The organism is Pseudomonas sp. MWU13-2100 (assembly GCF_023242365.1).
Taxonomy (GTDB): Bacteria; Pseudomonadota; Gammaproteobacteria; order Pseudomonadales; family Pseudomonadaceae; genus Aquipseudomonas.
In genome coordinates, this window is the sequence record NZ_JALLIX010000002.1 from 229916 (window position 1) to 287213 (window position 57298).

Annotated in this window: 52 protein-coding genes and 3 pseudogenes (1 of these 55 only partly in view); 31 read left to right on the plus strand and 24 right to left on the minus strand. The window is 60.4% G+C overall.

The window, feature by feature from the left end:
* Positions 1-53: 53 nt before the first annotated feature.
* Positions 54-959, plus strand: coding sequence for an AraC family transcriptional regulator (locus tag M5B99_RS02640; protein ID WP_248802512.1), 906 nt, complete (start codon positions 54-56; stop codon positions 957-959).
* A gap of 548 nt (positions 960-1507) precedes the next feature.
* On the opposite strand, the gene M5B99_RS02645 is transcribed toward M5B99_RS02640, so the two are convergent.
* From M5B99_RS02645 to M5B99_RS02655, 3 genes and pseudogenes are all read right to left on the minus strand, one after another.
* Positions 1508-3076 (minus strand): sensor domain-containing diguanylate cyclase, encoded by a 1569-nt coding sequence (locus M5B99_RS02645; RefSeq protein WP_248802513.1) that lies wholly within the window; start codon positions 3074-3076, stop codon positions 1508-1510.
* A 60-nt stretch (positions 3077-3136) separates the two neighbouring features.
* Positions 3137-3779 (minus strand): annotated as a pseudogene (locus M5B99_RS02650) (type I methionyl aminopeptidase).
* Positions 3776-4042 (minus strand): ParD-like family protein, encoded by a 267-nt coding sequence (locus tag M5B99_RS02655; RefSeq protein WP_248802514.1) that lies wholly within the window; start codon positions 4040-4042, stop codon positions 3776-3778. The pseudogene M5B99_RS02650 and the gene M5B99_RS02655 overlap by 4 nt, the downstream one beginning before the upstream one ends.
* A gap of 68 nt (positions 4043-4110) precedes the next feature.
* Here M5B99_RS02655 and M5B99_RS29940 point away from each other — a divergent pair, with 68 nt between their 5' ends.
* A complete protein-coding gene (locus M5B99_RS29940) occupies positions 4111-4233 on the plus strand; it encodes a hypothetical protein (RefSeq protein WP_263860368.1) in 123 nt (40 codons plus the stop codon).
* A gap of 43 nt (positions 4234-4276) precedes the next feature.
* Here the strand turns inward: M5B99_RS29940 and M5B99_RS02660 are convergent, their stop codons facing one another.
* Positions 4277-5233 (minus strand): threonine dehydratase, encoded by a 957-nt coding sequence (locus tag M5B99_RS02660; RefSeq protein ID WP_248802515.1) that lies wholly within the window; start codon positions 5231-5233, stop codon positions 4277-4279.
* Positions 5234-5329: 96 nt separating this feature from the next.
* On the opposite strand from M5B99_RS02660, the gene M5B99_RS02665 reads away from it, so the two are divergent.
* Complete coding sequence (locus M5B99_RS02665) at positions 5330-6136, plus strand: helix-turn-helix transcriptional regulator (protein ID WP_248802584.1); 807 nt, start codon at positions 5330-5332, stop codon at positions 6134-6136.
* Between the two features lie 17 nt (positions 6137-6153).
* Here the strand turns inward: M5B99_RS02665 and M5B99_RS02670 are convergent, their stop codons facing one another.
* The gene (locus M5B99_RS02670; protein ID WP_248802516.1) at positions 6154-6900 is read right to left on the minus strand and encodes an EcsC family protein; all 747 of its coding nucleotides are present in this window, start codon (positions 6898-6900) and stop codon (positions 6154-6156) included.
* A gap of 107 nt (positions 6901-7007) precedes the next feature.
* Positions 7008-7559 carry a thioesterase family protein gene (locus M5B99_RS02675; protein WP_248802517.1) on the minus strand — a complete coding sequence of 184 codons (552 nt, stop codon included), beginning with the start codon at positions 7557-7559 and terminating at the stop codon, positions 7008-7010.
* Positions 7560-7666: 107 nt separating this feature from the next.
* Between M5B99_RS02675 and M5B99_RS02680 the strand changes: the two genes are divergently transcribed.
* On the plus strand, positions 7667-8632 hold the full coding sequence (locus M5B99_RS02680) for a GlxA family transcriptional regulator (protein ID WP_248802518.1): 966 nt from the start codon (positions 7667-7669) through the stop codon (positions 8630-8632).
* Between the two features lie 157 nt (positions 8633-8789).
* Positions 8790-9290: a GNAT family N-acetyltransferase gene (locus tag M5B99_RS02685; RefSeq protein ID WP_248802519.1), complete on the plus strand. Its 501-nt coding sequence runs from the start codon at positions 8790-8792 to the stop codon at positions 9288-9290.
* Positions 9291-9342: 52 nt separating this feature from the next.
* Here M5B99_RS02685 and M5B99_RS02690 read toward each other — a convergent pair whose 3' ends face one another.
* Together M5B99_RS02690 and M5B99_RS02695 are read right to left on the minus strand one after the other, a co-directional pair.
* Complete coding sequence (locus M5B99_RS02690; RefSeq protein ID WP_248802520.1) at positions 9343-11547, minus strand: OsmC domain/YcaO domain-containing protein; 2205 nt, start codon at positions 11545-11547, stop codon at positions 9343-9345.
* Between the two features lie 179 nt (positions 11548-11726).
* Complete coding sequence (locus M5B99_RS02695) at positions 11727-13304, minus strand: L,D-transpeptidase family protein (protein WP_248802521.1); 1578 nt, start codon at positions 13302-13304, stop codon at positions 11727-11729.
* A 143-nt stretch (positions 13305-13447) separates the two neighbouring features.
* Between M5B99_RS02695 and M5B99_RS02700 the strand changes: the two genes are divergently transcribed.
* Positions 13448-14158: a murein L,D-transpeptidase catalytic domain family protein gene (locus M5B99_RS02700; protein ID WP_248802522.1), complete on the plus strand. Its 711-nt coding sequence runs from the start codon at positions 13448-13450 to the stop codon at positions 14156-14158.
* Between the two features lie 21 nt (positions 14159-14179).
* Here the strand turns inward: M5B99_RS02700 and M5B99_RS02705 are convergent, their stop codons facing one another.
* The gene (locus M5B99_RS02705) at positions 14180-14911 is read right to left on the minus strand and encodes a type 1 glutamine amidotransferase (protein WP_248802523.1); all 732 of its coding nucleotides are present in this window, start codon (positions 14909-14911) and stop codon (positions 14180-14182) included.
* Positions 14912-15170: 259 nt separating this feature from the next.
* Here M5B99_RS02705 and M5B99_RS02710 point away from each other — a divergent pair, with 259 nt between their 5' ends.
* From M5B99_RS02710 to M5B99_RS02720, 3 genes are all read left to right on the plus strand, one after another.
* A complete protein-coding gene (locus tag M5B99_RS02710; protein WP_248802524.1) occupies positions 15171-16547 on the plus strand; it encodes a pyridoxal-phosphate dependent enzyme in 1377 nt (458 codons plus the stop codon).
* Positions 16544-17722 (plus strand): cystathionine gamma-synthase, encoded by a 1179-nt coding sequence (locus tag M5B99_RS02715; protein WP_248802525.1) that lies wholly within the window; start codon positions 16544-16546, stop codon positions 17720-17722. The genes M5B99_RS02710 and M5B99_RS02715 overlap by 4 nt, the downstream gene beginning before the upstream one ends.
* 149 nt (positions 17723-17871) lie before the next feature.
* On the plus strand, positions 17872-19575 hold the full coding sequence (locus M5B99_RS02720) for an amidase (RefSeq protein ID WP_248802526.1): 1704 nt from the start codon (positions 17872-17874) through the stop codon (positions 19573-19575).
* A gap of 15 nt (positions 19576-19590) precedes the next feature.
* Here M5B99_RS02720 and M5B99_RS02725 read toward each other — a convergent pair whose 3' ends face one another.
* Positions 19591-19743 carry a hypothetical protein gene (locus M5B99_RS02725; protein ID WP_248802527.1) on the minus strand — a complete coding sequence of 51 codons (153 nt, stop codon included), beginning with the start codon at positions 19741-19743 and terminating at the stop codon, positions 19591-19593.
* Positions 19744-19932: 189 nt separating this feature from the next.
* Here M5B99_RS02725 and M5B99_RS02730 point away from each other — a divergent pair, with 189 nt between their 5' ends.
* Together M5B99_RS02730 and M5B99_RS02735 are read left to right on the plus strand one after the other, a co-directional pair.
* Positions 19933-21555 carry a hypothetical protein gene (locus M5B99_RS02730; RefSeq protein ID WP_248802528.1) on the plus strand — a complete coding sequence of 541 codons (1623 nt, stop codon included), beginning with the start codon at positions 19933-19935 and terminating at the stop codon, positions 21553-21555.
* A 96-nt stretch (positions 21556-21651) separates the two neighbouring features.
* Complete coding sequence (locus M5B99_RS02735; protein WP_248802529.1) at positions 21652-24588, plus strand: TIM-barrel domain-containing protein; 2937 nt, start codon at positions 21652-21654, stop codon at positions 24586-24588.
* 121 nt (positions 24589-24709) lie between these two features.
* Here the strand turns inward: M5B99_RS02735 and M5B99_RS02740 are convergent, their stop codons facing one another.
* Positions 24710-25606 (minus strand): LysR substrate-binding domain-containing protein, encoded by an 897-nt coding sequence (locus M5B99_RS02740; RefSeq protein WP_248802530.1) that lies wholly within the window; start codon positions 25604-25606, stop codon positions 24710-24712.
* Between the two features lie 106 nt (positions 25607-25712).
* Between M5B99_RS02740 and M5B99_RS02745 the strand changes: the two genes are divergently transcribed.
* Positions 25713-26501, plus strand: coding sequence for a 2OG-Fe(II) oxygenase (locus M5B99_RS02745; protein WP_248802531.1), 789 nt, complete (start codon positions 25713-25715; stop codon positions 26499-26501).
* An 81-nt stretch (positions 26502-26582) separates the two neighbouring features.
* Positions 26583-27437: a transporter substrate-binding domain-containing protein gene (locus tag M5B99_RS02750; protein WP_248802532.1), complete on the plus strand. Its 855-nt coding sequence runs from the start codon at positions 26583-26585 to the stop codon at positions 27435-27437.
* Here M5B99_RS02750 and M5B99_RS02755 read toward each other — a convergent pair.
* Positions 27434-28327: a LysR family transcriptional regulator gene (locus M5B99_RS02755; RefSeq protein ID WP_248802533.1), complete on the minus strand. Its 894-nt coding sequence runs from the start codon at positions 28325-28327 to the stop codon at positions 27434-27436. The genes M5B99_RS02750 and M5B99_RS02755 overlap by 4 nt on opposite strands.
* Positions 28328-28427: 100 nt before the next feature.
* Here M5B99_RS02755 and M5B99_RS02760 point away from each other — a divergent pair, with 100 nt between their 5' ends.
* Positions 28428-29099 carry an NADPH-dependent F420 reductase gene (locus M5B99_RS02760; RefSeq protein WP_248802534.1) on the plus strand — a complete coding sequence of 224 codons (672 nt, stop codon included), beginning with the start codon at positions 28428-28430 and terminating at the stop codon, positions 29097-29099.
* 39 nt (positions 29100-29138) lie between these two features.
* On the opposite strand, the gene M5B99_RS02765 is transcribed toward M5B99_RS02760, so the two are convergent.
* Positions 29139-30179: an SDR family oxidoreductase gene (locus tag M5B99_RS02765; RefSeq protein ID WP_248802535.1), complete on the minus strand. Its 1041-nt coding sequence runs from the start codon at positions 30177-30179 to the stop codon at positions 29139-29141.
* Positions 30180-30269: 90 nt separating this feature from the next.
* On the opposite strand from M5B99_RS02765, the gene M5B99_RS02770 reads away from it, so the two are divergent.
* Positions 30270-30929 carry a TetR/AcrR family transcriptional regulator gene (locus tag M5B99_RS02770; protein WP_248802536.1) on the plus strand — a complete coding sequence of 220 codons (660 nt, stop codon included), beginning with the start codon at positions 30270-30272 and terminating at the stop codon, positions 30927-30929.
* Here M5B99_RS02770 and M5B99_RS02775 read toward each other — a convergent pair.
* Complete coding sequence (locus M5B99_RS02775) at positions 30916-31788, minus strand: LysR substrate-binding domain-containing protein (RefSeq protein ID WP_248802537.1); 873 nt, start codon at positions 31786-31788, stop codon at positions 30916-30918. The two genes, M5B99_RS02770 and M5B99_RS02775, sit on opposite strands and share 14 nt — an antisense overlap.
* Positions 31789-31922: 134 nt before the next feature.
* On the opposite strand from M5B99_RS02775, the gene M5B99_RS02780 reads away from it, so the two are divergent.
* The 4 genes from M5B99_RS02780 to M5B99_RS02795 all read left to right on the plus strand — a co-directional run bounded on the left by M5B99_RS02780 (position 31923) and on the right by M5B99_RS02795 (position 36208).
* On the plus strand, positions 31923-32975 hold the full coding sequence (locus tag M5B99_RS02780) for an agmatine/peptidylarginine deiminase (protein WP_248802538.1): 1053 nt from the start codon (positions 31923-31925) through the stop codon (positions 32973-32975).
* 4 nt (positions 32976-32979) lie between these two features.
* A complete protein-coding gene (gene aguB, locus M5B99_RS02785) occupies positions 32980-33888 on the plus strand; it encodes an N-carbamoylputrescine amidase (RefSeq protein ID WP_248802539.1) in 909 nt (302 codons plus the stop codon).
* Between the two features lies 1 nt (position 33889).
* Entirely contained in the window at positions 33890-34993 is a 1104-nt protein-coding gene (locus M5B99_RS02790) for an extracellular solute-binding protein (protein ID WP_248802540.1), read from the plus strand.
* A 96-nt stretch (positions 34994-35089) separates the two neighbouring features.
* Entirely contained in the window at positions 35090-36208 is a 1119-nt protein-coding gene (locus M5B99_RS02795; RefSeq protein ID WP_248802541.1) for an agmatine/peptidylarginine deiminase, read from the plus strand.
* A gap of 137 nt (positions 36209-36345) precedes the next feature.
* Here M5B99_RS02795 and M5B99_RS02800 read toward each other — a convergent pair whose 3' ends face one another.
* The 3 genes from M5B99_RS02800 to M5B99_RS02810 all read right to left on the minus strand — a co-directional run bounded on the left by M5B99_RS02800 (position 36346) and on the right by M5B99_RS02810 (position 39310).
* Entirely contained in the window at positions 36346-37251 is a 906-nt protein-coding gene (locus tag M5B99_RS02800; protein WP_248802542.1) for a LysR family transcriptional regulator, read from the minus strand.
* Between the two features lie 7 nt (positions 37252-37258).
* Complete coding sequence (locus M5B99_RS02805; RefSeq protein ID WP_248802543.1) at positions 37259-38461, minus strand: low temperature requirement protein A; 1203 nt, start codon at positions 38459-38461, stop codon at positions 37259-37261.
* Between the two features lie 75 nt (positions 38462-38536).
* Complete coding sequence (locus M5B99_RS02810) at positions 38537-39310, minus strand: SDR family oxidoreductase (protein ID WP_248802544.1); 774 nt, start codon at positions 39308-39310, stop codon at positions 38537-38539.
* A 334-nt stretch (positions 39311-39644) separates the two neighbouring features.
* On the opposite strand from M5B99_RS02810, the gene M5B99_RS02815 reads away from it, so the two are divergent.
* From M5B99_RS02815 to M5B99_RS02830, 4 genes and pseudogenes are all read left to right on the plus strand, one after another.
* Positions 39645-40895: an OmpP1/FadL family transporter gene (locus tag M5B99_RS02815; protein WP_248802545.1), complete on the plus strand. Its 1251-nt coding sequence runs from the start codon at positions 39645-39647 to the stop codon at positions 40893-40895.
* A gap of 138 nt (positions 40896-41033) precedes the next feature.
* Positions 41034-41771 carry a substrate-binding periplasmic protein gene (locus tag M5B99_RS02820; protein WP_248802546.1) on the plus strand — a complete coding sequence of 246 codons (738 nt, stop codon included), beginning with the start codon at positions 41034-41036 and terminating at the stop codon, positions 41769-41771.
* Positions 41772-41834: 63 nt separating this feature from the next.
* A pseudogene (locus tag M5B99_RS02825) lies at positions 41835-41921 on the plus strand (VOC family protein); the annotation flags it as partial.
* 140 nt (positions 41922-42061) lie between these two features.
* Positions 42062-42415 carry a VOC family protein gene (locus tag M5B99_RS02830; protein ID WP_248802547.1) on the plus strand — a complete coding sequence of 118 codons (354 nt, stop codon included), beginning with the start codon at positions 42062-42064 and terminating at the stop codon, positions 42413-42415.
* 3 nt (positions 42416-42418) lie between these two features.
* On the opposite strand, the gene M5B99_RS02835 is transcribed toward M5B99_RS02830, so the two are convergent.
* On the minus strand, positions 42419-42934 hold the full coding sequence (locus tag M5B99_RS02835; RefSeq protein ID WP_248802548.1) for a cytochrome b/b6 domain-containing protein: 516 nt from the start codon (positions 42932-42934) through the stop codon (positions 42419-42421).
* Positions 42935-43205: 271 nt separating this feature from the next.
* Between M5B99_RS02835 and M5B99_RS02840 the strand changes: the two are divergent.
* Positions 43206-43331, plus strand: a pseudogene (locus M5B99_RS02840) (DUF3077 domain-containing protein); the annotation flags it as partial.
* Positions 43332-43598: 267 nt separating this feature from the next.
* On the opposite strand, the gene M5B99_RS02845 reads toward M5B99_RS02840, so the two are convergent.
* Complete coding sequence (locus M5B99_RS02845; RefSeq protein ID WP_248802549.1) at positions 43599-43940, minus strand: hypothetical protein; 342 nt, start codon at positions 43938-43940, stop codon at positions 43599-43601.
* 173 nt (positions 43941-44113) lie between these two features.
* Here M5B99_RS02845 and M5B99_RS02850 point away from each other — a divergent pair, with 173 nt between their 5' ends.
* Positions 44114-44350 carry a hypothetical protein gene (locus tag M5B99_RS02850; protein ID WP_248802550.1) on the plus strand — a complete coding sequence of 79 codons (237 nt, stop codon included), beginning with the start codon at positions 44114-44116 and terminating at the stop codon, positions 44348-44350.
* A gap of 66 nt (positions 44351-44416) precedes the next feature.
* Here the strand turns inward: M5B99_RS02850 and M5B99_RS02855 are convergent, their stop codons facing one another.
* On the minus strand, positions 44417-45349 hold the full coding sequence (locus M5B99_RS02855; protein ID WP_248802551.1) for a chemotaxis protein CheV: 933 nt from the start codon (positions 45347-45349) through the stop codon (positions 44417-44419).
* Between the two features lie 393 nt (positions 45350-45742).
* Here M5B99_RS02855 and M5B99_RS02860 point away from each other — a divergent pair, with 393 nt between their 5' ends.
* The 4 genes from M5B99_RS02860 to M5B99_RS02875 all read left to right on the plus strand — a co-directional run bounded on the left by M5B99_RS02860 (position 45743) and on the right by M5B99_RS02875 (position 50929).
* On the plus strand, positions 45743-47416 hold the full coding sequence (locus M5B99_RS02860) for a methyl-accepting chemotaxis protein (protein ID WP_248802552.1): 1674 nt from the start codon (positions 45743-45745) through the stop codon (positions 47414-47416).
* A 133-nt stretch (positions 47417-47549) separates the two neighbouring features.
* On the plus strand, positions 47550-48872 hold the full coding sequence (locus M5B99_RS02865) for a chloride channel protein (RefSeq protein ID WP_248802553.1): 1323 nt from the start codon (positions 47550-47552) through the stop codon (positions 48870-48872).
* 167 nt (positions 48873-49039) lie between these two features.
* Positions 49040-50410: a Na+/H+ antiporter NhaA gene (gene nhaA / locus M5B99_RS02870; RefSeq protein WP_248802554.1), complete on the plus strand. Its 1371-nt coding sequence runs from the start codon at positions 49040-49042 to the stop codon at positions 50408-50410.
* Positions 50411-50461: 51 nt separating this feature from the next.
* Entirely contained in the window at positions 50462-50929 is a 468-nt protein-coding gene (locus M5B99_RS02875) for a glycoside hydrolase family 6 protein (protein WP_248802555.1), read from the plus strand.
* 167 nt (positions 50930-51096) lie between these two features.
* On the opposite strand, the gene M5B99_RS02880 is transcribed toward M5B99_RS02875, so the two are convergent.
* A complete protein-coding gene (locus M5B99_RS02880; protein ID WP_248802556.1) occupies positions 51097-52020 on the minus strand; it encodes an alpha/beta fold hydrolase in 924 nt (307 codons plus the stop codon).
* A gap of 172 nt (positions 52021-52192) precedes the next feature.
* Between M5B99_RS02880 and M5B99_RS02885 the strand changes: the two genes are divergently transcribed.
* Positions 52193-52627 (plus strand): GNAT family N-acetyltransferase, encoded by a 435-nt coding sequence (locus tag M5B99_RS02885; RefSeq protein WP_248802557.1) that lies wholly within the window; start codon positions 52193-52195, stop codon positions 52625-52627.
* Between the two features lie 28 nt (positions 52628-52655).
* Here the strand turns inward: M5B99_RS02885 and M5B99_RS02890 are convergent, their stop codons facing one another.
* Positions 52656-53315 carry a methyltransferase family protein gene (locus M5B99_RS02890; protein WP_248802558.1) on the minus strand — a complete coding sequence of 220 codons (660 nt, stop codon included), beginning with the start codon at positions 53313-53315 and terminating at the stop codon, positions 52656-52658.
* A 453-nt stretch (positions 53316-53768) separates the two neighbouring features.
* On the opposite strand from M5B99_RS02890, the gene M5B99_RS02895 reads away from it, so the two are divergent.
* Positions 53769-55388: a GGDEF domain-containing protein gene (locus tag M5B99_RS02895; protein ID WP_248802559.1), complete on the plus strand. Its 1620-nt coding sequence runs from the start codon at positions 53769-53771 to the stop codon at positions 55386-55388.
* 6 nt (positions 55389-55394) lie between these two features.
* Here the strand turns inward: M5B99_RS02895 and M5B99_RS02900 are convergent, their stop codons facing one another.
* Both M5B99_RS02900 and M5B99_RS02905 read right to left on the minus strand, forming a co-directional pair.
* Entirely contained in the window at positions 55395-56819 is a 1425-nt protein-coding gene (locus M5B99_RS02900) for an efflux transporter outer membrane subunit (RefSeq protein WP_248802560.1), read from the minus strand.
* A protein-coding gene (locus tag M5B99_RS02905) for a DHA2 family efflux MFS transporter permease subunit (protein WP_248802561.1) crosses the window boundary here: on the minus strand, positions 56816-57298 show its end. Its footprint extends 1104 nt past the window's final position; the window shows 483 of its 1587 coding nt (coding positions 1105-1587); its start codon lies off the right edge, out of view; it ends in the stop codon at positions 56816-56818. Before M5B99_RS02905 ends, M5B99_RS02900 begins: the two co-directional genes overlap by 4 nt.

The following is a 57298-nucleotide window of genomic DNA, read 5'->3' on the forward strand; positions in this document are numbered from 1 at the left end:
GAGGGCATTATCGACAGGCGCCCACAACAAAAAACGACAAAAAGTAGCCAGGCATGACCCGAGCAGCCCGCGTCACCGACCCCTCCTACGAGTTGATGGACGACCACAACGGCCTGTCGATCATCTATCGCCAGCATGGTTTCCCCTGCCCCCTGGTGCGTTGGCATTTCCACAAGGAATACGAACTGCACCTGATCGTCGCCAGTTCCGGCAAGGTGTTCATTGGCGACTATATCGGCAACTTCTATCCGCAGACCCTGTTCCTGACCGGCCCCAACCTGCCCCACAACTGGATCAGCCAGGTGGCCGAGGGCGAAGTGGTGCCCAAGCGCGACATGCTGGTGAATTTCACCGACGAGTTGTTCGAAAGCGGCCATCTGGTGTTCGCCGAGCTGAAGACCCTGACGCCGCTGCTGGAACGGGCCCAGTACGGCATCGAGTTCCGTTGCCAGCACACCGTGCGCCAGGCCACGACCCTGATGCAGCGTATCGCCGACTCCCAGGGTGTTACCCGGCTCGGTCACTTCCTGATCCTGCTGGAGCTGCTCGGCAACTGTGACGACTACCAGTTGCTGTCGGGTGTTACCACACCACAACTGGCCGACGAGCACAATATCGACCGCACCAACCGGGCGGTCGACTATATTTTTGCCCACTATGCCCGGGAACTGCCACTGGAAGAAGTGGCCGAGTACCTGGGCATGAAGCCCACCTACTTTTCCCGGGTCTTCAAGCAGGCCACCGGCCGTTGTTTCGTCGAATTCGTCAATCGCCTGCGTATCAGCAAGTCCTGCGAGTTGCTCGCGGACGGCGACAAGCCGGTGACCGATGTCTGCTTCGAGTCAGGCTTCAACAACATATCCAACTTCAACCGTCGCTTCCAGCAACTCAAGGGCATGACCCCTTCGCATTACCGGCGTTTGGCGGTACAGCGCCTGACGGAGCAGAACCACGGCTGATGGCCCGGGTTCAAACGCAGACCTGTAGGCGCTGGCTTGCCGGCGATGGCGGCCGCAAGGACGATGCAAGGCTCAAGGGCCTCATCGCTGGCAAGCCGGCTCCTACAGGGGATCGCTAGGCGCAGGGTTGTGCCGGGCCTGGATCTTGTCGAGGCTGGCGTCGGCCTGGGCCAGGGAGGCTAGGAGCGCCAGGGCGAGGGGTGAATACTTGAACATTGCGGGGGGATCCTTGAGAAGTCGGGCGACCGGGAGTCCGCCTTCGCGGGCAAGCTCCGCTCCCACATTGTCCGAGTGAACTTGAAGGGGCGGCGGACACCAGAACCTGTGGGAGCGGAGCTTGCCCGCGAAGGGGCCCTCAAAATCGCCGAATACATTGCAGGTACGATCAACCCTTGAACGGGTTATGCCGCTCTACCAGCGCCGGTGACTTCGGCGAGGTGCACACCAACTATGGAGCGAACGGACGGGCGAATATCCGCAGCCTCGGTTCGGGCTCGCCAGCAGGCATGGTTGGCGGGCACTTGAGTGTCGCCGCTGGCTGTCTCGGTTCAAATTGTCGCATCCGATAGATGATTGGAAATAACCGTCCGATTTCTACCGCTGGTCTTGGCGACATACAGTGCTTTGTCAGCGATATCGATCAAATTCTCGGCAGTGACCGTTCTTGAACCTGACAATGCACTGATGCCCACACTGACGGTGACGACTTTGGCCGGTGATTCATCATGTTGAATTGAACAGCCCTCCAGTTCAGTTCGAATTCTCTCGGCAATAATAAAGGCGCCTACATAGTCGGTATTCAAGAGCACGATGGCAAACTCCTCGCCGCCATACCGGGCGGCCAGGTCGCCTTCGCGTGTGATGTGCTTCTTGATGATCGCGCCCACCAACTTCAAGCATTCATCGCCCTGTACGTGACCGTAACAATCATTGTAGTTTTTAAAAAGATCCACATCGATCATGATCAGTGCAATGTCATCCGGTCTTCGTCTTGCCTTGTTGACTTCAGCGCTGATGAACAAGTCGAACTTACGGCGATTCGGCAGTCCGGTCAATCCATCCTCCAGCGCCAGTTGTCCGAGCGCCTTGTTGGCTTGGATATAGCTCTCCTCGGAGCGCTGCAACTCCTTTTGCATCTGGATTTGCTGACTCATGAGCCTGATAAGCCGATAGCCGAGAAAACTCAGAATGAATAATAAAATCGACGATATGAAAAAGCTTGCAAAGGACTCGCTACGCCAATCCGCCAATATTTCATTTCTATCAAATGCCGCGATGACAACAAGGGGATAACCATTGACACGTTGAAAGCTGATAACCCGCTCGGCCCTGTCAATAAACGACTTTATGGTGGCGGTGCCCGCATCGACCCCGGGCGTCAACAAGGCGAAGACTTCGCCTTTGGAAATATCAGTGCCAACATCAGCGTCGCGAAAAGGCTTGCGAACGACAATATGCCCTGTGGAGGAGACCAGGTTGATCAGGCCATTTTCCCCCATGTCGATGCCATCATAGAGACTGAGAAAGTATTTAAGATAAATTGTGGCGACAGTCACTCCGGCAAAACTGCCATCGGGATGGTTAAGCCGCCGCGAGAGGGTCATCACCCACTCATTGGTTGAGCGACTGCGTATCGAGGGACCAATAAAGGGCTCCGTACTGGCGTGGTCGCGATGGTGGATAAAGTAGTCGCGGTCCGAGTTATTGGCGCCCAATGGACTCGCACCATTCGAGTTGAATAAACAACGTCCGTGTTCATCATAAATGAAAAAGCCATGGACTTGCGGCAAGCTCTTCTGTTGGTTTTTCAGTATCCCCCCCAACCTTTCCAGGGTCTGGGCGCCGGTGCCTTCAACTTCCACTTGCCCCTGAATACCCAATATCACCGTGTCGGCTTGCGTGAGTGTCGCCGCGATGCTGGTTGACAAGGTCTTGGAAAGGTTTGACATCTGAGTCTCTTTGTCATGCAAGTGATACTCCAAAGAGTTGAAAATTCCCCAAATGCTGATCGTAATCAATGAAATACAGACCGCCGCCACAAAAAGCACCACCTGGCCGAGCTTGAGCCTGGCATCCGCCCACTCGGCCTTGAGAAACGAGGTCGCTTTTGTGATCATGAAACCCTTTCCGTGTGGTTGAAATGATGACGTGTAGTTTATGCGATTTTCACGGACACCTCATATTTCTGACAGTGATGACCTGCTCGGCGCCCGAAGGATGGCTGGATAGCCGTCGACACTGTCAGGCCAAGGGGTCAACACCTGGAAGCCATCATCAGTGACCGCCACCATATGCTCCCACTGGGCCGAGAGGCCCTGATCCTTGGTGACCACCGTCCAGCCATCGCTCAACGCTCTGAATCGCGTGACCAATGTCGCCCAGCGTCGCACCGGGGCGGACCACGCGAATACCGGCGCACATGGCTTCATACGTGGTCTGGACCAGGCGCCGGGCTTGCGGGCTGGGCTCACCGACGAAGTACATGCGACTGGTATCGCCGTACCAACCATCCTTGACCACGGCGATGTCGATATTCACGATATCGCCATCCTTCAGCGCCTTGGTCGAAGGGATGCCGTGGCAGACCACCTCGTTGACGGAGGTACACACGGTTTTCGGAAAGCCGTGATAGCCGACATTACCGGGAATGGCCTTCTGCACATTGACGATGTAATCGTGGCAAAGCTGATCCAGCTCGTCGGTGGTGACTCCCGCCTTGACGTGGGGCGTGATCATCGCCAGCACCTCGGCGGCCAGTTTGCCCGCCGTGCCAGACAGCACTATTTGCGCTGGGGTATTGATCTTGACGTTGGTTTTCATTGCCGGGCTCCTGGCGCCGCGTGAGCCCGGGAACCCTGCGAAAGCTCAGCGAGCGCGCACAGCTGTTTCAGATCGAGGCCGCCCGCCAGTTCGGCGCGAATCAGCAGGCGGCTGATGTCGCGGTGATCCAGATCGGGATACAGCTCCGCCAGCATGCCTATGCGCATCCAGTGCTCGGCCTGGGCATTGATCGAACGACTCAACGCATCGCTGGCTACGCGCAGATGCTCATGCATACCTTCTGAAATTTTTACGATGCCCATCGACCTATCCAATATGAAATATATATGAATCGTATACTAGCCGATAACAACACAAGATCGCAATTTCATTGCGCGAGCTGGAATGCTCGGCGTTTTCCGTCGATGGCCGGCCGGATCCGGGCATGATCGTCTACACCCCACTCAATGACAGCACCGCCGAGAAAACCAAGGTGCTGGTCGACCGTGCCTGAGCAAACACCAGGCAGCCGTCGACCCGAGCGGCCTACCGGCCGATCACGCAATCACCTTCGCATACACCAGTCGGTCGACATTCCCGCCGGTGAGAATGAGCCCCACCCGCTTCCCCGCCATCGCCTCCCGTTCCTGCATCAACGCCGCCAGTGCCGCCGCCCCCGCCCCTTCGGCCAGGTTGTGGGTGTCGCTGTAGTACACGCGCATGGCCTCGCTGACCTGCTCGTCCGTTACCGATACGATCCGCGCCGCACCGGCCGCATACACCGCAAAAGCCTCGGGGATCGGCTTGCGCACGGCCATGCCATCGGCAAGGGTATTGGCCGAGGCGGTTTGCAGAATCCTTCCGGCTTCGAACGATAACTTCGCGGCGTCCGCCTCGGTCGAAACCACGCCCACCACCCGGGTCTTCAGGCCCAGCGCATCGCGAGCGGCGATCACCCCACAGACCCCCGACCCGCAACCGATGGGCACGTAGACGGTGTCCAGGTCCGGCACCGCCGTGAACAACTCCAGGGCGTAAGTGGCGACACCCTTGATCAACTCGCTATGGTACGGCGGCACCAGATAGAGGCCTTGCGTCTCAGCCAGTCGCGCGGCCTCCTCACGGGCCTCGTCGAAATCCCGACCAAACTCGATGACCTCGCCACCAAAGCCGCGCATGGCGGTGTTCTTCTCCACGGAATTGCCCCACGGCACCACGATCAGTGCCCTCAGGCCCAGCGCCCGGGCCGCCAGGGCGATGCTCTGGCCGTGGTTGCCACGGGTGGCGGTGACGACGCCCTGAGTGTCCGGCAGAGTGCGTTTGAGCCAGTGCATGAAGGTAATACCGCCGCGCACCTTGAAAGCCCCAGTGGGGGTGTGGTTTTCATGCTTGACCCAAACCGTGCAACCCAAGCGTTCGGCCAACAAAGGCCAGGCGTATTGGGCGGTAGCAGGCATCACCTGGTACACCTGGCGGGCAGCGTTTTCGATGTCGTCGCGGGTCAGTCCGTGCATGGCCGGTCTCTCTGGGGTTTTGCCCAGTCTAGGCAGGGGCGCGGACCGCGGGCTTTCAGAAAATTGACCTGACCTTCAGGCTTGCCCTTCAGTAAGATGGTGTTCATGAGTCGCCGAAACAGCTTGCCTTCACCGTCCCTACGCGAACCGGTCCGTCGTGCCGAGGCCGGGCCATGGGTGATCGAATTGCTACCGGCCGCCAGCTACGAAACCCGCTACATCGCGCCCCAGGCCTCTATTGGTTTTGCCTTCGACAGCCAGCGAGGCCTGCACGCAATTGGCAGCGACCGGGTGCGCCCTTTCACGGCCACGCCCAACGGCCTGGCGTTCATACCGCTCGGGTGCGATGTGTTTTCCGAGTCGCCCGAGGGCGGTGAATACCTGCGGCTGATTCGCACCGATGGCACGCCGCTGGCGGGGGATCATGCTTTCAACAACCGTATTGATCGACAGGCGCTTGCCCTCGCCCAGCAAATGCGCAGCGCGTTGTTGCGAGCCTCGCCGGAGGACGATTGGGAGGCCTGGGCGCTGGCCCTGGTTCAACGAGCGATGGGAGATACTGTGTCGGCGGCCCCGCTGCGGGGCTCGATGACCGCCCGGCGGCTGCGCCTGCTCGATGAGTTCATTGACGCCGGGCTCCACGGGCCGCTGGGCGTGCAGGCGATGGCGGCGATGCTGGGCTTATCCGAAGGCTACTTCATACGTGCGTTCAAGGACGCCACCGGCAAGAGCCCGCACAGCTACCTGATCGATCGACGCCTCGTCCGCGCCCGGGGCCTGTTGCGCGACCCGGCGAAGCGCCTGGCGGATATCGCCCAGGCCTGCGGCTTTGCCTCCCAGGCGCACATGGCCACGGCTTTCAGGCAGCGCCTGGGGGTCAGTCCGCGAGACATGCGCGGATGATGCAACGGGTCGGTCTGTTATCCGCGTGCTGGAAGGGACTGGTATAGCCGTTGCACCGCCTCCTGTCCGTAGCGCCGCTCCAGCTTTCGGACAATGAAATGCCCGCGCGCCATGTCCTGGAAGTGATTGATGAAGGCCAGGTTGATCAGTGCGCCACCCACCGCACCGATCGCCGGTATGGCCTGTGCGGCGGCTTTCTCGCCCACGTTGATACTGAATCGTTCGGCAATGGTGGCGATCAACTTGAGAATCGAGCCATCCGACAGGGACTTCGCCAACGCTGCCCGCACGGTGTAATAACCGGTTTCCGAATCATCATCTTTAGCTGATCGACCGCCGAGTGCAAAGACGGCCAGGCACGCTTGCTTGGCTTCGTCGGTATCAATGCGCTCTTCATGACTCCTGGCGATATCGGCAATGGAGCGCAACATGATTGAGGTTGAAAGCGGCAACTCGACACTGAGTCCGGCAAAACCGAAAAAGCCCCCGATGCCCCCGCTCACGGCGATACCGGTCTTGTGCCAGAGATTGGAAGGCCCTTCGCCCGGCATATCCTTCATGGTGAAAACCGCCGCATCGAGGGCCTTCACCAACGCTGATTGAGTGATGCCTGCAATTCTTTTGGTGATGCTGTTGGGCAACTGTGCCAGAGCGACCTCGATGGGCATGCCGATAATGTTCGTCAGCTTGGCCACGAAGCCGGGGTTCTCCAGCAGATTCTTCGCGCATTGCAGCTCATTTCGATCGTCTTCCGAGAAGCTCATCAATCCGTACTCGATACTGGGTTGGCAGGACCGCTGCAGGACAAAGGGCTCCAGCGCATCCTTGTGGCAACGATATCAAGGTGCGGCCACTGCATGGAAATGGCAAGTCATGATGCCACTTGCTGCTCTTTCTCTCGTATCTCGGCACTCATGTCATCACAGCAGTTTGACCAGTCCGTCAGCCATTTAGGCATATCCGCCGGCTGCTCGGTCAGCCCCATCTCGCGGACGAACTCGCTCGGCGCCACCGTGCCCCGGGCAGAGCGAAACAGGCCGCGCATCACCACGGTACCCACCACCCGGCCCCTGCTTACGAAGCGGTGCTCCATAAAGCTCCACTTGTGGTCCCAACCAAGGATCCTGCTGTGAATTTCGAAGGATTCGAACAGCCGCAGCTCGCGACGAAATTTGCCCCAGGTATCCCCCACGATCGGCACGGCCCGGTGACGCAAGGCCACGCGATAGGCACCACTGCGCAGCACGAAGTCCATGCGCCCGACGTCGGCCAGGTTGAAATACCGACCATTGGTGACATGCCGGTTGAGATCGAGATCCGACGGCCAGACACGCAGGCGTATGACGGTGGAGGCCAAGCCGTCAACGGGCTTGCGCCAGGGGCGACGAAACAGCATGAGCAGAAGTCTGAACCACAAATTCATGAATACACCGATGGGTGGGAAAGAGCGGCTTACTTTACGGGGAGCCGGTTGGGTTACAGTAGGTGCATAAATGACTTATTTCATGCGAAAAACGCAAAGAGACCTTCATGCACATCACGCTGCTCCTGGTTGATCAATGCTCCGCCGCAAGCGCCACCCTGGCTCTTGAAGTGCTGAGTGCCGCCAACCTGTTCGCCGACACCGCCAGCCCACCGTTCGAGGTGGTCTGTGCTTCGCTGAACGGAACTGATGTCACGGCCTGGGGTGGACAGAAGCTGCGGGTGGACCGGTCCATCAGCGCAATAGCCCATACCGATCTGGTGCTGATCCCGGGTTTTCTTTTCACCCTGAAAGACGCCCTGCCGACCTTCGCCGTTCATGGCCCATGGCTACGGCAACAGCATGCGCAAGGGGCAGTGCTGGCGTCCATGTGCACGGCAGCCTTCATGCTGGCCGAGTCGGGTCTGCTGGACGGCATCCGGGTAACCACCCATTGGGCCTTTGCCGACCTCTTTCGTCGCCGTTATGCCCAGGCATGCCTGGATGAAGCGCAGATGCTTTACGAGGACAATCGCTTGATCACCAGCGGCGGTGCGAGCGCCGCCATGGACCTTCTGCTGTTTCTGGTCCGGCGCTTCGCGTCGCTCGATCTGGCCCGCAAGTGCAGCAAGTATTTGCTGGTCGACAAGGTACGAACCCAGCAGTCGACCTATGCCACATGGACGCCGCCAAAATTTCACGGGGATGAAGAGATACTGCGGGTTCAGCACTGGCTGGAGGCACATTTCCAGCAGCCGGTGCTGATTGATGACGTCGCTCAACAATTCGCGTTTGGTGTCAGGAATTTCAAGAGACGCTTCAAGGACGCTACGGGCTACCAGCCCCTGCTCTATCTACAGACACTACGGCTGGAGCGGGCAAAGCAGTTGCTTGAGTCGACCCGCATGAGCGTGGGCAGCATTACCAACGCCGTGGGTTACGAAGACAGCAACTCCTTCCGCAGGCTCTTTCAACAGCGCGTCGGCCTGCTGCCCGCCGCTTACCGGAAGCAATTTCAGTCCGCTACGAGTTGATGGACCGCCGCATGGCAAGCGTTATTGCTACGAAACAGCCGTAGAGCAGTCACCACGGAGGACGTCCAAAAGGTATTGATTATCCAAGTTAGACTGATTAATACTCCGGCGGCAGAGACCGAAAACCAGGGACAGTTTGGCGAGGAGATGCACGCCAGTGAAAACATTCAACGTTCGCCAGCTGGAAAGTACTGATATTGAAGCGTTGCTGACATTTGAAACCGATAACCGTGAATGGTTCGAATCTCAAATTGATGCGCGTGCCCCTTCCTTCTATTCACGACAGGGGGTTGCCGATCATATCCAGTGTTATTTGTCCGACTTTGCCATTGGCGCCTGGCACCCCTTTGTTATCGAAGACTCCAGTGGGGGTATCGTCGGTCGAGCCAACTTGAAAAACATCAATTCACCGAAGGGTTGCGCGGAAGTGGGCTATCGGATTGATCAACGCTTTTGCGGACAGGGCCTCGCCACACTGGCCTTGCAGCACCTCATCCAGGAGGCACAGGCGTACTGGAACCTTACGCAACTACTGGCCATTGTATACAAGGACAATATCGGTTCACAAAAAGTACTGAGCCGGTGCGGATTCCGGGTCGAGCATGAGTTCTGGATGGACAAAACGAAGGATGAATGTCGACTCATCCTTTCGCTCTAGAGTCTGGCCGCGATAATAAAAAAACACCCGAGGTACTTTTTTGTCAATGCCATTAACTGGATAACGCCACCACCCTGGCTCGCGCGGCGTGCAGTTTTTTGTAGCTGTCGATCAGGCGCAGATGTCTATCGAGCCCCTCCAGCTTCATGCTCGTCGGCGTCAAGCCAAAGAAGCGCACGCTGCCGTCGACTGAACCCAGCACTGCGTCCATCCGCGGATTACCAAACATCCGACGGAAATTGACCTCGTAGTCCTCCAGTTCCAGTTCGTCATCCAGCTGTATTTCCAGCACCACGTTCAAGGCCTGGTAAAACAACCCGCGCTCGACCGTGTTGTCGTTGAACTGCAGGAAGGTTTCCACCAGCTCTTTCGCCTCGTCAAAGTGCTGCAAGGCGAGATGGATCAGCAGTTTCAACTCCAGAATCGTCAACTGCCCCCAGGCCGTATTGTCGTCAAATTCGATACCGATCAGAGTGGTGATATCGGTGTAATCATCCAGCTCGCTTTCTTCCAAACGCTCAAGCAGGGCCTTAAGGCCGGCATCGTCGAGGCGGTGCAGGTTCAAAATATCGGCACGGAAGAACAACGCCTTGTTGGTGTTATCCCAGATCAAATCGTCGACCGGATAAATTTCCGAGTAATCCGGCACCAGAATGCGGCAGGCCGTTGCGCCGATATGCTCATACACCGCCATGTAGACTTCTTTGCCCAGGCCTTCGAGAATTCCGAACAACGTCGCGGCTTCCTCGGCGTTGGAGTTTTCACCCTGGCCGGAGAAATCCCATTCAACAAACTCGAAATCCGACTTGGCACTGAAAAAGCGCCACGACACCACACCGCTGGAGTCGATAAAGTGTTCGACAAAGTTATTCGGTTCCATCACCGCGTGACTTTCAAAGGTGGGCTGGGGCAGATCGTTCAAGCCTTCAAAACTGCGACCCTGCAGCAACTCCGTCAGACTGCGCTCCAGCGCCACCTCAAAGCTTGGGTGCGCCCCGAACGAAGCAAACACCCCGCCGGTACGCGGGTTCATCAGAGTGACGCACATCACCGGGAATTCCCCGCCCAGCGACGCATCCTTCACCAGCACCGGAAAGCCCTGCTCTTCCAGGCCCTGGATACCGGCGAGGATGCCGGGGTATTTCGCCAGGACTTCCTGCGGCACATCAGGTAGTGCGATTTCACCTTCCAGGATTTCGCGTTTTACCGCACGTTCGAAGATTTCTGACAGGCATTGCACCTGCGCTTCAGCCAACGTATTGCCGGCGCTCATGCCATTGCTGAGAAACAGGTTTTCGATCAGGTTGGACGGGAAATACACCACTTCGCCGTCCGACTGGCGCACGTACGGCAACGAGCAGATACCGCGTTCTTCATTGCCGGAGTTGGTATCGATCAGATGCGAGCCACGCAACTCGCCATCGGGGTTGTAAATCTGCAGGCAATAGTCGTCGAGAATTTCAGCCGGCAGCGCATCTTTGCGGCCAGGCTTGAACCAGCGCTCGTTCGGGTAATGCACAAACGCCGCATTGGCGATCTCTTCGCCCCAGAACTGATCGTTGTAGAAGAAATTACAATTCAATCGCTCGATAAACTCGCCCAACGCCGACGCCAACGCGCCTTCCTTGGTCGAGCCCTTGCCATTGGTAAAACATATCGGTGAGTGCGCATCGCGGATGTGCAGCGACCACACATGGGGCACAATATTGCGCCATGAAGCGATTTCAATCTTCATGCCCAAGCCGGCGAGGATGCCCGACATATTGGCGATGGTTTGTTCCAGCGGCAGATCCTTGCCCAGAATATAGGTGGCCGCGTCCGCAACCGGACTCAGCATCAGCAATGCCTGGGCATCGGCATCCAGGTTTTCCACTTCCTCGATCACAAACTCAGGCCCGGTTTGCACCACCTTTTTTACCGTACAACGGTCGATGGAACGCAAAATGCCCTGGCGGTCCTTGGCGCAGATATCCGCCGGCAACTCGACCTGTATCTTGAAAATCTGGTGATAGCGGTTTTCCGGATCAACAATATTGTTTTGCGAAAGGCGGATATTATCGGTGGGAATATTGCGCGTGTCGCAGTACAACTTCACAAAGTAAGCCGCACACAACGCCGAGGAAGCCAGAAAGTAATCGAACGGGCCGGGGGCCGACCCATCGCCCTTATAGCGGATGGGTTGATCGGCCACCACCGTGAAGTCATCGAATTTGGCTTCAAGCCGAAGGTTGTCGAGAAAATTGACCTTGATTTCCATGCGGGATTACCAAAATAACGAGACAAATAATTGGCCGCCATTATCCGGTTTTTCAGTCGGAAGTCTTGTGCTTTTCAGCCACGGCCGCTGATCGGCCCCATCCACTCTCCAGTTGTTCGGTCGCCGTTACGACGTCCATTTAACCGCGTTGCCGAAAGACTGCTTTGCTCGCGCAACGCTCAACGACTCGATACGCTTCCCAACGCTTTCAACAGCAGCGGATCATGTCCATAGATATCCGGGGCATAGAGCAAGGCGCCGTCACTATCGACTTGTACCGTCCAGTAACCGAGCAGGATCGGCACCGGCACGGTCAGTCGGTATTCGTGGGTGATGCCGCTGGCCAGCAACTCATCGGTCCGTGCGCGCTCGGCCGGGGTCAGCAACAGGTCGCGCAGGTGCATCGGCTGCTCGACCCGCACACAGCCCGAACTGAAAGCCCGCGGGCCTTTGGCAAACAGAGGTTGGCTGGGGGTGTCGTGCAGGTACACGGAAAAGGGGTTGGGGAAACGCAGGACAATCTTGCCAAGCGGGTTCCTCGGACCAGCCTCCTGGCGCAGCATGATATTGCCAGGCCGTTCCCAGTCGATGGCATCCGCTGCCAGTGGATTGCCTGCACTGTCCAGTATCTGCAGGTTCTGCTGGCTCAGGTACGTCGGATCCTGGCGGATAGCCGGCAGCTTGTCCTCGCGCATGATGGTTGGCGGCACGGTCCAGGTCGGGTTGAGGGTCAGCCGGGTAACCCGCGATTTCAGGAGCGGCGTCTGTCGATCGGCACGGCCCACCTGAAGGCGCGTCTGCCACACCGGCGCGCCGTTGTGATAGACGCTCAACTGAGCCGCCGCGACATTGACCAGCACCCCCTCGGGCTCCAGGTCCGGTGCCAGCCAGCGAAAGCGTTCGAGGTTGATCCGCAACTGCTCGCGCCGTAGCGCCGGGCTGATATTCAGCTCAGTCAAGGTGCCCGGCCCGATCACCCCATCGCCCTGTAGCGAATGGCTCAGTTGGAAGTGCTTGACCGCACGGCTCAGTTCCTCGCCGTAGACCTTTTCAGGACCGCCGGGCAGGTTCTCCAGATAGCCCTCGGCGAGCATTCGCTGCGCCAGCGCGGGTATCCGCGCGTCCTCCATGCCGGGACGCAGCAAGGGACCGCCGGCGATCGCCGGCCAATGGGCCAATGGCTGCTGGCGCCGCGCCGCGTAGGCACGCCGCAGGCTTCGGTACAACTCGACATCCGGCCGCGCCTGATCAAAAGCCTGGGCCATGTCCTGCAGCCCGATCGCAGCCAGCCTCAGCACCTGGGCATCGACGTCCCGCATCGGCGGCTGTGCATGCCAGAGCGGCTCGAAGCGCGCCTGCTGCAAACGACCGTAACGCAGGTCTTGCAACGCTTGCAGATACTGCCAGCTGATCTCGACATCGGTACACAGTGCGTTGCCGGCCCCGCTGTCCTGGGGCAACGGATAACGCGCCGGGTCCAGGCCATCATCGGCCAACAACGGCAACTGTTCCTGCAGGGCCGACAGACGCCCACCGGAGGACCAGACGGGCGCATCATTGTGCAGTTGGTAAAACGCCTGCAAGCGCTGCTGTACCGAAGCGTCCAATTGTGCAACCAGGCCCGGGCAATCGGTCGACAACTGCGCCAGGAACGCCGGCAAAGGCGCGGGCGGATCCGTGAGCAAGTCCTCGGCTGTCGCGACCAGTGGCGTCACGAACAGGCAAATGCTCAAGTAATATGCGTGTTTTTTGAACAACGGCTTGACTCCAATCCACGGTCGTCGCATTGATAGTTCACAGCTGCAGCAGAAGCGAAAAACCTTCAGGCAGCCTGTGACCACGCTGCCCGAAGACCGGTGGGAGGCGCGAGCCTGGACTGACGGCTGAGGCACTTTTCAACATGCTGACTTCTTGCTCCCGACTCTGCCTGATCACTCTGACCCTGGCCGTAACCTGCAGTTCTGCCCTGGCCGCCAAGGACCTTGAACCGACGCTGTACCGCAGACTCGCGCAGGCGGCTCCGGAACTCAACCCCCTGGTCCTGAAAAACGCCCTGAACGCCATGCAATGCGCCATCAACAGTGGCCTCGAACAATCCGAGCGCCTGGCGGTGATCGACTACTCGCAACCCTCGACGAAGCGGCGCCTGTGGATCTTCGACCTGCGCAAAAAGACCCTGGTGCTACGCGACCTGGTCGCCCACGGGCAGAAGTCCGGGGAAAATTTCGCCACCCAGTTTTCCAATCAGGTCGGCAGTTATCAATCCAGCCTGGGCCTGTTCCGCACCCAGGAAACCTATGAAGGCACCCATGGCTATTCGCTGCGCATGGACGGCCTGGAACCGGGCTTCAATGACCTGGCCCGCGACCGTGACATCGTGATCCACGCGGCCGACTACGTGAGCCCCCTGTGGAGCAAGCGCGAAGGCCGTCTCGGCCGCAGCCAGGGCTGCCCCGCCGTACGCCCGCAAGTTGCGCGGCAGGTGGTCGACAAACTCAAGGACGGCCAGTACATGTTTGTCTGGTACCCCGACCGGCACTGGTTGAAGTCCTCGGCCTACCTCAACTGCAAGCCCCAGCAGATGGCCAGTGCCACAGCTCCTGGCGGTTGACTCCCAGGGGACGCAGCGCCTCTAGCGCGGATGGCCTTGGCACAACCGGTACTGCGCCACCAGCTTGTCCAGAAAGCCAAAGAGTTTCTGGTTCATTTGCCCATAGTCATTGCCACGAAGGGCTGCCGGTTGCTGGACGAAACGGCGCTCGGTCGACGTCGCGAGTTCGCTCTCGGACGCGGCGATAAGCCGCTCGACGACATCGTGGGTGAACTCCATATGGCATTGAAAGCCATACACCAGCGGGGCGTATTCAATGATCTGCCTTGGGCAGCCTTCGCTGTAGGCCAGGACCTTGGCGTTTTCGGTGAGACCCGGCATGTCGTTGTGCCAATGCCCGACTTCCAGAATATCGCCGAAATGAGCGACCTTGTCGTTACCCTGCCCCGCCTCGGTGAGGCTGATCGGGTACTTGCCGATCTCTTTCTCGGGGCTGTGAGCGAACCTGGCGCCCAGGGCCTCACCGAGCAGTTGGGCGCCGAGGCAGACGCCCACCACGGCCTTTTGCGCCATGACCGCTTTGGCGATCAGCGCACATTCGGCGGCGGCATCGAAGTGCGGACACTCTTCCCGGGTGGTGGCCGGTGACTGAGGACCGCCCAGCACCACCAGCAGATCGATGTTATCGACGTCCGGGAAAGCGGAGCTCTCATAGACACGCGAGTAGCTGGCCTCGTAGCCACGTGCTTCAACCCAGGCTTCGTAGGCACCCGGCGACTCGAATGCTTCATGAACGACGAAATGAACCTTCATTGCAACTCCTCTGGTGATAATCCCTGTCTGGCACCCGCCCTTGAGAATGAGGTCTGGCAGCGGTCACTGACAATAGAACAACGCTGCGTCCCGCTCCAGAGCATTGGCCAATATCGCACGGCCACATCGGGCCAAATGCGCTCCTGCGGTTGCAGCCGGTGCAATCCCGGCCTATGTTCCAAACGATACATTTATCTGCAACCCGCGCCCCCAGCCTGCTGTCCATCCAATACGAACTCCCCCCGTAACGAGGTGACACATGCCGAACAACTCCCGTCCCGCCGTGCTCGAACTGATCGGCAATACGCCGTTGGTGCGCGTCAGCCGCTTCGATACCGGACCGTGCACGTTGTTCCTCAAGCTTGAATGCCAGAACCCTGGCGGATCGATCAAGGATCGCATCGGCCTGGCGATGATCGATACGGCCGAGCGCGATGGCCGCCTGCGCTCCGGCTCGACCATCGTTGAAGCCACCGCCGGCAACACCGGTCTCGGCCTGGCCCTGGTGGGCCGGGCCAAGGGTTACCGGGTGGTATTGGTGGTGCCCGACAAGATGTCCACCGAAAAAGTCCTGCATCTCAAGGCCATGGGCGCCGAGGTGCATATCACCCGCTCGGATGTCGGCAAGGGCCATCCCGAGTACTACCAGGATGTCGCCGCGCGGCTGGCAAAAGAGATTCCCGACGCGTTCTTCGCCGACCAGTTCAACAATCCGGCCAACCCGCTGGCCCATGAAACCAGTACAGCGCCGGAAATATGGGCGCAAACCCAGCACGATGTGGACGCCATCGTCGTCGGTGTCGGCTCCGCCGGCACCCTGACCGGCCTGACCCGTTTCTTTCAACGCGTACAACCAAACCTGGCCATGGTCCTGGCCGATCCGCTCGGCTCGGTGATGGCCGAATACAGCCGCAGCGGCACCATCGGCACCGCGGGTTCCTGGGCCGTGGAAGGCATCGGCGAAGACTTCGTTCCGTCGATTGCCGACCTGTCCAGCGTGCGCAAAGCCTACTCGATCAGCGACGAAGAAAGCTTCGACCATGCCCGCCAACTGCTGCGCGCCGAAGGCATCCTCGGCGGTTCCTCGACCGGTACCTTGCTGGCCGCGGCACTGCGCTACTGCCGCGAGCAAACCGAACCCAAGCGCGTCGTCACCTTCGTCTGCGACACCGGCACCCGTTACCTGTCCAAGGTCTACAACGACCAGTGGATGAACGACCAGGGCCTGCTGAAATACAAGCACTACGGCGACCTGCGCGATCTGATCGCGCGGCGCTTCGAGGATGGTCGGGTGATCAGCGTCGGCCCGGACGACACCCTGCTCACTGCCTTCCAGCGCATGCGCCTGGCGGACGTGTCGCAACTGCCGGTGCTGGTGGACGGCCAACGACTGGTAGGCGTGATCGACGAATCGGATATCCTGCTGGGTATGCATGACGACGCGACGCACTTTCGGCTGAGCGTGGCCAGTGTCATGACCGACCAACTGCAAACCCTGGCCCCCACCGCCAGCCTGGCGGAACTGCAGGCCGAACTGGCCCGCGGACTGGTGGCAATCATCGCCGACGCCTCGGGCTTTCATGGCCTGATTACCCGCGTCGACCTGCTCAATCACCTACGGAGATCCCTGGCATGAGTCAACACGACAAGTCCGCCGCCCCCCGCGCCTTCGCCACCCGTGTCATTCATGCCGGGCAGTCGCCGGACCCGACCACTGGCGCGCTGATGCCGCCGATCTACGCCAACTCCACCTATCTGCAAGAGAGCCCTGGCGTGCACAAAGGCTTCGACTACGGCCGCTCGCACAACCCGACGCGCTTTGCCCTGGAGCGCTGCATAGCCGATCTTGAAGGCGGCACCCGGGCCTTCGCCTTCGCCTCCGGGCTGGCGGCGATTTCCACCGTGCTCGAACTGCTCGATGCCGGCGCCCATGTGGTCTCCGGCAACGACCTGTACGGCGGCACCTTCCGCCTGTTCGACAAGGTGCGCCAACGCAGCGCCGGGCATCGCTTCAGCTACGTCGACCTGACCGACCTCGGCGCCTTCGAAGCAGCCCTGCAGGACAATACGCGGATGGTCTGGGTCGAGACACCGAGCAACCCCCTGCTGAGCCTCACGGACCTCGCCGCCGTCGCCCGCATTTGTCGCGACCGCGGCATCCTCTGCGTCGCCGACAACACCTTTGCCAGTCCCTGGATCCAGCGGCCGTTGGAGCTGGGCTTCGACATCGTGGTGCACTCGACGACCAAATACCTCAACGGCCACTCCGACGTGATCGGCGGCATCGCGGTGGTCGGGCAAAACGCCGAACTCGCCGAGCGTCTGGGCTTTTTGCAAAACTCGGTGGGGGCCATTGCCGGGCCATTTGACGCCTTCCTCACCCTGCGTGGCGTGAAGACCCTGTCGCTGCGCATGGAGCGTCATTGCAGCAACGCCCTGGACCTGGCGACCTGGCTCGAACGTCAGCCACAGGTGGCGCGGGTCTACTATCCGGGCCTGCCGTCACACCCGCAGCACGAATTGGCACGCCGGCAGATGCGCGGTTTCGGCGGGATGATTTCGGTGGACCTGAAAAGCGACCTGGCCGGTACCAAGCGGTTCCTGGAAAGCGTGCAGATCTTCGCCCTGGCCGAGAGCCTGGGCGGCGTCGAAAGCCTGATCGAACACCCGGCGATCATGACCCACGCCAGCATTCCCGCGGACATCCGCGCGCAACTCGGTATCGGTGATGGGCTGGTGCGCTTGTCGGTGGGTGTCGAAGACGTCGAGGACCTGCGGGCGGATCTGGCACAGGCCTTGGCGCGGATCTGAGCCATGGGGGTACGGGCCGCCGCCAACGAAACTTGGTGGCCTGCCTCCTTTCTTTTAAGATGCATTTTCCATCGGGTTGATTGAGCTACCCAAGCGCCCCTATGACACCAACACTCCCCCCGCCCCCCTCCGCAGTCGGCGATAACCACATGATCGAAGTAACCGAAGTTTCCATTGCCCAGCTGCGCGCTGCGCTCGAATCCGGCCAGACCACGGCGGTTGAACTGGTCCGGGCCTACCTCGCCAGGATCGACGCCTACGACGGCACCGATACGCCTACCGCCCTCAACGCGGTGGTGGTCCGCAACCCCGAGGCCCTCAACGAAGCCCGGGCGTCCGATGCCCGCCGGGCCAAGGGCGAGACACTGGGACCCCTCGACGGCATTCCCTATACGGCCAAGGACAGTTATCTGGTCAAGGGGCTTACCGCCGCCTCCGGCAGTCCGGCCTTCGCCAAGCTGGTCGCCCAGCGCGATGCGTTCACCATCGAGCGGCTGCGCGCAGGTGGCGCGATCTGCCTGGGCAAGACCAATATGCCGCCCATGGCCAACGGCGGCATGCAGCGCGGGGTCTACGGTCGGGCGGAGAGCCCGTACAACGCCGACTACCTCACCGCGCCTTTCGCCTCGGGTTCATCGAATGGCGCCGGGACGGCGACTGCCGCCAGTTTCGCCGCATTCGGCCTTGCTGAAGAAACCTGGTCGAGCGGACGCGGCCCGGCGTCGAACAATGGCCTGTGTGCCTATACCCCTTCGCGGGGCGTGATCTCGGTACGCGGCAACTGGCCGTTGACCCCGACCATGGACGTCGTCGTGCCATATGCCAGGACCATGGCCGACCTCCTCGAAGTACTCGACGTGGTGGTGGCGGAGGATCCCGATACCCGCGGTGATCTGTGGCGGATGCAGCCCTGGGTGCCGATTCCGAGCGTGGCCGCGGTGCGTCCCGAATCCTATGGCGCACTGGCCGCCGGTAGCGATGCACTCGCTGGCAAACGCTTCGGCGTGCCACGCATGTTCATCAACGCGGACCCTCAAGCCGGCACCAGCGATGCGCCGGGAATCGGTGGCCCGACAGGTCAGCGCATCAACACCCGAGCGTCGGTGATTGCCCTCTGGGAAGCCGCGCGCAAGGCGCTCGAAGCGGCGGGTGCCGAGGTGGTCGAGGTCGATTTCCCGCTGGTCTCGAACTGCGAAGGCGATCGTCCGGGTACGCCGACCGTGTTCACCCGCGGCCTGGTGTCCAAGGAATTCCTGCACCATGAGTTGTGGGAGCTGTCGGCCTGGGCCTTCGATGATTTCCTGCGGGCCAATGGCGATCCCGCGTTGAACCGCCTGGTGGACGTGGACGGGCCGAAGATTTTCCCCCACGACCCCGGCACCCTGCCCAACCGCGAAGGCGACCTGGCCGCCGGCATGGACGAGTATGTGCGCATGGCCGAGCGCGGGATTACCCCGTGGAACGAGATCAGCACCTTGCCTGACGGACTGCGTGGGCTTGAACAGACCCGTCGCATCGACCTTGAGGAGTGGATGGACCGCCTGGGGCTCGATGCGGTGCTCTTCCCGACGGTGGCCGACGTCGGTCCGGCGGATGCCGATATCAATCCAAAGTCGGCGGATATCGCCTGGAGCAACGGTATCTGGGTGGCCAACGGCAACCTCGCCATCCGCCATCTGGGCGTGCCCACGGTCACCGTGCCAATGGGCATCATGGCGGATATCGGCATGCCGGTCGGCCTGACCTTCGCCGGTCGTGCTTATGACGACTCGGCGCTGCTTCACCTGGCTTCGGCATTCGAGTCGACTGCAAGCAAGCGTTTGATCCCGCCGCGTACCCCGGCGCTGGCATAAGACGAGCTTGATACGCTAACGGATATGCGTTGAAAAAAACTTCAGCGCACTTTCGTTGAGCTGCTGGTGAAAGGCAATCCGGTCGAACCCCTTGGCATCGACGCAGAGCTGCGGCGCATCCTGCCTCAACGCCGCAGGCCCCCATCCGCGATAAATGCGACTTCGCATTTGACGCTCCCACAACCGCCTGCTAAACCCTGCTAGGCGCATCACAACGTCAAGACATGAACTCGAGTATCCGGGCATAAGCCGCTTGTGCGGCCCGAAGTCCGAATGCTTGAGCGCGGCAGCAGGACTGCTGACGTGAGTCGCCTTGTGCTCCAGTTTTCTGCGCGCACCCAGTCAAGGATATGACCTATGGAAAGCGTTGATCGCCTTAGCAGTGCTATGGGGCGCAGTCTGATCCATCAGCCTTGCTCGTCGTTCATCCGACACGGCCTCGCCGGATTGGCTCTCTCAGGACTGTTGCTGGCTACCCAGCTGGCAGCCGCCCAGACCGGACCTGTGTTCTCCCCGGATTTACCTTCCCCCCTGAGCCCGGTGATTCCGTCGGACGTCGACCCCGCGCTGATCGGCACCCTGACGAAAAATGGCGAGTTCGCCCAGGTGCAACGGGTCTTCGATATCTTTTCCTGGCAACAATTCCTGGCAATCAATTGGCCGACAGGCGAACAAGGCAAGCCTGCGCCACACATTGCCGACCTGGCATTTGGCCCACCGGCCTGGACACGCTGGCACGAGTCATTCGAGCTGTTCCGGGAAGACGGCCGGCCACCGCCCTCGATGCTGACCGAAACACAGGCGGCACGGCCCCTGCGTCAAGCCGTGACGGCGCGCCATGGCGTGCCCCTGGGGCCAATGGCGGCTACGAGCACCGACCGCAGCAAACGTATTCTGTCGATCATCAGCGCCACCAAGGCGCTGACGGTCCTGGATGAGACCCGACAGGCCTTTACCCATCCACTTTGGGACCAGCATGGCCAGCAGGCCCATTACGAAATACTGATGAACGATACCGAAACCCAATACATCGTGCAGAACCAGCTCTACAACTTCGATGGGCAGATCGCCTTCAGCAACACGCATAACGCCTTGAATATGCCCGCCGGATCATTCAATCGTCCCGAGCAACCCGGCGCGATCGAGATCAAGCTCGCCTGGCGCATCCTGGATGAAGCGGCCGGTGATATCCCGCAACGCTATTTCACCACCACCGCGATGATACTCAACGACGACGGCAAGGGCTGGCACGATGCACAGGTCGGCCTGGTGGGCATGCACATCGCGCACAAGACCGGCACCTCGCCGCAATGGAGCTGGTCAACCTTCGAGCACGTCGACAACCTGCAGGTGAACTCACTCGAGACCGTTCAGGTCAATGGCAAGCCGCAGCACCTGCGAGCATCCTTCAACAATCCCGACTGCGCGACTTGCCTGGTCAACAGCTATCCGCCGACCAAGGATCCGGCCACAGGCCAGTTGCGCACGCAAGTGACCCGTGTGATACCCATTCCCCCCGCCACCGAGCAGATCAATCGACAAGCCCAGGCCTTGCTGCGTGACATGGGTTCGGTCTGGCAATACTACGAGCTGATCAACACCCAATGGCCGACAGACCCCGCCGCGCCGCCGACCACCCCGGGCCCGGGCACCTTGCCGGGGAGCATCGACAACAAGTCCGGCGGCAAGCCGACCCCGGTCTATCTGGCCAACTCGATCATGGAAACCTATTTCCAGCAGGGCAATCAGCCCGTGGGGCAGGAAGAGGAAGGCGGGCCGGCAGTGACCGACCATGTTTTCGCCACCGAGAGCTGCATGGGCTGCCACTATTCGGCGGGTATCGCCAGCGCCTACACCCTGGGTGCCAACGGCGTCAAAACGGCGACTTTCAATGGTCCGACCAGCGCTGACTTCAGTTGGACGTTTCAACAACTGGCGCATTTCCGCACCGACGGCACGGAGGCAAAGCCGAGCCCCTGAGAGGCTTGAGCACCCTACCGGGGCGCCTGTGAAGGGCCCCCGGGGAAGCGTGCGCAGTATCCCAGCGCTCAACCCATTCCACGGAGGAACTTCATCATGAGTCGGCCCCTTACTCAAAAAGCCTACCTGAGCGCCAACGGTGCCAGGGACTTTCTGCAAACCGATCCAGCTGGCACCTACCAGTTCGTGACGACCAACAACTTCACCCCCAACCTCGGACAGTGGACGCCATTCGGTAACGTCGGCGCCATCACGCGGGCCAGCAACAGCTTTCTGCTGAGCGCGCAGAACAACGATGTCAGCCTGCAACTGTCCTTCCTGTCTCCCCGTTGTTTCCGCATTCGCTTCAACCCCGCGGCGAATGCCAGCTACGACACTGACAATTCATATGCCGTGATCAATCGCGATCTCGGCCCGGTGACGCTCAACATCCTGCAGAACACCCAGGACCTTCTACTGATCGATACCGGCGCCCTGCAGCTGCGCATCAATTTGCAACCCTATGCCCTGCAAGTCTTTCGCGACAATGGCAGCGGACCGCAGTTGGTGCACAGCGATACGACCGATGACAATCAGTACTACAACCTGGTCTACCTGCCGGGCCATGAAGTCATTGCCAACTTCAAGCAAACGCCGGTGAATGCCTACTACTTCGGTTTTGGCGAAAAGGCCGGGGCCCAACTGGCCAAAAACGGCTTCAGCCTGACCCAGTTCAACTTCGATAACTTCGAATACCTCTCCGATACGCTGGCGCAGGGCGAGCAGTCCGGGCCGCTCAACCCCAGCGAGCCGCTTTACTGCTCCGTGCCCTTGTTGATCGAGAACAACCCCTGCCCACAGGGCGTCAATGCCGGCCCGGCGTACAGCTACGGGCTGTTCTTCGACAACCCGTCGCAGTCCTATTTCAACATTGGCGCCAATGATTACTCCGACATGGACGGCATGTACTATTTCGGCGCCCTGTACGGTGAGCTCGACTATTACTTCATGCTCGGCGACCAGACGTCAGAGGTCGTTGACCAATACACCCAACTGACGGGGCGGCCGGCGCTGGCTCCGAGATACGCGCTGGGCTACCACCAAGGCTGCTATGGCTATTACGACCAGGAAAAACTCAGCGCGGCGGCCGACGCCTACCGCAACGCCAGTATCCCGATCGACGGGCTGCACATCGATATCGACTTGCAGAACAACTATCGGACGTTTACCAGCAGTACTATCAAGTTCCCTGGACTGGGCGTGCTGTTTTCCAACCTCAAGGCCAACGGCTTCAAGTGCAGCACCAACATCACGGCCATGATCAGCAACAACCCCCTCGATGAAACCGGCGAGGAAGCGCCCTACCCCACGCGGGACGAAGGCGTGGCGCAGGGCTATTTCCTGCGCAATGTCCGCGCCGGCCTGCCAACGGACGGTTCGTTGTTCGTCGGGGAAGAAAACTACGGCGTGAACTACGGCAGCAACCCCTACTCCTACCCCCCCTTGCAGGCCAACGGCAACCACGAGACACAGCTCGGCTCCGGTGGCTACTACCCCGATCTTGGCCGGCCCGAGGTCCGTACCTGGTGGGGGCAGCAGTACCAGTACCTGTTGTCCGCGGGACTGGAGATGGTCTGGCAGGACATGACCGATCCGGCCATCTACGCCTACTACGACACACCGCAGATGCAGCAGAGTGCCAACGATACAGCCGACAGCAACCCGGCGTACGGAGAAGCGCCTCCGCCCAACGAGAACCGCGTACTATCGCCCTGGAAGACCGCGCCCCTGGACCTGATGGTGACCAGCTTCGGCGAGAGCGTGGCGCACGCCCAAGTGCACAATGCCTTCGCCCTTTTGCTCAGTGAGGCCACTTATAACGGGCTCAACCAATTGCGTCCGCAGCAGCGCAACTTCATCATTGCCCGTGGCGGTTATGCCGGGGTGCAGCGCTACGCGGCATTGTGGACCGGCGACTCGGCCTCCAGCTGGGACTTCCTCCAGATCAACCTGCCGCAGGTACTGAACCTGGGACTGTCGGGCATTCCGCTTTCGGGGTGCGACATTGGCGGGTTCGGCCCGGGCGACGGTAGCGTCGGCGAAGGCTTGATCACCAATTACGAACTGTTCACCCGCTGGATGCAGCTCGGCTCCTTTTTGCCCTGGTACCGCAATCACTATGACGGCTACGTCAAGCAGTTCCAGGAACCCTTCAACTACGCCGAGCCGGTGCCGAGCAATTGCCGGAAGTACGTCGAACTGCGCTATCGGATGTTGCAGATCTACTACGACGCCTTATACCAGTCGACGCAGACCGGCATGCCGATCGCCCGAGCCCTGTTCCTCAATGAGACGCAGGACCCGCGGATCTATGACTACCTGAACGATCAGTTCTTCGTTGGCCGCGATATCCTCGTGGCCCCGATCATCACCCCGCACGAGACCGCCAGCCCGCCCAGCCCACCCGTGCGCGATATCTACCTGCCCGCGGGGTCGCAGTGGTACGCGTTCATGGACGACGATTTCCCCCTCGAGGCACCGATCGACGGTGGAACCCTGGTCATGGGCTATCATGCGGATCTTGACCAGGTGCCGATCTACATACGCGCCGGTGCGATCCTGCCGATGCGCCAGTTGGAACAGTGGGTGGGGCAACTTGAGGTCAATCCACTGACCTTCAATATCTACCCTGGCCAGGACTCGACCTACACGCTCTACCTGGACGATGGCTCCAGTACTCAATACGCCACCGCTCAAGCCTACCGTTTGAGCGAAATCAGCCATACCGGCATCGCGAATGGCCAGAACATCCGCATCCAGCGCACGCACGATCACTACCTGCCCGCCGAACCCTTTTATTTCGTTTCCCTGCTCGGCGCCGAAGCGCCACAGTCGGTAAGCCTCGACGGAAAATCACTCGACAACGTGGAGAGCCCCCAGGCGCTGGAGCAGTCGAGCGTCAATGCGTACTACTACAACAGCACGATAAAACAGGTCTACACCAAGATCTTCGATACCCGTGCGGACACTACCCTGCAGTTGCTGTTTCCCTGAGAGAGGTCACGGGGCACCGCCTTCGGTTGGAGGTGCCCCCTCGATCGGTCATTACGCGCCGGGCAAGAATCACTCGACGGTGGCAGATGGATGGCCAGGGTGTTCAGCCGTCTCGTGCCGTTCAGTTGTCCCCCAACAACGCCAGCAATCGCTCGATATCCCCCCGACCCCGCTTGGCCCCCGGCACAAAGGCAAAATATCCATGCCCAAGCCGCAACGAAACGGCGGAAAGCGCGATCAAGCGCCCCGCCTCCAGCTCCCGCTGGGCAATCGCCTTCTGCCCCAACGCGATACCCATACCCAACTTGGCCAGCGTCACCGACAAACTCGATAACCCCGACCGCCGCCCATGGGCCGGGTCCGGCGGGCGCTCCAGGCGCTCGGCGGCAAACCAGTCGCTCCACGTAGGGTGCGAGGCATAATTGGCCCCCCACTGCGTATGAATGAACAGACTTTGGTGAACAGCCGCGAGGTCAAAGTCCTTGTTGCCATGTCGGTACCACAGCTCCGGCGCGCACACCGGCAGCACTTCGTCATGGAACAAGGGAATCGCCTCGCACGCCGGGTAGTGATAGTCCCCGTAGCTGACGCGCAGGTCCACGTCATGCCGGGCAAGATCAACGGGGTCATCCTCCACACGGACATCGACCGACAGTTGCGGGTAGACCTCGACAAGCTCCATGAGCTTGGGTGCCAGCCAACATTCCGCCAGGGAAAACGGCACGCTGACAATCAGCCGGGTACGAATCTCGCCTTCCAGGGTGCGCAGGGTCATCGCGGCAATTTCGTTCAACGCCCGCGAGGTTTGCGGGTACATCGCCAAGCCTGCATCGGTCAGGGCCAGGCGATTGCCGTTGCGCACGAACAGCTTCTTGCCGAAGAAGTCTTCCAGATGACGGATCTGCTGGCTGACGGCCGCCGATGACACCCCCAGTTCAGCACCCGCCAGGACGAAACTGCCCAGGCGCGCGGCGACCTCGAATGTCCGTACGGCATTGAGCGGTGGTAAGCGTTGCATAAGCGCTCTTCCCCTAAGTTTTACCAGGGAGAGCCTAACAATTTGTGCCGTTGTTGCGAAGTTTTTCGTGGGGTAAGTTGGAGCCATCTACAACGAGAGGGTCATCATGAACAACGTCATGGATCTTGAGCGCTTTCCACTCGACCGCGAAGGCAGCGCTGCGTGGAATGAACTGGTCGATAAGTGCCGTACTGAATTGAAGCACAACGGCATGTTCAACCTGGAGGGGTTCATCATGGCCGACGCGGTGCGCCAGGCGGCTGAGCGCATTCGACCGAGCATGAATCGTGAGTCCCATACCCACAGCCGCACCCACAACATCTACTTCAAACCCAAGATCGAGGGTTTGCCGGCGGATCACCCGGCACTGCGCCAGGTCGAGACGGTCAGCCATACCCTGTGCGCCGACCAGCTCAAGGACAGCCTGGTGAACGAGGTGTACGAGTACCCGCCGCTGCTGGCCTTCCTGGCCGCGGTGATGGAGAAGCCGCAATTGCACCTGATGGCCGACCCGCTGGCCCGCGTCAACGTGATGAGCTATCGCCACGGCGAGACCTTGAACTGGCACTTCGATCGCTCTGAATTCACCACCACACTGATGCTCCAGGCCCCTGAGGAAGGCGGAGAATTCCAATATCGCAGCGACTTGCGCAGCACGGATGATCCCAACTATGCCGGCGTCGCCGAGTTGCTCGAGGGGCGTGACCCGCTGGTGCAGACACTCAGGTTGCGCGCGGGCACGCTGAATGTATTCCGCGGCAAGAATACGGCCCATCGCGTCACCCCCGTGCGCGGTCCGCGCGAGCGCATGGTCGCGGTGTTCTCCTACTACGAAAAGCCCGGCGTGCTGTTCAGTGCCGAGGAACAACTGGGTTTCTATGGCCGAACAGCCTGATCCCCGGGCACCACTCAAATAAAAAGATCAGCCGACACCGCTTGCCCCTGCCGAACCTTTTCGAACTCTTTGGGGAAACACATGCACGCCATCACTCGCTCCACCCGCACCCTTTTTACCTGCTGCGCCCTGAGCGGCATGCTTTTCACCGGACTGGCCGCGGCCAAGGATTGGACTACCGTCAGGGTCGCCACCGAGGGGGCTTATGAACCCTGGAACAGCACCCTGCCGAACGGCGAAATTTCCGGTTTCGAACCTGAGTTGCTGAAGGACCTGTGCGCGAGAATCCAGCTTGAGTGCAAGCTTCAGGCCCAGGACTGGGACGGCATGATCGCCGGGATGAATGCCGGTAAGTTCGACATGCTGATGGACGCCATCGTCATCACGCCGGAGCGCCAGGCCATCGTCGACTTCTCGCAACCCTATGCGGCCACCCAAGGTGTGTTTGTCAGTGCAACGCCGGCGCTGATCTCGGCCACGCCGAGCACACAGACGCTCAGACTCAGCGGTGACCAAGTCCAGGATCAGGCCGCCATCGACAAACTCAAGGCGCTGGTCAAAGGCAAGACCATCGGCATCCAGTCGGGCACGGCCTACACCGACTTCGTGGAGAAAAACTTCAAAAGCGTGGCGACCATCCGGACCTACAAGAAGTCCGGTGAGCACATGATGGACCTGAACGCCGGTCGCATCGATTTCGCCTTTGACGACGTGACGTTCTTTTCGTCCGCGCTGCAAAATCCGGAAAACCAGGCGGTGCGGATGGTGGGGCCGAAGATTGGCGGGCCGATCTGGGGCCCCGGTGAAGCGCTGGCCTTCAGAAAGGCCGACGGGGACTTGAAGGCCCGGTTCAACCAGGCCTTGAGCGCGGCCTTGGCGGATGGGACGGTCAAGAAGCTCTCGGAAAAATGGTTCAAGGCCGATATCGCGCCCTAGCCTGCAAAGTGGCTGAGTGCCGCATCGATAAAGTTCCGAAGCTTGGCGGTGCGCTGACGATTTGCCGTGTAAAGCAAATGCATGGGTCGGTTCGGCGCATCGAAATCCGCCAACAATCGCACCAACTCGCCGCTTCGCAGCGCCGGTTCAAGAAAATCTTCGGCGCCAAGGACAATGCCAAACCCGTCAAGCGCTGCTGACAGCAGCGCCTTGCTCTCGTTGACCTGCAAACGGCTGGCGACTGGCGCCTTGTAAACGATGCCGTCTTTGCTGAATTGCCATTCGCGATCGGCCGGGCGCGACCAATACGCATACCCGAGACATTCATGATTCTCGAGATCAGCGGGTGTGCATGGCGTTCCGCGCTGCGCCAGATAGTCCGGTGCGGCACAGGCCAGCAGTCGATACGGCGCCAATGGCCGGGCGGTCAAACTCGAGTTGGCCAAGGGGCCGATCCGAAACGCCACTTCGTAGCCCTCCTCCACCAGATCGACGTAGCGGTCGGTCAAATGCAGATCGATTTCCACCCCAGGGTGGTGACGCAAAAAAATCGTCACAAATGGCATGAGGCTATAGGAACCGAAGGTCACCGGAGCCGTGACTTTCAGTTTGCCCCGAGGGGTGTCGCTCATGATCTGCGCCAGGGAGTCGGCAGCCTGGGCTTCGCTGACAATATGCTTGCAGCGCTCATAGTAGGCATTCCCCAGCTCGGTCAGGCTCTGCCGCCGGGTCGTGCGGTTCAGCAATCGCGCGCCCAACCTGTGTTCAAGCGCGGCGACATGCTTGGCCACCATCTGCGGCGAGATGCCCAAACGCTCCGCGGCACTGGCATAGGAGCCGGATTCCGCAGCCATCACAAAAGCGCTCATGCCCGTCAGGCGATCCAACATTCGACACTCCTGGTAACAAGACTAAGTCCTGAATGGCGATTTATCGTCCATTGATCGCCAATCATCATAGCGTCTTCCAACCAAGCAAAGGAGTAAGGACATGCGCATCGGCATTATTGGGGCAGGGTTTATCGGACGTGCAGTGGCGCAATTGCTGATAGCCGCGGGACACGAGGTGATGCTCAGTAACTCACGCGGCCCACAGACAATGAGCAGTGTGCTCAGTGATATTCCCGCCAGTCAGGTCGGCACCGTGGAGCAAGCCGCAGAATTTGGCGACGTGGTGCTCGTGGCCATCCCCCTGGCACATTACCGCAGCCTGCCGGCCCAGTGGCTGGAGGGCAAAATCGTCCTCGATGCCAACAACTACTACCCGCAACGAGACGGCCGGATTGCCGCGCTGGATCGCTTCGAGACCACCACCAGTCGCCTGCTCGCCGAACATCTGTCGCGGGCCAAGGTGGTCAAGGTTTTCAACGCCATCCTCGCCCAGGACCTGGGGCAAGACTCGCGCCCGAAAGGCGCGCCCGACCGCCGTGCGCTACCGATTGCCGCGGACGATCCGGTCGCCAAGGCCCTGGTGATCAATTTGTTGGACGACATGGGATTCGATACGGTGGATGCCGGTAGCCTCGATGAAAGCTGGCGATTCGAGCGGGCCAAACCCGCCTACTGCATCCCCTTGGATAAAGCGGGACTGACGGCTGCCTTGGCGGCAGCCCAACGGCAGATCGAGTTGCCCGAGGGATCGTGGCGCCGTCTCCAGCCCTGACGGCATGCCAGCCGGATCAGGGCAATAGCGCCCGGTGTTTCAAGGCCGCGCGCCCGCAGACTCCGATAGCCACTCATGCGCTCGGTACCAGGCCAGTGTATCGCGCAGCGTAAGTTCCAGCGGCCGGAAAACCAGGCCCAGTTCCCGCTGGCTCTTGAGCGGATTGAAATGACTGCGGCCGGCCTCCTTGAGCATCAAGCGCACGGTGGCAAAGCTGAGCAAAGCGGGTTTGTCACTCAAGCCCGCAATCAGCTCCTGTATACCCGCAATCAGATAGAGCAATGCCACGGGCAACTTGCGTCGAGGAGTGGGCACATCGGCAATCTGGCCGATCAAGGGAATCAGTTCAGCCATAGTCATGTGCCGGCCCGCGGCGAGATAGCGTTCGCCAGACCGCCCACGTTCGGCTGCCGCCAGCAAGGCCGAGGCAACGTCGCGGGCATCCACCAGCGAAAAGCTCCCCGGCACCAGCCCCGGTAACTTGCCGCGCACCGTATCCAGCAGCAGCTGCCCTGATGAAGTCGGTCCCCGGTCACCGGGGCCCCACATCCAACCGGGGAGCACAAACGTCGCGTTCATCGCCGAGTGAGACGCGCAGAAAGCACGCACGGCCTGATCGGCCAGGATCTTGCTGCGATAGTAATCATCGGCGCCGGCGGGATCACGCTCGTCGGTCTCGTCGATAATGGCTCCCGGTTCGCCATTCAGCACGGCGATGGAAGACGTCTGCACGAACCGCCGGATGCCGGCCTGGTAGGCCTGCTCGATCAACGCCGCCGTGCCGTCGATGTTGATGCGCTGCAAGGTTTGCCAATGGCGCCCGCCCTTGTAGTTGTCGCGGAAGAACGCGGCGGTATGGAACACCACCACACAGCCCTGCATCGTCGGGGCGAAGGCCGCCACATTATCCAGGTCACCGACCACCAGCCTGATGCCGGACAGATCGGGAAACTGTCGCCTGGCTTTTTCCAGTGAACGCACCAAGGCAACGACGCCATAGCCCCGCTCGATCAGCAGCCGAACCAGGTTGCTGCCGAGAAGTCCGGTGGCGCCGGTCACAAACGCGGTGTTCTGGGACATGATTAAAAGCTCGATTGATTTTTAGATATCAAATGATATCTAGAAATCATATCGATTGAATTTAAAAGCTCAAGTGATATTTTGACGCCCATGAACGCACAGACCCGCAAACGGCTCAGCCGTGAAGAAAGCCAGGCCCAGACCCGCGAACGCCTTGTCGAGGCGGCACGACGCTTGTTCGTGCAACGCGGCTTCGGTGGTACCTCGATTCGGGATATCGCCGACGAGGCCGGCTATTCGCAAGGGGGTTTCTATTCGAATTTCGCCAGCAAGGAAGCACTGTTACTGGAACTTCTGCACCAACATATGCAAGCCGAAGCCACGCAACTGAATGCCTTGATAGAGGCGGCGGAACACCTGGATGGCGATGTACTGGCGGGCCTGGAGGTCTGGTCGACGACCCTCGACCAGGATGCCGACTGGGCGATGTTGGCGGTGGAGCTGCAATTGCACGCCAATCGCAGCGCGGCCTTCGCCGAGGAATACCGGCAGGTGTGGGACGGTCATCGGCTAGCGCTGGGCGGACTGGTTGCCAGGGTGTTTGCCCGGTTGCGCAAGATCCCCCCGGTGGAGCCAGCAGCACTGGCGGCGGGCCTGATGGCACTTGCCCATGGCCAAGCGCTGCAGCAGGTGGTGTATGCGCCCCAGGCTCCGGGGCGGATGATCATGGTTTTCTTGAGGGGGGTCTTGGCCAGTAGCGCTGACGCTGAGTCGTCAGCCACCGCCGCGACGCCCGCTACTGCGCATTGACCTCGGCTTGCAGGGCTGCTTGCAACCATGCAGTGAAGCGGCGGGTCAGCGAGTTTTTTTCACTGTCGCGATGGATCAAGCAAACCCAGTTGGCGCCGGGAACACGCTGCTCGCACAAGGGTTGCAATAGCCCATTGGCTCGCGCATTCGCGGCCAACAGTTGACTGACCAAGGCAATCCCATTGCCCGCGCAGGCCGCATCGAGCAACAGGCCCGGGTCGGAAAAATTCAATCCGTTACTGCGCTGGCCGACATCCTCCCCGCCCTGCACTACCCAGTGACTCCAGTCCATTTCCCGCTCGCCATGCAAGGTGGTGCGCTGCTCGGCGGGCACCTCCAGCAGATCAGGATGACAAGCCGGATAGAGACGATCACTGAACAGCGCCTGATAGCTGCAATCGACCTGGGCGACGAGGTCGTCGCGAATCGCAAGGTCGATGGTTTCTGTCGCCATGTCCGGCGGCTCGAAGCTGGTGAACAGCCAAAGGTCCACATCGGGGTACTGCCGATGGAAATCCGCCAACCTGGGCAGCAACCAGTGCCGGGCGAACGCCGGGGTGGTATTGACCACCAACTGGTTGGGCTTGCGGTATTGCTCCAGGCGCCGGATGCCGACGGACAACTGCAGCAGCGTCGACTGGGTCGTGCTGTACAGGTCATCTCCGGCGTCGGTCAGACTGACACTGCGGCCACTGCGGAAAAACAACGGCTGCTCGAGATAGGTTTCCAGGTGACGGATCTGCTGGCTGATGGCGGACTGCGTCAGGTGCAACTCCTGCGCCGCCTTGTGAAAGCTGCCCAGGCGCGCCGCGGCTTCAAAGCCGCGAAGGGCGTTCAAAGGAGGCCAATGCTTCAGCATATTGATAAGCCTTACTAATCAGTTATCCGCTAAATCTATCGTTTGTTGCGCTATTTATGAAGTCATAGCATGAGCCTTGTTCCGCGACAGCGGTTTTCAGTCATAAATAATACTTAACTGAAAGGTGAGCAAGCATGCAATGCAATGGCATTCAGAGCAATGGTTGGTCGATGCCCGCGGAGTGGTCGCCCCATGCGGCAACCTGGATGGTCTGGCCCCACAACCAGCCCTTGTGGGAATCCGGCTGGGGCGTGACGCTCGCCCAGGTGCAAATCGACTTTGCCCGTGTCGCCAACGCCATTGCCCGTTTCGAGCCGGTGAAGATGCTGGTCGATCCTTCGGCGCGAGCCAGTGCCGCCGCCCTGTGCAACGCGAACATCGAACTCATCGAAATGGCGGTCAACGACAGTTGGTGCCGTGACTCCGGGCCAACGTTCATCTGCCATCCGCAGCAAGGAGTGGCCGGTGTCAGCTGGCGCTTCAATGCCTGGGGCGGCAAATCGGCCTTTGACCTGGACGAAGGCCTGGCCCGACGGGTGCTCAATCACCTCGGCCTGGAAGGCTTCAGCACGCCCCTGGGCAACGAAGGCGGTGCGATTCATGTCGACGGCGAAGGCACGCTGATCACCACCGAATCGGTGCTGCTCAACCCCAACCGCAACCCGGGCATGAGCAAGGCCGAAATGGAGGCGATCTTCAGTCGCCTGCTCGGCGTGAAGAAAACCATCTGGCTACCGGGCGACCCGGATCATGTGACCGGCGACATGACCGACGGCCATGTCGATGGCGTCTGCGCCTTCGCCCGCCCCGGCCTGCTGCTGGTGGATGCGACACACGAGCGCGGCTCCGTCTACGCCGAAGTGGTGCGGGAAAACCGTCGCGCCCTGGAGTTGGCCAGCGATGCCCAGGGACGACGCTTCGAACTGATCGACCTGTTCGAAGCCAGCGCCGCCGTGGACACCGAGGCTGAAGTGTTTTGCGCCTCCTACACCAATTTCTACATCGCCAACGGCGCGATCATCATGCCGGCCTACGGCATCGGCGCCGACCAGGCGGCGGCTGAAGTACTGGCAACGGCCTTCCCGGCGCGCGAAGTGGTACCGGTGCAAATCAACCAGTTGGCCCATGGCGGCGGTGGCGTGCATTGCATCACCCAGCAGCAGCCCGCCTGGCCGGTAAAGGAGTAACGCCATGAGTCTGCTGAAGATTGCCACCACCCAGATGCCCTGTACCTGGGACCTGGCGCACAACCTCGATCAGGCCGAACAGCTGGTGCGTGACGCCGCCACCCAGGGCGCGCAGGTGATCCTGCTGCAGGAGCTGTTCGCCACACCGTATTTCTGCATCGAGCAAGATCACAAACACCTGGCGCTGGCCGAGGAGTATCAGCACAGCCAGGTCCTCAAACGCTTTGCCGCGCTGGCCCGGGAACTGGGCGTGGTGCTGCCGCTGAGCTGGTTCGAGCAAGCCGGTAACGCATTTTTCAACTCGTTGAGCGTGGCCGATGCCGACGGACGCTTGCTCGGGGTCTATCGCAAGACCCATATCCCCAACGCCATCGGTTACCAGGAGAAGGAGTACTTCAGCCCCGGCGACACCGGCTTCCGGGTCTGGGACACCGCCTTCGGCCGCCTCGGGGTGGGAATCTGCTGGGACCAATGGTTCCCCGAGACCGCCCGTTGCCTGGCCCTGATGGGCGCTGAAGTATTGCTGTTTCCGACGGCCATCGGTTCGGAACCCGGCGCAGCGGCGCTGGACTCCCGTGATCACTGGCAGATGACCATGCGCGGCCATGCGGCGGCCAACCTCCTGCCGGTGGTGGCCGCCAACCGGGTCGGCCGGGAAGTGGCAACCACCGATCCGAGCCTGCGGATGGGCTTCTATGGCTCGTCCTTCATCTGCGACCACAAGGGCAAGCTCCTCGCCGAGGCCGACCGCGACAGCACTGGCGTATTCCTGCACAGCCTGGACCTGTGCGCTATGCGCGCCGAGCGACTGACCTGGGGCATCTACCGCGACCGCCGTCCGGAAATGTACGGACCGTTGTCAGGCCTGGATGGCTGTTCCATCAATGCTCATTGGAAAACCCAGGGGATTTGACATGAAGATGACCCGCAAGCAATGGCTTTGCACCTTGGGCTTGGCGCTGAGCGCCGTCCTGTCGTCGGTGCAGGCGCAAGAAAAGACCTTGAAGCTGTACAACTGGGCCGATTACTTCGCCGAGGACACCTTGGCCAGGTTCACCGCCGAAACCGGGATCAAGGTGATCTACGACATCATGGATGGCAGCGAGACCCTGGAAGCCAAGATGATGGCCGGCGGCAGCGGCTATGACCTGATCTTCCCGGGCGACACCGTGGGCGTGCGCCTGATGCGCGCCGGCAGCCTCCAGCCGCTGGACGCCTCGAAGCTCATCGCCCTGGATGATATCGAACCCGGCCTGCAGAAGTTGCGCCGCCAGTACGCCGACTCGAACAAGGCCACCGTACCCTACACCTGGGGCACCATCGGCCTGACCTACAACGCCGAGCAGATCAACAAGCGCCTGCCCGATGCGCCGGTGAAGAGCCTGGACCTGCTGTTCAAGCCGGAACTGGCGGCCAGGTTCGCCGACTGCGGGATCAGCCTGATCGACTCGCCGGATGAAGTGCTGGCGGTGGTGCTCAACTACCTCGGCCGTGATCCGCGCAGCGCCAAGCCACAGGACCTGGCCGCCGCCAGTGAACTCCTGCTCAAGCTACGGCCATACATCCGCAAGTTCCAATCGCAGCCGGTGACGGATCTGGTCAACGGCGACGTGTGCCTGTCGCTCGGTTACAGCGGGGATATGACCCAGGCGCAACGGGCCGCCGATGCCGCAGGCAGGAAAACCACGTTCCAGTACCACATCCCACGGGAAGGCACCACGGTGTGGATGGACACCATGGCGATCCCGGTCGACGCCGAGCATCCCGAGTACGCCTATGCCTTTATCAACTTCGTCATGCGCCCGGAGAACATGGCGGCGATCAGCAATTTCACCGGCTACCCGACCGCCAACGCCAAGGCCCGGCCCAGTGTCGATCCGCTGATGCGCAACAACCCGCAGATCTACCCGGACGAAGCCACCTTCGAGCGGCTGATTCCCGGCAAGGATATTTCCCAGGCCGACATGCGCGCCCGGATGCGCGCCTGGACCAAGTTCAAGACCGCCACCGTCAAGTGAGTGGGCACCCCGCCGCTCATCCGTTGATTTGAAACACGGGCGCTGCAAAGCGTAGTGCCTGATTACCGTATAACGATTGGATCGAGAGGACAGCAGATGCCAACACGTCGTGAATTGATCAAGCAGGTTTCAGTGGTCGCAGGCCTGGGTGTGATCGCCGCCATGGGCCTGGGCGTTGACGTCTCCCGGGCTTCGTCCAGCGTCAATCGCCGCTGGTTCATGCCCGATGAGCGAGGCAGGCAACGGCGTGCCTTCGTCGCCTTCGGTGCGCAGACAGCCATCTGGGAAGACTTCACCGCCGATGTACAAGCCGCCATAGGCCTGATTGCCCGCACCATCGCCCAGTACCAACCGGTCACGGTATTGTGCCGCGAGCACGAAAGAGGCTTGGCCGAAAAACACTGTGGCAGCCACAACACCACCTTCGTCATGACCGAATTGGACGATATCTGGATGCGCGATATCGGCGCCAACTTTGTCATCACCGAAACAGGCGAACTGGGCGCGGTGGACTTCAACTTCAATGGCTGGGGAAATAAGCAGCGACACGCCAACGATGCCCGAGTCGCGGCTCTGCTGGCGCAGGACAGCGGCGCGACCTATCTGCGTAGCTCGCTGGTGGGCGAAGGCGGCGGTATCGAGGTCGACGGTCACGGCACCGGCATCATGACCGAAAGCAGCTGGATCAACGCCAACCGCAACCCCGGCTGGAGCAAGGCCGAAGTCGAAGAAGAACTGAAAGCGCGCCTGGGACTGCGCAAGATCATCTGGCTGCCAGGCATCAAGGGCAAGGACATCACCGACGCCCATGTCGATTTCTATGCACGCTTTGTCAGCCCCGGCGTGGTGATTGCCAACCTCGACACCGATCCGCAGTCCTACGATCACCCGGTGACGCTGGCCCATCTGGATATTCTGAAGAAGGCCAGCGACGCCGAGGGTCGTCCATTACAGGTACATACGCTGTCGCCACCGTTGAACCCGCGTAACAGTCGATTCAGCAAAAACAATCCGGACTTTGCGGCGGGTTACATCAACTACTTTATTCTCAACGGAGCCATCATCGCCCCGCAGTTCGGCGACAAGCTGGCGGACGCCGCGGCCTTCGACCTGTTGTCCAGGCTGTACCCGAAACACAAGGTCATCCAGCTCAACATCGACGCGATCGCGGCGGGAGGTGGCGGCATTCACTGTGTCACCCATCAGCAGCCATAGATGCCGTGACGCCTACGGCGGGGCAACGTCAACCGGGCATGGGTTTGCGCATGAAGACACGGGCAAACCCATTTTCCGTCGCACGGATTGGGAGCGGAGACTTACCAGCAGCGGCGCCCTGCTGAAGCCGCCGTTGATCATCGCGTCAGGAAAGGCCCGATCAGCGTCGCGAACCACTCGATAAACATCCCGAGCCGACGCGAGCGCTGGCGCCGATCAGGATACAACACCGAAACCGCCATGGGTGTCGCGCGGTACGCGGGCATGACTTCAACCAGCACCTCGACGGCCAACAGATGCTGGACATCGAACAACGGTACCTGAATCAGTCCCAGTCCGGCACAGCAGCTGGCGATGTAGTTTTCAGCGTTGTTCACAACAATCTGACTGGGCAGCGACCGGGACTGTTCGACGCCGTCGAGGACGTATTCCCAAGGTAACTCCTGGCCGCCGATGGTGGGCGCATAACCGACACACAGATGCCCGTCCTCTAAATCATCGGGATGCTCCGGAACGCCAAATTCCGCCAGATAGCCCGGGCTCGCACAGTTGACCAGTACCACCTGCCCCAATGGTTTTACCACCAGGCTGCTGCTCTGCGGCGTACCGAAACGAATCACGCAATCGACCCCCTCCTCTATCGGATTGATGGCCCGATCAGTGGAGCCCAAACAGAGCTGAAGGCCCGGGTAGCGACCCAGCAGATCGGGCAACGCCGGGATGATCAGACGTCGAGCGATGCGACTCGGCGCATTGACATTCAACCGCCCAACGACGTGCTGCTGATGGGTTTGGAAGAGTTGGTCGATATCATCGATATCCAGCAACACCTGGCGCGCACGTGCCAGCAACTGGCTGCCGTCGGCGGTCAGGCAGACCTTGCGCGTGGTGCGATGCAGCAAGCGCGTGCCGACGTCCGCCTCCAGTTTCTGCACGGCCGCGGACACGGTAGCCCGTGGCAGCTTCAACACCCGCGCAGCCTGGATGAAACTGCCAAGCTCGGCTACCTGAAGGAAGACCCGGTACTGTTCGATTCTGTCCATGTGCCCGTCAATGCTTGAGGGTTGCGTTGGCGTGCCGGGCACGATAGCGCCTGACCACGCGGCTTTCGATGGCGCACACCAGCAGCATCACCGCAGTGGTCAGCCAGCTCATCAGCAGCAGGTCCGTGGCATAGGCGACAGGCACCAGCGCCAGCAAAAACAACAGCCCGGCGAGATGGGACTTGGGCAGCACTCGATACACCACACGCTTGTACAAAATGCTGCCGAACAGGTAGATCATCGGACCGGCCACCAAGGTCATGGCATCAGCCGTCGACAGGTGCCGCTCGGGATGCAGCATCACCAGATCGTTGCCCACCGCCGTGGTGATGATGCCCGCTACCAGAATGGCGTGAATATAGTGGAAGTAGGCCCCGAGGCGGCCCGGATCGTCGGCGTTGGTGATACGCAGGGTGGCGTCCTTGCCAGCGGTACCGAAGTACAACCACCACATCGCCAGGGTACCGAGGAACGTCGCCAGCAGGCCCAGTAGAATGGGCATGCCCCACTGCTCGGTTTCGCCCAGGACCGCGCCGCTGGCCAGCAGGGTTTCGCCCAGGGCGACAATGACGAACAACTGGCAGCGCTCGGCCAGATGACCGCCCTCGATGGTCCAGTCACTCGTCCGCGAACGTCCCAGGCCGGGGAAAGCGAAACCGAACATCGGCGAGATGTACTCGCACAACACGGCAAGCAGCCACAAGCCAATACGCAGCGGCCCCTCCACACAGGCACCAGCCACCCAGAACAGCGCGGCCACCCCCACCCAGCCGAGCATGCGTCTGAAATTGGGCGCCAGGGGATGCTCGCGTGGCAGTTGCAGCACGATAAACCCCGTGCGCCCGACCTGTATCGACACATAGGCCAGGGCAAAGACCAATCCGCGCTCGCCAAAGGCTTCGGGAATGCTCGCGGCCATCAGCAGGGCCGGGATCATCAGGGCAAAGATCAGCCCCCGCATCAACGGCGTCTCCGGATCGAACCAGTTGGTGACCCAGCCGGTGTACTGCCAGCCCAGCCATACGGCAAACCACAGGACCAGGGTCTGCATCACCCCAACCAAGGTCAGATGATGGAGCAGGCCGTGACTGAGCTGCGTCACGGCGAACACATACACCAGGTCGAACATCAGCTCTTCGAAGGTTACCCGCGCATGATGGCCGTCGCGCTGGCGAAGCAAAGGATGATGCGCGTGCTGGTTTACGCTCATGTCAAACCCCGTGGCCTGGTGGTGTCGGGAAAAAGTGTCAACGCAGCCTGCCGGGGTTGCAATGTTTTTATCGGCTCACTTGGTGGTGTAGCCGCCGTTGATCAGGATCGTCTGGCCGGTGACCCACCAGCCGTCGCTGACCAGATTGCGAATGAACGGCACCACGTCTCCGATATCGGTCAACCCGGTGCGGGAGAATGGCGACAGGGCCGCCGCAGTTTTATGGTAGTTGACCGCGTCCTGCCCTTCAGCCGGGTAGAAAAACGGCGTGTCCATGGGCCCCGGGCCCACCGCCGTAACCGAAATGCCGCGCGCGCCCAACTCTTTCGCCGCAGCCCGAGTAAAGTGCTCGACGGGGGCCTTGCCGCCGGCATAGGCCGCATAGAAAGGCGTGAACGCGCCTAGCAGCGAGGTGACGATGGAGCAGATCTTGCCGTTGTCGTTGAGCTGTTTGCCCGCCTCCTTGATAAAGAAGAACGCGGACTTGGCATTGACCGCCATCATTTCGTCGTACTCGGCCTCACTGATGTCAGCCATCGGCTTTTTCAAGACTTTGCCGACGGTGTTGATCGCAATGTCCGGCCGTCCAACGGCCGCCACCGCGTCCTTGAAAAGCTTTTCCACCGCGCCGGCCGTGGTCAGATCAGCCTGCAACGCCACGGCCTCGGCGCCCAGCGCCTTGATCGCCGCCACGGTGGCCTCGGCGTCAGGCTGGCTGGCGGCGCTGTTGTAATGCACCACCACGGCCTTGGCCCCCTGTTGCGCCAGGTCCCGAGCGATAAGCCCGCCCAGATTCTTGGCGCCCCCGGCGACAAGCACCACTTTACCTTTGATGGAATGGTCCGGCATGGCGTAGCTCCTGGCGAATGAAAGTACGCCACAGTCTAGAGAGGCATTGCACAAAGATAAGCCAGTGAATAGTGGATGGACTGTCCAGAGAGTGCGACTAATCATCAGTGCCGAACAGCAGCCACTTGAGAAAATCTCGGCAGGCGCTGAAAAAGCCATGACTCATCAGCCACTTCTATCGTGATTCATAACAAATACTTATTCTCGGAAAGAATCGACCAAATCTGGTCGGATTGCCCTACAAACCGCTCTATCTCAGGCAATACAGCCTATGGCATCAAAACTGAAACATTGGTAATTTGCGCCGCACGTGATTACCCCCAGAGTTCTAATAATGAAAAAAGTCATGCTCAAGACCACACTCAGCCTTGCCGTAACCCTGGCCTCCAGCCAACTTTTCGCCAGTGGTATTGCCATCAACGAACAAAGCATCAGCGGGATGGGGACCGGTTATGCCGGTCGCTCGTCTTCCGCCGAAGATGCCAGCACCCTTTACGGTAACCCGGCCGGCATGTCGCTGCTCAAGCGCGACCAGGTGACTGCCGGTGTCGCGGTGCTGGATGCCAAGACCGATATCAAGAACACCAGCGGCGGTCGCCCGGGCGGCACCAACGACGGTGATATGGTCCCGTTCACGTCCGTCCCCAATGCCTTCTTCGTCAAACAGCTGGGCAACGGCTGGGCAGTGGGTCTGGGCGCCTACGCGCCTTTCGGCCTGATCACCGATTATGAAAGTGGCTTTGCCGGCAGCAACTACGGCCAGAAGAGCGAAGTCAAGGTTGTCACCCTGCAACCGACTGTCAGCTACGCCATCAACGACGTGGTTTCCATCGGCTTCGGTCCGACCTTCAACCGTATCAACGGCGAGCTGAGCTCCACGTTGCCGATTGGTAACGGCTTTGTCGACGTCAAGGGCGACGACACGGCAGTGGGCTACAACGTCGGTGTGATTGTCCAACCGACCGATACCACCCGCCTGGGCCTGACCTACCACTCCAAGGTCAGCTACTCGCTGGACGGCCACACCAGCGTCACCGGCCTCACCGGTTTCGGTATTCCCAACGCCCGCTACAAGACCTCCCTGGATATCACCACACCAGAGAACGTGGACTTCTCGCTCACCCAGAAACTGGATGATCAGTGGACCGTCTATGGCGGTGCCACCTGGACCCGCTGGAGCCGCCTGCAAAACATCACCATCAACAACCAGGGTGTGACCGGCCCGCTCGCCGGTCAGCTGACCAGCAGCACCGAGCCCCAGAACTGGCATGACACCTGGGCCTCGGCCATTGGCGTGTCCTACCGGGTCAACAAGGAATGGGTCCTGCGCAGCGGCTTGTCGTTCGACCAGGCACCGACCAACAACACCGACCGTTCCGTGCGTATCCCGACGGGTGATCGCCGTGTCATCAGCTTCGGTGCCGGCTACAGCCCGACCGACGACCTGACCATCGACCTCGCCGTCTCCTACCTCAAGGAAGAAGACGTCAACGTCAACCTGAACAACCCGCAAAAAGGCTCCTACAGCGCTCAGTACTCAAACAGCGCCTGGGGCTATGGCCTGGGCTTTACGTACAAGTTCTGATACAGCGCGAGCCTGCAGCGCGCGCCGGCTGTTTACCGGAGCGCATCAGGCGTTAAACGTGTGCCAGGGGGCTATACTGATTTCACTCTGTTGATCAGAACCACCCTCGATCGCTGCATAGCCCTCCTGGCAGGACACGTGAAACATTCGACACTGACTGCAGCGATACTCTGTCTATTGCTCGGCACTCCCGTCCGGGCCGAGCAGTATCAGGTCGTTACTGAAGAGTGGGCGCCCTACAACTACCTGGAGAACAATCAGCTCACCGGCATGTCCACGGAGATCGTCCGGGACATAATGGCGCTGACCGGGGATAACTTTGAGGTGCTGCTGCTGCCCAGCATGCGAAGCACCCACGCATTGAATACCCGGCCCAGGACCATCATGTATTCCCTGTTCCGCACCGCACAGCGCGAACCGTTATACAAGTGGGTCGGACCGATCGTCGAAGAGTCCATTTACCCCTATCAGTTAGCCAATGCGCAGCCTCCCGTGAATTCCCTGGAGCAACTGCTGCATGCCCCCCGGATCACGACCAGACAGGCCGGCCTGATCCCCGAGGTCCTGCAGGCACGGGGCTTCAATAACCTGGAAAAAGTTGCGACCGAGAGTCGGCAGCTCTACCGCATGCTGCTGGCCGGACGTACCGGCATCATCATAGGCGACACCGCTGCGGGGGTGGCTTACTACAGCAGCCAGTTGGACATCGCTCCCGGTACGCTGCGGCAGATACCCATCGAGCTCTATCGCTCATCGCTGTACATCGCCTTCAGCCGCGACTGTGACGACAAACTGGTGGCTGCCTGGGCCGGCGCCCTGGAGCAACTGCGCCGCTCGGGCGAGCTGGAGCGCATCCAGGACCGGTACAGGCAATGAAAACGCGGAAACAGCCCGAACCCGCTTCGTAAACACTGTCAACTTTGAGTCGACCTCTGCCTCTGGGGGCTGTCGTGGCAGATCACCCCACGGGCCTTGATGAGCGCGATCGCCAATCCTGATCAAGCGGCGGCCAAGCGAGCGTTCTAGGCCATGATGGGCATGAGAAAGATCGATATCGCGCTGATCGAAGCGGCGCTGAAGGGTTAGCAGCAGGGCTTGGGGTCAAGCGTTTGGACAGGGAGGAAATCCGACTATGCTGAACGCTCCCGCCTCACCAGGAGCCCGTTATGACCGTCCGCCGCATCATCGCCAACCTGACCAGCCAGCGCCCCGCCGAGATCGCGACTTTTTATAGCGAGCTGTTCGATATCGCCCCGGTGATGGACCACGGCTGGATCATCACCCTGGCCTCCGACAGTCAGGCCGTCGCGCAACTGAGCATCGCCAGTGAAGGTGGCTCCGGCGCGCCGGTACCGCAACTGTCCATCGAAGTGGACAACCTCGACGCGGTGTTCGAACGGGCGCAACGTGCCGACTACGAGATCCCCTACCCGCTGACCGTCGAACCCTGGGGCGTGCGGCGATTCTTCGTGCGTGATCCGTTGGGTACGTTGATCAATGTACTGCAACACAGTGACTGAACTTTATAGCATCCGACGCAGCACCGGGTTGCCGCGAAGCTGATGCCGCACCACAGCTGCCAGGTGCAACGCCACCAGCGCGGCCAACATCGTGCAGAGCAGATGATGCAGTTGCTGAATCTCCGCCAGGGCTGGCAGGGAATGAAGCAACTGCGGCAACGGCATGATCCCAAGCAACAGCACGGGATGGTTCATCATCACCACCCCGGTCAGCAATACGCCACTGACGCAGAGATAGATCAGGGTATGGGTCAGTTTGGCGATGTTTTTCTGCAGATCTCCGGTCCCCGTCGACTGTTCGGACGATGTGCTCAAGTACAGCCACAAGCGCCAGGCAAATAGCGGGATAAACAGCGAGGTTATTTGCGGATTGACGCTTTCCACCCACTGACGAAGTGGATGATTGACAGGTAGCAAGGTCACACCGAAGCCGCTCAACGTGGCCCAGAGGATAACCAGCGCGGAGATCCAATGCAGGTAGATACGGGTAGTCGTGTAGGGCTTGGGGGGTGATTGCAAGACGAGGTGGACCATAAAATCGCGCGGCGCCAAATATTAAGAAAGATTTGCATTTAGATTTGCAGTGCCACGGTACTCTCCCGCTATTCGCACTGCAAGGCCTTGGCCGCCCTACCCTGAGCGTTTGCGGGGTTGGGATACGCTGCGTCGATGAATTGCCCTCGCCACAATCGGTAATCATCCTGGCCTTGTCGCTGTGCGGCCTGGGCACTAGGCTTCGAATGTCGCTGCTCATTCAGCGACCGGGCCTGGAAACCCGCCAAGAAATCAGGCGCTGGACGCGGCCATGGAGAAGGATGGAGAACGTTATGCCTGGGCGTCCCACTACCTTTGCGAAATGGGCAAAGCGCTGGTTGATGACCTGAACCAGAGAATGTTGTCTGGCCAAAAGGCCTAGGCTGGGAATCGGAAGTTACTGACCATTCGCAATTGCCGGCCCGCACCAAACGGCTGTTGTAGGAGCAAGCTTGCTCGCGATGGACGTTAACGATGACGCGGGCTACCTGATGCACTGCGGCACTTTTGTACTCATCGAGCAAGAGCAGCTCAGGTGTCGCTCATTCGCAAACAAAAAAAGCCCCGCCACCGAATACGGTGCGGGGCAAAAAAATGGTCAGTTGCGGTCAACCAAAGCGGCGCGATAAAAAGCGCTTACCGGCCGAACTCAGATGCAATCCTGCGCCGCACGCTCGAAACTCGAAGGCAGGAAATTCGAAGCCAACAAATGCCGCTCGTAAACAAATACCTTCCCGCCCGTCCCGGCCTTGTGGGCTTCCAGCACGTTGTCCGCCGAGACTTTGCTTGTCACCACGATCCGGTAGCTGTGCTGGGTCTGCGAGACGATCGGGTTCAACGCGCTGCGCTGCAATTTCGGTATGACGCAATCAGCGTACTGGGCTGGGGTCTTGCTGGTCTGCAAGGTCAGGGTCGGGTCATTCGGCGCGGAGGCACAACCGGCCAGCAACAAGGAGCCAAACGCCAGGGCAGGCACAAATAAAGGGCGCATCAATCTCATCCTGAAAACAAACTGTGTGTTCGATGCCGCTGATTTTCCGGTTATTCTCGACAAAGTAAAACCTGCATTTCGTGATGGTCGGTATTACGTCTAGCAATAGATGCGCGCCATGCAGGCAACGACACACCCAATCACAATTAGAAAAGATGAATGAGGACACCTCATTGAGAACGTTTGACTTGATCCGCGACGCCGTTTTGCCTGATTTCCGTGAGCGAGTGGCCGATTACCTGGTCCAGTACGAAACCGTGCTGCTGTCCGAAAACGCGGCCGACCCGGTTCTGACCCAAGCCACCGCCAATCAGTTGCGCGGTTATCTGCGCGGGCTGAACACCACGCGGGTATTGGGCATGGCGGATTGGGAGGAGCTGGATAGACGGGTGGTGAATACCTGGCTCTAGCGAACCGAGCATGAGCGATGCCTCCCCCGGCCCACGGCCCGCTTCGCATTGAGCGCCAACAGGCGATCAGCCCTTGCCGACCGCCTGTATACGCGCAACCACGCGACTGGCCAGGTCATCGGGGCGAAACTTGGCCAAAAAATCATCCGCTCCGACCTTCTTGATCATCGCCTGGTTGAAAATGCCCGATAAAGACGTGTGCAAAACAATATGCAACTTCTGCAGTCGAGGGTCATTTCTCACCTCGGCGGTCAGGGTGTAACCGTCCATCTCCGGCATTTCTATATCGGAGATCATCATCAGCAGTTCGTCCGCCGGTGACTTTCCCCCGTCGAGCATGCCATGCAGGTAATCCAGCGCCTGGCGACCATCATTGAGTGCAATCACCTTTACGCCTACCGATTCCAGGCAGCGACTGACCTGCTTGCGGGCCACGACCGAGTCGTCCACCGTCAGTACGATGAATTCGGGAGCCTTGGCATTGGTCTGGGCATCGATCACCCCCAGGGAGATGACTTCACTGGTGGGCGCCACCTCGGACAAGACCTTCTCGACATCAATGATTTCCACCAGCCGGTTATCGACCCGGGTCACGGCGGTCAGGTAATGATCGGCGCCACTGCCCTTGGGGGGCGGATGAATATCCTCCCAGTTCAGATTCACAATATGCTCGACCGCCGAGACCAGGAAACCCTGGGTCTTGGTGTTGTATTCGGTAATGATCACGAACGCCGAGGCCATGTCCTGGACCCCAGGCAAACCGGTGGCCCGCGCCAGATCGAGGATCGGAATGGCGATGCCGCGAATAGTGGCCACACCGCAGACCACGGGGTGGGACTTGGGCATGATATGCAACGCGGGACAGGGCATGACCTCTCGCACCTTGAACACGTTGATGCCATAGAGTTGACGCTCGTCGAAGCGGAACAACAGCAATTCGAGGCGATTCTGCCCCACCAGCTGGGTTCGACTGTTCACGGACTCCATCAGACCTGCCATCACCACCCCCTTGAGCACTCAATTGCCAGTCCCCGCCCACCGTGGTCGGGAGTGGTTGATATCGTTGGTCCGCCACCTGCGAAGTCGTTCCAAAAGGCGTAAACACGATCAAGCGGATCGCGCAATAGAGGCTGTGAGCGCTGACTGGCGTTAAAAAATCATCGCCGCATGCGTGCCCCTCCGCCATCGGCGCATCCCTATTTTTGGGTAGGGATCGCAGGATACAGGGTAGGAAATTCCCTAGAGCGTAGCTCGCCTGACCACCCTCCGCCCGCAAGGAGCAGCGCCATCACAGTCCGAACATGAAATTCCTGCCATCCACAAAAGTGTCATAAAGCCATCATGCAATTTTGTTACAACCAATGGTGTAGTTCTCACTAAGAGCCCGCCCCTGTGAACCTTCGTTTCGCCTTTTCCCGCAAGTCTTCCCAACGACCCGCCCTGTTGCGCCGCCTGAGTATCGGTAAGCGCCTGCTGGCCAGCTTCGGCCTCTGCGCCTTGTTGCTGGTGGCCCTGGGCGGCTTTTGTCTGACGGCAATGCAACATATTCGCCACCAGGGCGAGTTGATCGAGCAAGGACCGCTGTCGAGTATCGCCCAGGCCGACGCCATCGCCATCGACCTGGCCAAGATGCGCACCGAGGCCGCGCTGTTGTTGGTGTTTGCCAATGACCCGGCCGAACTGGTCAACCGCAAGATCAACCTGCAGCAGCTCAGCGCCGAGGTGAACCAGGGGTTTACCGAGTACCTGGCCAAGGTCCCGGACGGGACAGAGCGGGACTCGATCAAGTTGCTGCAGGATGCTGCGCAGCAGTTTGTCAGCCTGTTCAAGCAGGCCATCGACCTGGTCGAGCAGAAGAAAATCAGCGAGGCTACCAACCTGTCCAACAACGACCTGTCCAACCAGGGTTCGATGATGGACATGCAGGTGCAATTGCTCCGCGAGCTGAACAAGCAGACCACCGCGCAAGCCCTGGAAAATACCGCCAGCACCTTCAAGAAGGTCCAACTGCTGCTGCCCATTGTCATCGCCGTGGCGCTGGTGCTGATGCTGTTGCAGGCCTGGCGACTGAGCGTGAGCATCACCCGACCGCTGCGCCAGGCCTTGCAGGTGGCCAAGACCGTGGCCGCCGGCGATCTCAGCCAACTGGTGATCGCCCATGGCCAGGACGAAGTGGCGCAGCTGCTGCAGATGCTCGGGCACATGCGCGATCAGTTGCACGCGGTGATCAATCAGATCGGTGGCGCCGTCGGCCGCCTGAACGCGGCCACCCAGGAGATGGGGGCGATCATGCACGACAGCGCCCAGGACCTGCATCAGCAATACGGCGAGATCGAACACGCCGCCACTGCCGTCACCCAGATGAGCCAGGTGGTCGAGGAAGTGGCGCGCAATGCCGTGGAGACCTCCAGCGAGTCGCGCAGCTCCAGCACGGCCGTGCGCGAAGGCCAGCAGCAATTGGACGAGACCATGGCCGATATCAGCGTCCTGGCCGATCAGGTCGAACAGGCCAGCCTTCGCGCCCAGGCCCTGGCAATCGAAACCCAGGGCATCAGCAAGGTGCTGGAGGTGATCCGCAGCGTGGCCGCGCAGACCAACCTGCTGGCGCTCAACGCGGCCATCGAGGCGGCCCGGGCCGGTGACGCGGGACGTGGTTTTGCCGTGGTGGCCGATGAAGTACGCGGCTTGGCGCAGCGTACCGATGCGTCAACGCGGGAAATCGAAAAGATGATGGACGGCATTCATCAGGGCACCGGCGACACGGTCCTGGCCCTGGCCGAAAGCGCCGCCCAGGCCGGCCGCACACGGCAGCGCGCGCAGGTGGCCAAGGATGTGCTGGGGAGTATCTCCCGGTCGGTGGCCGGCATTGATGAGCGCAACCTGGTGATCGCCACCGCCGCCGAGCAGCAGGCCCAAGTGGCACGCGAGGTGGACCACAACCTGGTGCGCATCCGCGACCTGTCCATGCAGACCGCCAGCGGCGCCGCGCAAACCAGCACCGCCAGCCAGGAGCTGGGGCGGCTGGCAGTGGAGCTGGACGGGATGCTGGCGCGCTTCTCACTCTGACAGGCGGCACCATAGGTCAGGCAGGGCTCGGCGCAGGAGCATTTCGACACACGCGAAACCCGTTGGAAGGGATCGCTTATCGGGCTAATCTTGCTCCTAGCGCCGTCCTGAACCTCAACTGGAATCCCGCCGGGTGATCAAACCATCGTTACTGCTACGCCGTCGTTTTGCCTCCATCCGCTGGCGCACTCGTGTGACCCTCTGGGCTGCCGCAACTCTCGCGGGATTGCTGGTAGTGATGTTCGCCAGGCTGGCTGACCTTGCGCTGACACAATTTGCCCAGCACACCGCCGAACATCCCTGGTTGCCCTTCATCTACACCCCGCTGGTCGGCATGCTGGTGGTATGGATGACCACGCGCTTTTTTGTCGGAGCCCAAGGCAGTGGCATTCCCCAGGTGATCGCCGCCACCCGCTTGGCCCACAAGGGCGCGCCGGTCAACCACTTGGTGTCGCTGCGTATCGCCTTCGCCAAGATAGGCCTCGGCACATTGGCGCTGACCGGCGGCTTTTCCGCGGGACGCGAAGGCCCCTCGGTCCAGGTCGCCGCCTCGATCATGCATTTCTTTCACCGCTACCTGCCCAATGCACGCATTATCCGTAGCGAAGACCTGATCCTCGCTGGCGGCGCGGCGGGCATCGCCGCCGCGTTCAACACGCCCCTCGCCGGTGTCGCGTTTGCGGTGGAGGAACTGGGACGCAAGCTGGAAACCAGAACCAGCGGCGTGCTGCTCAGCACCATTATCCTGTCGGGGATGGTCGCCATCGCCTTGCAGGGCAACTACAACTATTTCGGTCACTTCAACGTTCAAGAGATCACACTCGACATCGCCATTGCGGCGCTGGCGACAGGTATCGGCTGTGGGCTGCTGGGCGGCTTGTTCAGCCGCATGTTGCTGTGGCCCCAGCGCCATCGGCACTTTGTCGTCTGGGAGTGGCGTCGCACGCACCCGGTCTGGTTCGCAGGCGCTTGCGGGCTGCTGGTGGCGATCCTGGGTTGGTTGAGTGGTGGGATGTCATTTGGCAGCGGTTACGGCATCACCACCCATATCATTGCCTCCGATACCGGCCTGCCTTGGCACGCGCCTGTCACGCGCTTTCTCGCCACCCTCGTGACTTATTTTTCCGGTATTCCCGGCGGTATTTTTGCCCCTTCCCTGGCCGTCGGCGCCGCCGTGGGTGCCAATGCCGCCGACTTTTTCGGCCTGGCCGCGCAACCGATGATTGCCCTGTGCATGGTCGGCTTTCTGGCCGCCGTGACGCAGTCCCCCATCACTTCCGCGATCATTGTGATGGAGATGATCGACAGCCATGGGATGGTGATCAGCCTCATGGCCGTTGCGCTGATTGCCAAGGCGGTCAGTTCACGGATGAGCCCCGAGTTGTACCAGCAGATGGCCCGGGGGTTTCTTCAGTCTTCGGACGATGGCAGCGCCTCTAAAAAAGAAACCCCATAACCCAAGGCTGGGTCGCAACGAGCCAGCAGGCCTCCATCGAGTCGTGTGGCACAGGAGATTTGCATCTCGCCCGTCAGGTTCTTATCATCGCGCTGGGTGCGCTGCTGCATACGGCACAGCGCAGGTTAAAGCATAAACGTTGGTCGGGCCGCCAACGGAGAATTGCTGTGCCTGAAAGACACCCAGCGTCGCCTTCCATCCCTCGCCCGCAGGCTCTGACCGAACGCGCCTTGTCGGCCTTGGAGCGCTTCTCGCATATCGAAGCCTTCAGCGGCATCGTGCTTCTGCTGGCCGCGATTGCGGCCCTTATCTGGGCCAACAGCTCGGTCGCCGACTCCTACGAACATTTCTGGAACACCCCGCTCACCGTGGGCCTGGGCGACTTCACGGTCTCGCGCTCACTGCACTTTCTGGTCAACGATGGACTGATGACCATCTTTTTCCTGGTGGTAGGGGCTGAAATCCGCCAGGAGATCAAGGACGGGGCACTGGCCAACCTAAAGCTGGCCACCCTGCCCCTGGGTGCCGCCTTGGGCGGCGTGCTGATGCCGGCGCTCATCTACACCCTGCTCAACCACGGTACCCCGGCAGCCAACGGCTGGGCCGTACCCACCGCCACGGACATTGCCTTTGCCGTGGGCGTCCTTGCCCTGTTGGGCAAATCGATTCCAAGCGGGGTGCGCGTCCTGTTGCTGGCCCTGGCAATTATCGATGATATCGTCGCCATCCTGATCATTGCCATCTTCTATGCCGCCAGCCTGGATTACCTGGGCCTGGTGATCGCGGCTGGCGGCCTGTTGCTGGTGCTGGTGTTTCAGCGGATGGGCATCGGCAAGGCGTATGCGTACCTGCTGCCGGGGGCCATCGTCTGGTTCGGGCTGTTGAAGACCGGCGTGCATCCGACCCTGGCAGGCGTGATTCTCGGCCTGATGACCCCGGTCAGCTCCCGGCCCGCCAAGGAACAACCGCTGGAGACCATCGGGCGGACGTTCGAAGAGCTGATGGAGCGATTTTCCGCCTCGGGCGATAGCCCACAGACCGTGGCCAAACCCCTGAAGCAACTCCGGCAGGCCCAGCGGGAAATGTTGCCGCCGGTCCAGCGCGTTCAGGCCGGGTTGCATCCGTGGGTGGCGTTTGGTGTCATGCCGCTCTTCGCACTGGCAAACGCGGGCGTCAGCCTGCAGGGGGTCAATCTGGACGATGGGCTGTCCCTGCATCTGTTCATGGGGGTGATACTGGCGCTGGTACTGGGCAAGCCCCTGGGGGTCATGCTGGCCAGCGTGGTTCTGGTCAAGCTGAACATCTGCAGGCTGCCTGAAGGCGTGACCTGGAGTGGTGTCGCCCTGGTCGGTCTGCTGGCGGGTATTGGATTTACCATGTCGATTTTCATTTCGTCGCTGGCGTTTACCGACCCGAGACTACTCTCGGCGGCAAAACTGAGCGTGCTCGCCGCGTCGTCCCTGGCGGCGGTGCTGGGGTTGCTCTGGGGGAGGACTCGATCAAAGCTTTCCCAGCGCATTCATGAGCCCATCTCATAGGCCCGTTCGGATTTCTCCGCCTAATCAAAGACGACTGCTCGTACGACAGTGATGGGTCATCCATCGACTGTTTTTAAGGCCGCGATCCGCAGGCGGAAAACCGCCCTGTTTTGCAGAGAAGCAGTTAATGCCCAAGGCAGCCATTCTCAACGCCTGCGTCATCTTCATATCACTGCAGTCGGCGGCGCATCGGCGGGTGGTGCGGAAAATGCCTTGGAGTATCGAGACTGGATAGACCGGTTTATCACCGGCATTGGCGACAAGCCCGCGGTGCTCATTCTGGAGCCGGATGCGCTGGCAGACAGTGAATGCCTGACCCAGCAAAAGCGCGATGAGCGCCTGGCGTTGCTCAATGCGGCGCAGAATTCGATACCGTTGATCCGACAGGTCAGCACTTGGCCTGCGATCTGGCTCAGCTCAATAGGCTGCCCTCTGGACTGGCCCAGTGCGCACTTTCCCCATACCCGTAGTCCCAGAAGAATCCATGCTGAAGATCTGCCCGCAAGTGGTTGGCGGTAGCAACCAGCAGGCAACACGCGAACAGCACTCGGATGGCCAAGGACAACCTGGGCATGGCGTGATCCGCGTTAGTGAAGTAAGCCCGACAGGATATCGGGATTGTACCGCTTCGGCAGCAGTGCTCGCTCGCAAGACCCTCGTGGATACGCGTGCCGTGCGCGCGCCACTCACTGCTCCGCCAGAAACTCACGATACTGCGCCGCCGTCTGCTCCGGGCGCTCGACCATCGGCAGATGGCCCACGCCGTCCCAACACTCCAGGCGCGCATGGGGAATGCCGGCGATCCAGGTTTTTGCACTGGCCAGGGGGACCATGCGGTCTTCGCGACCCCACAGCAGCAAGGTCGGAACATGGATATTGTTCAGCCAGGGTTCCATGCGCGGGCTGTCATGGAAGTCGTCGAAGATTTCCGCCAGTTCAGGACGCCGATCGATATAGGTCTGCGACTCCGCCGCCAACAACACGCCAGGTATCCAGGGCGGCGAGGCCATGGTCATGGAGAAGAACCGATCGAACTCCGCCCGCGAGCGGATCAGAAAAGGGTTCCTGCCTTGCTTGACCAACTCTTCCACTTCATTGGGTTGCGGCAGGTTGACCCCCACCGGTCCCATCAACGCCAGGGACAGCACCCGCTCCGAAAAATGCGCCGCCAGCCAGGTACCGACGTAAGCGCCCATGGAGCTGCCGACCACATGCACTTTGTCGATCCCGCTGGCGTCCAGCAGTTCGACCATGCGTTGCGCCTGGGTCGCGATACTGTAGTCGCCACCCGTTTCGAAACCACTTTTGCCGTGCCCGGCCAGGTCGGGAATGATCACCCGGTGGTCGGCAACGAAGGATCGCGCAAAGCGCAGCCAGAGGGTCTTGTCGGCACTGAAACCGTGGATCAGCAACAGCGGCGGCGTGTTGCTTTGAGTCCCGCCCTGGAAGGTCGACAAAGTCATCCGCTCAATCGCCACCGGGACTTCCTTCACCCGGGAGAGCCGTGCTTCCAGACTCGTGATCAGGTCAAACAGCAGACCTCCTACACGTGGATAGGTCCACCATCCCCATACGACGAGGAGGACGATCAGGGCAAGGATCAGGAACATCAACACTTCTCCGGAACAGGGTTGGCGAAACCAGTCTCCGCACGACCGGTCGAGTCATAAAAACAGAACGGGCATCCGCCAGCAAGACGCCGTGCCGGATCGGCGTGACAACCCTTGAGTGACTTCTGATAGGCTGATCGGCCCGACCATCCACCCAGCCAGGCTCAGCCCCATGATCCATATCCGCGCCATGACAATGGACGATTACCCGGCAGTCATCGACCTGATGCGCAATACCCCGGGCATCTCCCTGCGTGATGCCGACTCCCGTGAGTCGACCGCCCGGTACCTGGAGCGAAATCCGGAGATGAGCTTCATAGCGGAAGTCGACGGTGACCTCGCTGGCTGCGTCATGTCCGGGCATGACGGTCGCCGGGGCTACTTGCAGCACCTGCTGGTCCTGCCCCGCTATCGCCGCCGGGGCATCGCCAATGCACTGGTCGAACGCTGCCTGTCGATGCTGGAGGCACACGGAATCCTCAAGTGTCACCTCGATGTGTTCAAGACCAATGAGGCCGCTGCCGCCTACTGGCAAAGCCAGGGCTGGCAGCTCAGGCAGGATATCGACCGCTATTCGTTTACCCGACCGGGTAATCAGAATGCCTGACCAGGCGGCTCGGCATCAGACGTCCGGCTCAATAGACCCAGGGCAACAGGCGCCAGGTACGTGAGCGATAAGCCTCGTACTCCTCGCCAAACTCGGCCTTGAGCAAGGCTTCCTCCGAGTGCATGCGCGCTATCAACGGGACCAGCGTCAACGCCGTCAGCAACACCCCGACGCCGGAGCGAAAAGCCAGCGCCCAACCGAGTGAATTGACCAGCAATCCGAGGTAACTCGGGTTGCGCAAGAAACGATAGAGACCGGTAGTCACCAGCCGGTGCCCCGGCTGAATCGCCACCAGCCCGCTGAAGCGCTTGCCCAACACGAACACCGGCCACATCCGCAACACCCCGCCAACGGCAAACAGCAGCACACCGAGCCAACGCACGCCCTCACCGCCAAAGGTCCACCAGCCCAGGCGAGCCGTCCAGGGCGCCAGCCCCACCAGCATCAAGCCGAGGACGCCAATGACCGGGATCACCCAGCGATTGCCGCGATCTTCACGCACGCCGGGGCTGAGATTGCCTTCGGTGAACAGCGCCGTCGCCGCCAACAGCAGGGTCACCACGGCGATCACCAGCAACGCCGGCTGGGCAGCAAATGCCGCCCAGCCGCCGAAGCCCCAGACCGCGAGCCAGAGATAGCCCAGCGTCGCCGCAATGCTGAAAAACGCCAAGCGAAGTGAGATTTTCATGCTGCCCTCGACGGGATAACCCTGATAGCTGCCGCTTTCAGTGTAGAAGCATAGGTCTCAGCCAGCGGCCGGTAACGCTCTAGCCCACGGTTTGCAAGAAGTCCCCCGGAAAACCAATTTATTCCATAAGGAATAAAAAATTATTTTGTATAATTTTATTGTTAATCCAGGAGGTCGCTACCGGGGCCATGCATGGCCTCGAGGGGTTCCCCGATCCGCAGGACTTTGCAGCGCTGACGCGGCAGTATGCGCAGTGACGTCAGGCATAGGCGCTCAGGCACCCGCCAGGCCGTCAACGATTTCGAGTCGGCCTTGCCGGACATCTCGCAGATCCTCTCAATTACACTCGAAAAGACAAAAACAACAACCAATAACATTCAAAAAGATGATTTGACTTTGGTAAAAAAAAACTAAGCTACACAGAGCCATTTCAGCCATATGGATGCGTTGTAGATGTTTACAAAAACGACCTCGGCTTTCAGCGCCAAATGGGCGGACAGCACGCTCAAGATCGGTCATGTAATTCTTTTTGTGGCAGCGGTCTGCATCTCATTGATCGGCATCAGCATCTGGGGGGCCTTCAACTCCCTGGCGTATCACTTGCACGATAAAAAAGTCGAGATGTCAAACCTTTCCAAGGCCTTGTCGTCAAGTATAGCGGCCACCCTCACCCAAGCCGACACCGTCATACTCGGGGTCCAGTCACAGTTAAATGGTGAAGGTACCGGACCGGAAGAATTGAAAAAGCTGAAGATGATATTAAAGCTCCAACAAAAATACCTGCCACAAATCTATGGCTTTTCCATTTACGACGAACATGGACGTTGGCTATTAAACTCAAACGATAGAAACCAGTCCAACCTGAACAACTCGGACCGCGACTATTTCATCTACCATCGCGACCATACCGATTCCGCTCCATTCCTGGGCCCGCCCATTCGCAGCCGATTAACAAACGAATGGGTCATCACCCTATCGCGCAGGATCAATCATCCTGACGGCAGCTTTGCCGGTGTGACAATGGCCACCCTCTATCTTAAATATTTCCTCAACCTCTACAACAACATCGACATCGGCAAGCATGGCATCATCAACCTGGCCTCCTCGACAGGGCACATCATCGTACGCTACCCCTTCCATGACGCAGAAGTGGGTACGGATATTTCAAGCGGGGAGGTATTCGCCTTATTGGTGCCCGGTGTCGCCTCGGGCACTGCAACAATAAGATCATTTATTGACAATGTCGTACGAATCATCAGCTTTCAACGTGTTGATGGCTATCCTCTTGTGGTCATCGCGGCTTTTGACAAAGATGAAATATTGGCGGACTGGCGTCGCGAGTCCTTTGCGAGCCTTATCATATCCTCCATATTGCTGCTCATCCTCAGTGTGCTGGGCTATCGCCTCATAAAAATCATGAGCCAGCAGATTCAAGCACAAAAAGAACTGCAACACTCCGAAAGAATCTATATAGAGGCGAACAAGGCGCTCGGGCAACTGGCACTCGAAGATGGATTGACCGGTCTCTCGAATCGTCGTAAGTTCGACCTGTTTATCCGCTCGGAAATAAACAAAGCCAAGCGTAAACCCGATGACCTCGCCCTCATCCTGATTGATATTGACCTGTTCAAGAAGTACAACGACCATTACGGTCACGTACAAGGCGATGAATGCCTGAAATCCGTGAGTAGCATCATCAAGAAAAATATCACCCGGGAACATGATCTTGCGGCCAGGTATGGCGGAGAGGAGTTTGCCATTGTCCTCCCCAGTACCGATTATGTCGGCGCTTTTATCATCGCCGAGAAGATCCGAACGGACGTGGAGCGCGCCGCCATTCAACACGGCGAATCACCAGCCAAAGTCGTCACCATCAGCCTGGGTATCAGTGCATTATCCGGATCAAAAGCCGACATCCCCGAGCAACTGATCGATATTGCTGATAAAGCACTCTACGTCGCGAAATCCAATGGCCGAAACCGGACGGTTATTTCCGACAATCTGCCCAGCGCCCGGCCTCTCCCCATGCCCCGGCGCATGGGCTCCGCCAGCGACACGGAACAATCGCTGTAGCTTGATTCAGCCCTGCCAGCCCAACCCCAACGCCTTGTGCAAGGAGGCAAAGTCCTTCAGCAACTCACTGTCGCCGCTCACCCGATTCTGCTCGGCGTCGAAGCGGGTGCGCTCAGCGTTCAGCCAGTCCAGGGTACTTGCGGTACCGGCATCGTAGCGCTCGCGAGTCAGGCTCGCGGCACGCGCCGAGGACGCTTCGATATCCCGCAGCAGGACCACGTTTTCACGTTGATGACCGTAGCGCGCCAAGGCCACATCGGCATCGCGCAGCGCACCGAGAACCACGCTGCGATAGTGGGCCCGAGCTTCGTCGACACCCCCTTCGGCACTGTCGACATCGGCCGCCACGCGACCGAAGTCCAGGGCGTTCCAGGTCAGGCGTGGAATCAGCAGCCAGCTGGCGTTGTCCTTGCGCACCAGATGCGAAGGCGCCGCGGCGCTGAAGCTGAGGTCGCCGATCAGTGACAGCTTGGGAAACCAGTCGGCCTTTTTCTCGCCGACCTGCGCGGTGCTGGAGGCCAGCTGGCGTTCGGCGGCACGGATATCCGGACGGGACTTGATCAGTGCCGCCGGATCAGCGATGGGCACGCTCCCGGGGACACTCGGCAGCGCGCTCGGCTGGCCCAGTCGGCTGTCCAGTTCTCCCGGTTCCAGGTCGCAGAGGACCGCCAGTTGGTCCAGCGACTCGATGATCTGCGCCTGCAACGGCAGGCGTTGCGCACGGGTGGTCTGCCATTGGGTGGTGACTTGCTCCAACTGCAATTGCGAAGCCACGCCACGGCTGCGACGCTGCTGGGTCAGGTCAACCACCTGGGCTTCCAGGCCCGCCGAGGTGTCAACCAGGGCCAGGCGGGTCTGCTGGTCACGTAAACCGACATAGGCCTGCACTACTTCGGCAGCCAGTTGCACCTGGGCATCGGCCAGGCTCTCGGCCGAGGCATCGGCACTGGCAGAAGCGGCCTCGATGGCACGGTGCGTACCGCCAAACATGTCGACTTCCCAGCTGGCATCGAAGTCCGTCAGATACAGCGACAGCGGCCCACGACCAGCACTGTTCTGCTGCCCCGTCAGGCTGGAAAGATCGGGAGAACGCATGCGAAGCGCCGTGGCATTGGCACTCAACTTGGGCCGCCCGGCGGCCCGCTGACCGTGCAACCCGGCCCGGGCCTGACGCAAACGGGCTTGGGCCACACGAATATCCGAACTGTCATTGAGCGCAGTGTCCACCAGGCTGTTGAGTTGCGCATCACCCAGCTCACGCCACCAATGGGCAACGGCTGGGATGCTGCCGGCAACGGGGTCGGCGTGGGCGAAACGCCCTGCCGCCACGGTCTTTTCGGCAACCGCGGGCGCGCCGTGGTAATCGGGGCCGACGGTGCAACCGACGAGCAGGCCCAGGATCAGGGCCGAAATCAGGGTTCTCTCGATCATCGTGCGGGGCTCGCCGAAAGGTTTGGTTTCTTGAGTAAAAGGGCCAGGGGAATACACAGGGCCAAGGCAATGCCCAGCAGGTAGAAACAATCGGTGAAGGTCATGACCGACGCTTGCAAGGCAATGTCGCGACTCAACTGACCGACCGTCTGTAACTGCGCCAGGGCCTGGTCACCGGTCTGGCTCATGAAGGAGGCCGTCTGTGCCGCCATATGTTCCTGGCCCAAGGTGCTGTTGGCCGTCAGCGACTCACGAATCATCGCGTCGTGATAACTGCTGCGCCGATCGATCAACACCCCGGTCAGGGCCAGCCCGATGGAGCCGCCGATATTGCGCGACATGTTGTAGAGTCCCGCCGCCTCGCCTTTCTCATGGGCCTGAACGGCCGCCATGGTGATCTGGTTGAGCGGCATCATCGCCAGGATCTGGGCGAAACCGCGCACCAGTTGCGAGGTGTCGAAATCATGGCCGACACTGTC

Coding starts and splice junctions, on each gene's coding strand:
- M5B99_RS02640 (WP_248802512.1), top strand. CDS start 54: ATGACCCGAGCAGCCCGCGTCACCGACCCCTCCTACGAGTTGATGGAC.
- M5B99_RS02645 (WP_248802513.1), bottom strand. CDS start 3,076: ATGATCACAAAAGCGACCTCGTTTCTCAAGGCCGAGTGGGCGGATGCC.
- M5B99_RS02655 (WP_248802514.1), bottom strand. CDS start 4,042: ATGGGCATCGTAAAAATTTCAGAAGGTATGCATGAGCATCTGCGCGTA.
- M5B99_RS02660 (WP_248802515.1), bottom strand. CDS start 5,233: ATGCACGGACTGACCCGCGACGACATCGAAAACGCTGCCCGCCAGGTG.
- M5B99_RS02665 (WP_248802584.1), top strand. CDS start 5,330: ATGGTGTTCATGAGTCGCCGAAACAGCTTGCCTTCACCGTCCCTACGC.
- M5B99_RS02670 (WP_248802516.1), bottom strand. CDS start 6,900: ATGAGCTTCTCGGAAGACGATCGAAATGAGCTGCAATGCGCGAAGAAT.
- M5B99_RS02675 (WP_248802517.1), bottom strand. CDS start 7,559: ATGAATTTGTGGTTCAGACTTCTGCTCATGCTGTTTCGTCGCCCCTGG.
- M5B99_RS02680 (WP_248802518.1), top strand. CDS start 7,667: ATGCACATCACGCTGCTCCTGGTTGATCAATGCTCCGCCGCAAGCGCC.
- M5B99_RS02690 (WP_248802520.1), bottom strand. CDS start 11,547: ATGGAAATCAAGGTCAATTTTCTCGACAACCTTCGGCTTGAAGCCAAA.
- M5B99_RS02700 (WP_248802522.1), top strand. CDS start 13,448: ATGCTGACTTCTTGCTCCCGACTCTGCCTGATCACTCTGACCCTGGCC.
- M5B99_RS02705 (WP_248802523.1), bottom strand. CDS start 14,911: ATGAAGGTTCATTTCGTCGTTCATGAAGCATTCGAGTCGCCGGGTGCC.
- M5B99_RS02710 (WP_248802524.1), top strand. CDS start 15,171: ATGCCGAACAACTCCCGTCCCGCCGTGCTCGAACTGATCGGCAATACG.
- M5B99_RS02715 (WP_248802525.1), top strand. CDS start 16,544: ATGAGTCAACACGACAAGTCCGCCGCCCCCCGCGCCTTCGCCACCCGT.
- M5B99_RS02720 (WP_248802526.1), top strand. CDS start 17,872: ATGATCGAAGTAACCGAAGTTTCCATTGCCCAGCTGCGCGCTGCGCTC.
- M5B99_RS02725 (WP_248802527.1), bottom strand. CDS start 19,743: ATGCGAAGTCGCATTTATCGCGGATGGGGGCCTGCGGCGTTGAGGCAG.
- M5B99_RS02730 (WP_248802528.1), top strand. CDS start 19,933: ATGGAAAGCGTTGATCGCCTTAGCAGTGCTATGGGGCGCAGTCTGATC.
- M5B99_RS02735 (WP_248802529.1), top strand. CDS start 21,652: ATGAGTCGGCCCCTTACTCAAAAAGCCTACCTGAGCGCCAACGGTGCC.
- M5B99_RS02740 (WP_248802530.1), bottom strand. CDS start 25,606: ATGCAACGCTTACCACCGCTCAATGCCGTACGGACATTCGAGGTCGCC.
- M5B99_RS02745 (WP_248802531.1), top strand. CDS start 25,713: ATGAACAACGTCATGGATCTTGAGCGCTTTCCACTCGACCGCGAAGGC.
- M5B99_RS02750 (WP_248802532.1), top strand. CDS start 26,583: ATGCACGCCATCACTCGCTCCACCCGCACCCTTTTTACCTGCTGCGCC.
- M5B99_RS02755 (WP_248802533.1), bottom strand. CDS start 28,327: ATGTTGGATCGCCTGACGGGCATGAGCGCTTTTGTGATGGCTGCGGAA.
- M5B99_RS02760 (WP_248802534.1), top strand. CDS start 28,428: ATGCGCATCGGCATTATTGGGGCAGGGTTTATCGGACGTGCAGTGGCG.
- M5B99_RS02765 (WP_248802535.1), bottom strand. CDS start 30,179: ATGTCCCAGAACACCGCGTTTGTGACCGGCGCCACCGGACTTCTCGGC.
- M5B99_RS02770 (WP_248802536.1), top strand. CDS start 30,270: ATGAACGCACAGACCCGCAAACGGCTCAGCCGTGAAGAAAGCCAGGCC.
- M5B99_RS02775 (WP_248802537.1), bottom strand. CDS start 31,788: ATGCTGAAGCATTGGCCTCCTTTGAACGCCCTTCGCGGCTTTGAAGCC.
- M5B99_RS02780 (WP_248802538.1), top strand. CDS start 31,923: ATGCAATGCAATGGCATTCAGAGCAATGGTTGGTCGATGCCCGCGGAG.
- aguB (WP_248802539.1), top strand. CDS start 32,980: ATGAGTCTGCTGAAGATTGCCACCACCCAGATGCCCTGTACCTGGGAC.
- M5B99_RS02790 (WP_248802540.1), top strand. CDS start 33,890: ATGAAGATGACCCGCAAGCAATGGCTTTGCACCTTGGGCTTGGCGCTG.
- M5B99_RS02795 (WP_248802541.1), top strand. CDS start 35,090: ATGCCAACACGTCGTGAATTGATCAAGCAGGTTTCAGTGGTCGCAGGC.
- M5B99_RS02800 (WP_248802542.1), bottom strand. CDS start 37,251: ATGGACAGAATCGAACAGTACCGGGTCTTCCTTCAGGTAGCCGAGCTT.
- M5B99_RS02805 (WP_248802543.1), bottom strand. CDS start 38,461: ATGAGCGTAAACCAGCACGCGCATCATCCTTTGCTTCGCCAGCGCGAC.
- M5B99_RS02810 (WP_248802544.1), bottom strand. CDS start 39,310: ATGCCGGACCATTCCATCAAAGGTAAAGTGGTGCTTGTCGCCGGGGGC.
- M5B99_RS02815 (WP_248802545.1), top strand. CDS start 39,645: ATGAAAAAAGTCATGCTCAAGACCACACTCAGCCTTGCCGTAACCCTG.
- M5B99_RS02830 (WP_248802547.1), top strand. CDS start 42,062: ATGACCGTCCGCCGCATCATCGCCAACCTGACCAGCCAGCGCCCCGCC.
- M5B99_RS02845 (WP_248802549.1), bottom strand. CDS start 43,940: ATGCGCCCTTTATTTGTGCCTGCCCTGGCGTTTGGCTCCTTGTTGCTG.
- M5B99_RS02855 (WP_248802551.1), bottom strand. CDS start 45,349: ATGGCAGGTCTGATGGAGTCCGTGAACAGTCGAACCCAGCTGGTGGGG.
- M5B99_RS02875 (WP_248802555.1), top strand. CDS start 50,462: ATGGGTCATCCATCGACTGTTTTTAAGGCCGCGATCCGCAGGCGGAAA.
- M5B99_RS02880 (WP_248802556.1), bottom strand. CDS start 52,020: ATGTTCCTGATCCTTGCCCTGATCGTCCTCCTCGTCGTATGGGGATGG.
- M5B99_RS02885 (WP_248802557.1), top strand. CDS start 52,193: ATGATCCATATCCGCGCCATGACAATGGACGATTACCCGGCAGTCATC.
- M5B99_RS02890 (WP_248802558.1), bottom strand. CDS start 53,315: ATGAAAATCTCACTTCGCTTGGCGTTTTTCAGCATTGCGGCGACGCTG.
- M5B99_RS02895 (WP_248802559.1), top strand. CDS start 53,769: ATGTTTACAAAAACGACCTCGGCTTTCAGCGCCAAATGGGCGGACAGC.
- M5B99_RS02900 (WP_248802560.1), bottom strand. CDS start 56,819: ATGATCGAGAGAACCCTGATTTCGGCCCTGATCCTGGGCCTGCTCGTC.